The organism is Pseudomonas sp. B1(2018) (assembly GCF_003097365.1).
Lineage (GTDB): Bacteria > Pseudomonadota > Gammaproteobacteria > Pseudomonadales > Pseudomonadaceae > Aquipseudomonas > Aquipseudomonas laurylsulfatiphila.
In genome coordinates this window covers 1-45610 of the sequence record NZ_PYUK01000032.1, presented here as the reverse complement: position 1 = coordinate 45610, position 45610 = coordinate 1, and the positions used below count along the sequence as shown (strand labels likewise).

The 45610-nt window shown below is 61.8% G+C and carries 47 protein-coding genes and 1 pseudogene; 24 read left to right on the top strand and 24 right to left on the bottom strand.

Translation table 11 applies throughout. The features are described 5' to 3' along the window. The first annotated feature begins 200 nt into the window (after window positions 1–200). Genes C9422_RS30920 through C9422_RS30905 form a run of 4 tightly spaced genes read left to right on the top strand, consistent with a single transcriptional unit; the run spans window position 201 to window position 5834 of the window. On the top strand, window positions 201–1547 hold the full coding sequence (locus tag C9422_RS30920) for a hypothetical protein (protein ID WP_116583273.1): 1347 nt from the start codon (window positions 201–203) through the stop codon (window positions 1545–1547). Between the two features lie 35 nt (window positions 1548–1582). Then, window positions 1583–3832: an Ig-like domain-containing protein gene (locus C9422_RS30915; RefSeq protein WP_116583272.1), complete on the top strand. Its 2250-nt coding sequence runs from the start codon at window positions 1583–1585 to the stop codon at window positions 3830–3832. 60 nt (window positions 3833–3892) lie between these two features. Then, entirely contained in the window at window positions 3893–4354 is a 462-nt protein-coding gene (locus tag C9422_RS30910) for a curlin (protein ID WP_007973790.1), read from the top strand. Between the two features lie 28 nt (window positions 4355–4382). After that, window positions 4383–5834 carry a curlin gene (locus C9422_RS30905; protein ID WP_116583271.1) on the top strand — a complete coding sequence of 484 codons (1452 nt, stop codon included), beginning with the start codon at window positions 4383–4385 and terminating at the stop codon, window positions 5832–5834. Window positions 5835–5998: 164 nt separating this feature from the next. Here the strand turns inward: C9422_RS30905 and C9422_RS30900 are convergent, their stop codons facing one another. Beyond that, complete coding sequence (locus C9422_RS30900; RefSeq protein WP_116583270.1) at window positions 5999–7405, bottom strand: FAD/NAD(P)-binding protein; 1407 nt, start codon at window positions 7403–7405, stop codon at window positions 5999–6001. Between the two features lie 14 nt (window positions 7406–7419). Continuing rightward, a complete protein-coding gene (locus C9422_RS30895; RefSeq protein ID WP_116583269.1) occupies window positions 7420–7983 on the bottom strand; it encodes a helix-turn-helix domain-containing protein in 564 nt (187 codons plus the stop codon). Window positions 7984–8067: 84 nt separating this feature from the next. Here C9422_RS30895 and C9422_RS30890 point away from each other — a divergent pair, with 84 nt between their 5' ends. The 7 genes from C9422_RS30890 to C9422_RS30860 all read left to right on the top strand — a co-directional run bounded on the left by C9422_RS30890 (window position 8068) and on the right by C9422_RS30860 (window position 15276). Next, window positions 8068–9003: a DMT family transporter gene (locus tag C9422_RS30890; protein ID WP_256590052.1), complete on the top strand. Its 936-nt coding sequence runs from the start codon at window positions 8068–8070 to the stop codon at window positions 9001–9003. Between the two features lie 209 nt (window positions 9004–9212). Continuing rightward, on the top strand, window positions 9213–12131 hold the full coding sequence (locus C9422_RS30885) for a monovalent cation/H+ antiporter subunit A (protein ID WP_116583267.1): 2919 nt from the start codon (window positions 9213–9215) through the stop codon (window positions 12129–12131). After that, window positions 12131–12475 carry a Na+/H+ antiporter subunit C gene (locus C9422_RS30880; protein WP_007973781.1) on the top strand — a complete coding sequence of 115 codons (345 nt, stop codon included), beginning with the start codon at window positions 12131–12133 and terminating at the stop codon, window positions 12473–12475. Before C9422_RS30885 ends, C9422_RS30880 begins: the two co-directional genes overlap by 1 nt. Next, window positions 12472–14157, top strand: a complete 1686-nt coding sequence (locus C9422_RS30875; protein ID WP_116583266.1) for a monovalent cation/H+ antiporter subunit D — start codon at window positions 12472–12474, stop codon at window positions 14155–14157. The genes C9422_RS30880 and C9422_RS30875 overlap by 4 nt, the downstream gene beginning before the upstream one ends. Continuing rightward, window positions 14154–14642, top strand: a complete 489-nt coding sequence (locus tag C9422_RS30870; protein ID WP_116583265.1) for a Na+/H+ antiporter subunit E — start codon at window positions 14154–14156, stop codon at window positions 14640–14642. Before C9422_RS30875 ends, C9422_RS30870 begins: the two co-directional genes overlap by 4 nt. Then, window positions 14639–14917 (top strand): K+/H+ antiporter subunit F, encoded by a 279-nt coding sequence (locus C9422_RS30865; RefSeq protein WP_007973773.1) that lies wholly within the window; start codon window positions 14639–14641, stop codon window positions 14915–14917. Before C9422_RS30870 ends, C9422_RS30865 begins: the two co-directional genes overlap by 4 nt. Then, window positions 14914–15276, top strand: coding sequence for a Na+/H+ antiporter subunit G (locus C9422_RS30860; RefSeq protein WP_116583264.1), 363 nt, complete (start codon window positions 14914–14916; stop codon window positions 15274–15276). Before C9422_RS30865 ends, C9422_RS30860 begins: the two co-directional genes overlap by 4 nt. A gap of 141 nt (window positions 15277–15417) precedes the next feature. Here the strand turns inward: C9422_RS30860 and C9422_RS30855 are convergent, their stop codons facing one another. The 4 genes from C9422_RS30855 to C9422_RS30840 all read right to left on the bottom strand — a co-directional run bounded on the left by C9422_RS30855 (window position 15418) and on the right by C9422_RS30840 (window position 17776). Further along, the gene (locus tag C9422_RS30855; protein WP_116583263.1) at window positions 15418–15855 is read right to left on the bottom strand and encodes a DUF3995 domain-containing protein; all 438 of its coding nucleotides are present in this window, start codon (window positions 15853–15855) and stop codon (window positions 15418–15420) included. A 115-nt stretch (window positions 15856–15970) separates the two neighbouring features. Then, window positions 15971–16984 (bottom strand): ABC transporter substrate-binding protein, encoded by a 1014-nt coding sequence (locus C9422_RS30850; protein WP_116583262.1) that lies wholly within the window; start codon window positions 16982–16984, stop codon window positions 15971–15973. Between the two features lie 118 nt (window positions 16985–17102). After that, on the bottom strand, window positions 17103–17306 hold the full coding sequence (locus tag C9422_RS30845; RefSeq protein ID WP_116583261.1) for a hypothetical protein: 204 nt from the start codon (window positions 17304–17306) through the stop codon (window positions 17103–17105). Further along, window positions 17306–17776, bottom strand: a complete 471-nt coding sequence (locus tag C9422_RS30840; RefSeq protein ID WP_007973765.1) for a hypothetical protein — start codon at window positions 17774–17776, stop codon at window positions 17306–17308. Before C9422_RS30840 ends, C9422_RS30845 begins: the two co-directional genes overlap by 1 nt. Before the next feature lie 412 nt (window positions 17777–18188). Between C9422_RS30840 and C9422_RS32725 the strand changes: the two genes are divergently transcribed. The 3 genes from C9422_RS32725 to C9422_RS30825 all read left to right on the top strand — a co-directional run bounded on the left by C9422_RS32725 (window position 18189) and on the right by C9422_RS30825 (window position 19198). Beyond that, window positions 18189–18437 (top strand): hypothetical protein, encoded by a 249-nt coding sequence (locus tag C9422_RS32725; protein ID WP_007973763.1) that lies wholly within the window; start codon window positions 18189–18191, stop codon window positions 18435–18437. Between the two features lie 161 nt (window positions 18438–18598). Then, window positions 18599–18829, top strand: coding sequence for a hypothetical protein (locus C9422_RS30830; protein WP_007973761.1), 231 nt, complete (start codon window positions 18599–18601; stop codon window positions 18827–18829). A 132-nt stretch (window positions 18830–18961) separates the two neighbouring features. Beyond that, window positions 18962–19198: a DUF2789 domain-containing protein gene (locus C9422_RS30825; protein ID WP_007973758.1), complete on the top strand. Its 237-nt coding sequence runs from the start codon at window positions 18962–18964 to the stop codon at window positions 19196–19198. Between the two features lie 5 nt (window positions 19199–19203). On the opposite strand, the gene C9422_RS30820 is transcribed toward C9422_RS30825, so the two are convergent. The 3 genes from C9422_RS30820 to C9422_RS30810 all read right to left on the bottom strand — a co-directional run bounded on the left by C9422_RS30820 (window position 19204) and on the right by C9422_RS30810 (window position 21923). Further along, window positions 19204–19407 carry a hypothetical protein gene (locus tag C9422_RS30820; RefSeq protein WP_116583276.1) on the bottom strand — a complete coding sequence of 68 codons (204 nt, stop codon included), beginning with the start codon at window positions 19405–19407 and terminating at the stop codon, window positions 19204–19206. Window positions 19408–19676: 269 nt separating this feature from the next. Next, window positions 19677–20900 carry a methyl-accepting chemotaxis protein gene (locus C9422_RS30815; RefSeq protein WP_371924947.1) on the bottom strand — a complete coding sequence of 408 codons (1224 nt, stop codon included), beginning with the start codon at window positions 20898–20900 and terminating at the stop codon, window positions 19677–19679. Between the two features lie 618 nt (window positions 20901–21518). Next, the gene (locus C9422_RS30810) at window positions 21519–21923 is read right to left on the bottom strand and encodes a TraR/DksA C4-type zinc finger protein (RefSeq protein ID WP_007935965.1); all 405 of its coding nucleotides are present in this window, start codon (window positions 21921–21923) and stop codon (window positions 21519–21521) included. A gap of 382 nt (window positions 21924–22305) precedes the next feature. On the opposite strand from C9422_RS30810, the gene C9422_RS30805 reads away from it, so the two are divergent. Then, window positions 22306–22911: a glutathione S-transferase gene (locus C9422_RS30805; protein WP_007973752.1), complete on the top strand. Its 606-nt coding sequence runs from the start codon at window positions 22306–22308 to the stop codon at window positions 22909–22911. Between the two features lie 232 nt (window positions 22912–23143). Here the strand turns inward: C9422_RS30805 and C9422_RS30800 are convergent, their stop codons facing one another. Both C9422_RS30800 and C9422_RS32720 read right to left on the bottom strand, forming a co-directional pair. Beyond that, on the bottom strand, window positions 23144–24073 hold the full coding sequence (locus tag C9422_RS30800) for a hypothetical protein (protein WP_007973749.1): 930 nt from the start codon (window positions 24071–24073) through the stop codon (window positions 23144–23146). A 179-nt stretch (window positions 24074–24252) separates the two neighbouring features. Then, window positions 24253–24603: a hypothetical protein gene (locus C9422_RS32720; RefSeq protein WP_007973747.1), complete on the bottom strand. Its 351-nt coding sequence runs from the start codon at window positions 24601–24603 to the stop codon at window positions 24253–24255. Window positions 24604–24735: 132 nt separating this feature from the next. On the opposite strand from C9422_RS32720, the gene C9422_RS30790 reads away from it, so the two are divergent. Continuing rightward, window positions 24736–25419, top strand: a complete 684-nt coding sequence (locus C9422_RS30790) for a response regulator transcription factor (protein WP_020796732.1) — start codon at window positions 24736–24738, stop codon at window positions 25417–25419. Beyond that, window positions 25397–26800, top strand: coding sequence for a HAMP domain-containing sensor histidine kinase (locus C9422_RS30785; protein WP_116583260.1), 1404 nt, complete (start codon window positions 25397–25399; stop codon window positions 26798–26800). Before C9422_RS30790 ends, C9422_RS30785 begins: the two co-directional genes overlap by 23 nt. Window positions 26801–26888: 88 nt before the next feature. Here the strand turns inward: C9422_RS30785 and C9422_RS30780 are convergent, their stop codons facing one another. From C9422_RS30780 to C9422_RS30770, 3 genes are read right to left on the bottom strand one after another with little or no spacing between them, the layout of a single operon-like run. Continuing rightward, complete coding sequence (locus C9422_RS30780) at window positions 26889–27299, bottom strand: SRPBCC family protein (protein WP_116583259.1); 411 nt, start codon at window positions 27297–27299, stop codon at window positions 26889–26891. Between the two features lie 26 nt (window positions 27300–27325). Next, the gene (locus tag C9422_RS30775; RefSeq protein ID WP_116583258.1) at window positions 27326–28123 is read right to left on the bottom strand and encodes an SDR family NAD(P)-dependent oxidoreductase; all 798 of its coding nucleotides are present in this window, start codon (window positions 28121–28123) and stop codon (window positions 27326–27328) included. Between the two features lie 2 nt (window positions 28124–28125). Continuing rightward, the gene (locus tag C9422_RS30770) at window positions 28126–29142 is read right to left on the bottom strand and encodes an aldo/keto reductase (RefSeq protein WP_116583257.1); all 1017 of its coding nucleotides are present in this window, start codon (window positions 29140–29142) and stop codon (window positions 28126–28128) included. A 223-nt stretch (window positions 29143–29365) separates the two neighbouring features. On the opposite strand from C9422_RS30770, the gene C9422_RS30765 reads away from it, so the two are divergent. Beyond that, window positions 29366–30262 carry a LysR substrate-binding domain-containing protein gene (locus C9422_RS30765; RefSeq protein WP_116583256.1) on the top strand — a complete coding sequence of 299 codons (897 nt, stop codon included), beginning with the start codon at window positions 29366–29368 and terminating at the stop codon, window positions 30260–30262. 653 nt (window positions 30263–30915) lie between these two features. Next, window positions 30916–31836, top strand: a complete 921-nt coding sequence (locus tag C9422_RS30755) for a LysR family transcriptional regulator (protein ID WP_116583274.1) — start codon at window positions 30916–30918, stop codon at window positions 31834–31836. On the opposite strand, the gene C9422_RS30750 is transcribed toward C9422_RS30755, so the two are convergent. After that, window positions 31757–32353 (bottom strand): DinB family protein, encoded by a 597-nt coding sequence (locus C9422_RS30750; RefSeq protein ID WP_102675765.1) that lies wholly within the window; start codon window positions 32351–32353, stop codon window positions 31757–31759. The two genes, C9422_RS30755 and C9422_RS30750, sit on opposite strands and share 80 nt — an antisense overlap. 72 nt (window positions 32354–32425) lie before the next feature. Continuing rightward, window positions 32426–33535, bottom strand: coding sequence for an NAD(P)/FAD-dependent oxidoreductase (locus tag C9422_RS30745; protein ID WP_116583255.1), 1110 nt, complete (start codon window positions 33533–33535; stop codon window positions 32426–32428). 131 nt (window positions 33536–33666) lie between these two features. Here C9422_RS30745 and C9422_RS30740 point away from each other — a divergent pair, with 131 nt between their 5' ends. After that, window positions 33667–33987: a DUF2388 domain-containing protein gene (locus C9422_RS30740; RefSeq protein WP_116583254.1), complete on the top strand. Its 321-nt coding sequence runs from the start codon at window positions 33667–33669 to the stop codon at window positions 33985–33987. Here the strand turns inward: C9422_RS30740 and C9422_RS30735 are convergent. Continuing rightward, on the bottom strand, window positions 33981–34973 hold the full coding sequence (locus tag C9422_RS30735) for a pyridoxal-phosphate dependent enzyme (protein ID WP_116583253.1): 993 nt from the start codon (window positions 34971–34973) through the stop codon (window positions 33981–33983). The genes C9422_RS30740 and C9422_RS30735 overlap by 7 nt on opposite strands. Before the next feature lie 101 nt (window positions 34974–35074). After that, window positions 35075–35866 (bottom strand): SDR family oxidoreductase, encoded by a 792-nt coding sequence (locus C9422_RS30730; RefSeq protein WP_116583252.1) that lies wholly within the window; start codon window positions 35864–35866, stop codon window positions 35075–35077. Between the two features lie 123 nt (window positions 35867–35989). Here C9422_RS30730 and C9422_RS30725 point away from each other — a divergent pair, with 123 nt between their 5' ends. Next, window positions 35990–36934, top strand: coding sequence for a GlxA family transcriptional regulator (locus C9422_RS30725; protein ID WP_116583251.1), 945 nt, complete (start codon window positions 35990–35992; stop codon window positions 36932–36934). Between the two features lie 72 nt (window positions 36935–37006). Next, complete coding sequence (locus C9422_RS30720) at window positions 37007–37666, top strand: isoprenylcysteine carboxylmethyltransferase family protein (protein WP_116583250.1); 660 nt, start codon at window positions 37007–37009, stop codon at window positions 37664–37666. 119 nt (window positions 37667–37785) lie between these two features. On the opposite strand, the gene C9422_RS30715 is transcribed toward C9422_RS30720, so the two are convergent. From C9422_RS30715 to C9422_RS30695, 5 genes are all read right to left on the bottom strand, one after another. Then, entirely contained in the window at window positions 37786–38451 is a 666-nt protein-coding gene (locus tag C9422_RS30715) for an HAD-IA family hydrolase (RefSeq protein WP_116583249.1), read from the bottom strand. Window positions 38452–38510: 59 nt separating this feature from the next. Beyond that, window positions 38511–38918, bottom strand: coding sequence for a response regulator (locus C9422_RS30710; RefSeq protein ID WP_116583248.1), 408 nt, complete (start codon window positions 38916–38918; stop codon window positions 38511–38513). A gap of 322 nt (window positions 38919–39240) precedes the next feature. Further along, the gene (locus C9422_RS30705; protein WP_116583247.1) at window positions 39241–39510 is read right to left on the bottom strand and encodes a pentapeptide MXKDX repeat protein; all 270 of its coding nucleotides are present in this window, start codon (window positions 39508–39510) and stop codon (window positions 39241–39243) included. 53 nt (window positions 39511–39563) lie between these two features. Beyond that, the gene (locus C9422_RS30700; protein ID WP_116583246.1) at window positions 39564–40349 is read right to left on the bottom strand and encodes a molybdopterin-dependent oxidoreductase; all 786 of its coding nucleotides are present in this window, start codon (window positions 40347–40349) and stop codon (window positions 39564–39566) included. Then, on the bottom strand, window positions 40346–40963 hold the full coding sequence (locus C9422_RS30695; protein WP_116583245.1) for a cytochrome b/b6 domain-containing protein: 618 nt from the start codon (window positions 40961–40963) through the stop codon (window positions 40346–40348). Before C9422_RS30695 ends, C9422_RS30700 begins: the two co-directional genes overlap by 4 nt. A gap of 297 nt (window positions 40964–41260) precedes the next feature. Between C9422_RS30695 and C9422_RS30685 the strand changes: the two genes are divergently transcribed. Further along, the gene (locus C9422_RS30685; protein ID WP_116583244.1) at window positions 41261–42202 is read left to right on the top strand and encodes a class I SAM-dependent methyltransferase; all 942 of its coding nucleotides are present in this window, start codon (window positions 41261–41263) and stop codon (window positions 42200–42202) included. 34 nt (window positions 42203–42236) lie between these two features. On the opposite strand, the gene C9422_RS30680 is transcribed toward C9422_RS30685, so the two are convergent. After that, a complete protein-coding gene (locus C9422_RS30680; protein WP_116583243.1) occupies window positions 42237–45041 on the bottom strand; it encodes an RHS repeat domain-containing protein in 2805 nt (934 codons plus the stop codon). 130 nt (window positions 45042–45171) lie between these two features. Here C9422_RS30680 and C9422_RS30675 point away from each other — a divergent pair. Then, window positions 45172–45381 (top strand): annotated as a pseudogene (locus tag C9422_RS30675) (class I SAM-dependent methyltransferase); the annotation flags it as partial. Window positions 45382–45610 lie beyond the last annotated feature (229 nt).

Here is a 45610-nt window from a genome sequence, read left to right as displayed (position 1 = left end):
ACCCGCCCCTACGCCCCATCACCCCCAACATTGGGGACAACCGCCCGTTTGAGTACTTCCCGGTCTGTCGGCCGCGACTGCGTCAACGCCTTTAACCCGGGCCTCTCACGGGCGTTTTCGCTAATTGGTATGGAAGTTGCCAACTTCCCAGCCAACTGACCCACCCCTATGGGGCAGGTACTTCGATAGAGGGAATACTCATGCACCCTTTACTGTACAAAACCGCGACCGCGCTGGTCGTGACCGCTCTGGCCCAAGGCATCGCCCAGGCAGCGCTGTTTGCCGTAGACCCGGGACCCTACCTGCCAGCCAACGGCAATTTCGCCGCCTGGTATCAGGATTCCCACGGCCGAACTCTTGACCTGTGCCTGTCAAAGGCTGTCAGTTCCAGGGTTGCCAGCGCGCCTGGCGCCCCGACTTACATGTGCTCGTTGATTCCTAACCCGGGGATTTTCGATGACACCAAACCGTTGGTCTTCCCGACCAATTTCCCCGACGAAGCGTTCTGGGCGACAGGCGAAACGACCATCGTCGACGCCGCCCGAGGCATCGACCTGACCTATGTCTCGGCACTCGAAGCCGCCTTCAGCGGTGGTGATCCGCTGGAGGGCGATCAGATCAGCTTCGCCCGTATCCGTATCCGCGTCGACGTGCCGGTTGCCGGCACCTATGTCATCACCCACCCCTATGGCGTCGAGGTATTCAATATCGACACCCCCGGCCGGCGGGCGATCAACATGACCCGGGACATCGGCATCGGCGCGCCAAAAACCTACAACGGCGCACTCAAGGGTGACGTCGGGCCGTTCCTGCGCAGCGTCAACGGCCCCTACACCGAGACCAACCCGAGCACGGGCCAGGCGGAAAAATTCGTTGGCGACCCGAACCTCAACGAAGCCGTCACCGGCAGCCCGTTCAATACCAACTACGTGCGCATCGAAGGCCCCAATGGCCTGGACTTGCGCACCACCCTCTTCGCCGTTTCCGGCAAGTTGTCGACGGTGGTCCGGCCGACTCCGGTGATCGCCGAACGCAGCACCTACTCGCGACATGCCGGCGCCAGCGCACCGGTGGCCCAGCAGGATGTGTTCGTGATGGCCCCGCCGCCACCGGCCAGCGTGACCCTGACCAGCAACAACCCGGTGCTGAACTTCTCCGAAGCGAACACTACCGGCCACTGGTATGCGCAGTCGCCGACCAATCCGGCCCTGCCAAGCACCTTGCAGGTGACCGCCGACAACCACCTGGCCATCCCCAGCAGCACGCCGACCGTCTTGCCCATGCCGCTGACCGACCTGGTGACGATCTCACGTGCCGAGTACAGCCTGAACACCGGGCAAATCAGCATCACCGCCTCGACCAGCGATGAAACATCGCCACCGGTGCTCACCGCTACCACCGGCACCGGTCTAGCCATCGGCGCCCTGAGTGGCGACGGCGCCGTGAAAAGCCTGGCCACCGGCATCACGCCGATTCCGCCAGCCCAGGTTCGCGTGACGTCATCCAATGGCGGCAGCGATACCGAAGAAGTGGTCATCGTGCAATGAACGCTCACATGCCCAGATCCTCATCAGGAGGCATCATGAACAAATGGCCACGCCTGGCGGTCAACGCCCTGGGACTGACTCTATCGTTGTCCGGCAGTGCTTTCGCGCAACTCGCCGCCGTCGATCCCGGCCCTTACACCTTTGCCACCGGGAAATTCCCGATCTGGTATCAGGACAAGAATCTGCTGTCGATGGAGCTGTGCCAGTCTCGCGCCGTCAGCACACGGGTCGCTGCCAGTGTGCCACCGGCCTACATGTGCACCCTGCTGCCGACACCCGGCATTTTCGACGACACCCAGCCGATGGTGTTCCCGGATAACTGGCCGGACGAAGCCTTCTGGTACCTGGCCGAGACCACCATCCCCAACAACGCCGCCGGCTATGGCATGGACGCTTATGTCGCCGGGATCGAGGCTGCCTTTGCCGGCGGCAATCCGGTCGACGGCGACCAGATCAGCTTCGCGCGGATTCGCATGCGGATAAATATTCCCACTGCCGGGACCTACACCATTACCCACCCCTATGGCGTGGAAACAGTCAACGTCACCACGCCCGGACGGCGTGCGATCAACATCACCCGGGACGTCGGCATCGGTGCGCCAGGGGTGTTCACCGGTGCGGTCAACGGCGCGATCGGGCCGTTCCTGCGCAGCGTCAACGGCCCCTACACCGCGGTGAATCCGGACACCGGCGCCATCGAAACCTTCATCGGCGACCCGAACCTCACCGAGGCCGTGACCGGCAGCCCCAACAACACCAACTTCGTACGCATCCAGGGCCCGGCCGGGACCATCCAGACCAACCTCTTCACCGTGGCCGGCAAGGTGCTCGACAGTCGCGCGCAAACCGCCGTGGACATGAGCCGCGCCACCTACCGGCGCACCGCCGGCACGGGGGGCAACAGCACCCGGGTCGAAGTGTTCGCCAAAGCCGCCAACGGTTCGACCCTGTGCTTTCGTGAAAGCATCGCCCTGGTGCCCGGCCCGCCACCCACGCCTTGCCAGACCAGCATGGTGAGCGATAACAACGGCACGTTCTTCGCCCAGCATCTGTTGGCCAACGGCACCGTGCCTCCGGTCGTGGTGGTGACCGCCACCAACCCGGCCGGCACCACCCGCCCGACCGCGGTGTCGAGCAAGCTGTCGGACGTGGTGAAAATCCAGACCGCTCGGTACAGCTGGAGCAACCACAGCCTGCTGATCGAAGCCACCTCCACAGACGAAGTGGTGGTACCGGACATGGTCGCCCAGGGTTTCGGACGACTGACGAAATCCGGCACCCTGCAAAGCCTGACGGTGGCTGACCTGGCCCAACCACCTGCAACCGTCACGGTGAAATCCGCCGCCGGTGGCAGTGACACCGAGCCGGTCGTCGTCGTCGGCACTGCACCGGACACCGGCGCCAACCAGGCACCGATCTCCGTCGCCGATACCGGCAGCACCAGCTTCGGTGTGCCGATCACCCTCAACCTGCTGGCCAACGACAGGGACCCTGATGGCAACACACCGCTGAGCATTACCGCGCTGACCCCACCGGCTGCCGGCCAGGGCACCGTGGCATTGAGCGGCACCACGGCGGTGGTCTACACCCCTCCCGCCGTGGTCAACGCGCCGCTGACCGCGACCTTCACCTACAAGGCCCAGGACGTCAAAGGCCTGGCCTCGACGACGGCGGCAACCGTGACCATTACCGTGGCGCCTAATCGGCCTCCGGTGGCAGTCGCCGATGCCGTCACGACACTGGGTGTGGCGATCCCGATCAGTGTGCTGGCCAACGACACCGATCCGGAAGGCAACCTGCCACTGGCCGTCGCCAGCTTCACTCCACCACCGACAGGTCGCGGCACCGTCAGCAGTAACGGCACGGTTCTCACCTATACGCCACCGGCCAGCTTCCCCACGGCCTTCACCACGACCTTCACCTACTTCGCCAGGGACAGCTTCGGTGCCGTGTCGACGACGCCGGCCACGGTCACGGTGCAGGTCTCGCCAAAGCCTGCTGCGGAAACCTTCGCAGTGACCACCGCAACGGTGAGCGCCCGCTCCAATAACCGCTTCACCTGGGACTTTGCCGGCACCTCATCGGTGACCACCGGCAACACCATCACCGTCAAGGTCACGACCCCTGCCGGGCTGGTCACTCTGGGCACCACCTCCGTACCGGTGAATGGACGCTGGAAGTTGACGGTGAACAACACCACCACCGTGGTTCCGTCGGCGAACCCGACTGCCACTATCACCTCGTCCCAAGGCTCCGTGCGTTCGGTGCCGGTGATCGCCAACTGAGCCCGCGCCCCATCAGCCACGCTGGCTGATGGGGCCGGCTTCAAACCTAAGGACAGGTCCATGAAAACTTCGACTGCCACCTTGCTCTGCCTGCTTCTGCTGTGCGGCATTACAGGCGTGCACGCCGACGATCTGATGGAAAACGAGGACCTCGGCCCCGGTGGCGATCTTGGTGAGTTGCCACCACCGGCAGGTCAGCACGCGCTGATCGACCAGAACGGCCAGGCCAACGTCGCGATGCTGCAACAGAACGGTCAGTCGTTGCTCGGCACCATCGTCCAGGCGGGAAGCAATCAGGAGGCTTACATCCTGCAACAAGGAAGCGACTTGATGGCAATGATCAATCAGCAAGGCTCCGGTAACGATGCCTCGATTACCCAGACAGGCAGCCACAACCGCGCCCGGATCTCGCAGAACGGCAATGACAACAGCGCCAGCATCGACCAGGCCGGCACGGGGCTGCAAAGCGCCGTGAACCAGTCCGGGAACGGTATGAGCGTTTCGGTCAAACAATATCGCTAAAGCACTCACCCGATATGGAGATTCAATCATGTTCAAATTGACGCCCCTCACCGCCGCGATCCTCGTCATGGCCAGTGCCCAGGCCATGGCTGAAGACAGCATTTCCAACCAGTTTCAGGACGGCACCGCCAACATCGCCGACGTGAAGCAGATCGCGGCTCCGCTCAGTAGCGCCAATCAACAGCAACAGGGTCTGGGCAACGATGCCGCGGCGGTGCAGGACAGCGCCACCAGCACCATCGACCAGCAACAGTCCGGCCAGTACAACGCCGGATACGCCGAGCAGCTGTACGAGGACGGCAGCACCATCCATCAGCTGCAATCCGGCACGTACAACAACACCCATGCCAGCCAGTCAATCGGCGTGGGTAGCAGCGAAGCCTTGCAGCAACAGGAAGGTAACGGCAACTTCTCGCTCATCTACCAGAGCAGCCAGGACGGCGCGTCCGCCAAGACCTTCCAGTTCGGTGACAACAACGAAGCCAACGTCGAACAGATGGAGGTGGGCATCGACAATAAAGCGACGGTCACCCAGCACGGCAACGAGAACTACGGCACCGCCGAACAGGTGTTGCACAACGGCGCCCGGATGGACATCAACCAGAACGGCGACGGCAACTATGCCTATGGCGACCAGCGCAACGGCCAGGGCGGCAACCTGAGCATCAACCAGCACGGCAATGGCAACGGCACCGAAGTCTGGCAAGAGACACAGGTCGCCAGCCAGGCCACCATCAACCAATACGGGAACACCAACGAAACCATCGTCGACCAGAGCTTTGGCGATAACAACGTGGCTTCGGTGCTGCAGGTCGGCAACCTCAATGCCATCTATGCCGACCAGTACGAATCCACCAACTCGACCCTGGCGCTGTATCAACAAGGCAACAGCAACGTGCATTACACCTATCAAAACGGCACTGACCAGGTGCTCAATGTCACCACCACAGGTGACGGCAACAAGGTCTATGCCAGCAACTGGAAAGGCCCACAGGCCGGCGGCCAGTTCGGCAAGAACCAGCGTGCGACCATCAACCAGAATGGCAACGACAACGTCGCCAACTTCACCCAGAACGGCACCGGCCATATCGTGACCACTAACCAGACCGGTACCGGCAACAAAACCACCGTCAGCCAGGACAATTTGTATAACGAGCTGTACTTCGACCAGAACGGCACTGACAACATCCTGATCTCCGACCAGCGCGGCGAGACCAACCTGGCCATGGGCAGCACAATGGGTACGGGCAACAGCACCGAATTCAATCAGGACGGCAGCAGCAACCGTGCGTACACCCAGCAGTTGTCCGGCAGCAGCGACAACATGATCACCGTGAAACAGGCCGACACCATGAACGTGGCCTATGTCACCCAGGGCGGTACCGGCAACATCGCCAACATCGACCAGAGCGGCATGGCCCAGACCGCCACCGTGCAACAATATGGTTCGACCAACCAGGCCACCGTGATGCAGCAGTAGTCGGGGGGCTGCGGGGAGCCTGACACCCCGCGGTGTTTCCCTGTAGGAGCTGCCGAAGGCTGCGATCTTTTGATCTTGCATCCCTTTGACATTGTCAAAATTCAAGATCAAAAGATCGCAGCCTTCGTCAGCTCCTACCTGCGCGGTGTGTTGAATGGACGGCCTTAGCGCACCAGTCGCTCGGCCAGCGCCTTGGCCTGGCTCGCCACATCGGTGACGGCCGTGCTTTCCCACCACATGCCGCGCAACGGCGGGCCCATGGCAAACAGACGGCTGGCGGGTAGCCCTTCGGCGTTCAGCACCGCGCCATCGACTTCTGCCGCGATGCCCAGGGCCAACGGCCCGGGCCGCACCAGGCCACGGGCGAGCAATTGCCGGGGCAACGGTCGCGCGACCCGGCGCCAGTCGTACTCGATACCGCTGGAGTTGATCAGGGCAGCCCCGCTGACCACACAGGCCTGCGCCTCGCCGCGTCGTCGAAGGCGGATGCTCACCCCGCCATTGATCGAAGGCTCAAGGCCCTGGTAGGACGCTGCGTGAATACGCAACCGCCCTTCTTTATACAAGCGCTCGACCAGTTCGGCACTCAAGGGCGGCGAGCGGTGGTGATGGCTTTCCCACCAGGGCCGCACATGCCGTACGAACTGCCGACGCTGCACATCCGTCGCCTGATGCCACAAGCGGCCGATGTGTGCCCGTACCGTGTCCAGTGGCGCCTGCCAGTCGATACCCTGGGCGATGGCGTCCCGGCAGTGTCGACGCAATTCGCGCAGCAACTGGCGAGGTGTGCGGATGTCCTGATCCTCGGCGAGAAAATCCCCCCAGGCCGGTGGCTGGCGGCGCACATGGGGCAGCAGACCATGGCGGGAAAACACTTCGATCGGCCCGCGATGGCCGGCCTGTTCGAGGGACACCACGGCGTCGACCATGGTCAGGCCCGAGCCGATGATCATGACCGTCGATTGCGCATCGAGCTGCTGCATGGCCGCCACGTCCCAGGGATCGAGGGCGGCCGCATTCAAGCCGCTGGATTGGGTTTGTGGCGTGCGCGCGGCGGGGAACATCCCGGTGGCCAGTACCGCAAAAGCGCCCTGCAAGCCTCGGCCGTCGCTCAAGGTCAACCGCACGGCGTCTGCATCGACTTGCAAATCGACCACCTCGGCCTGCACATGCTCGACCGTCGAACCAACCAAGGCGCCCACCGCCTGCGCTTCGGCCAGGCGTTGCCGAGCGTACAGGCCGAAGATTCCCCGAGGCGGAAACAATTCGCTGATCGGCACATGCTGCTGGTCCGACTCCGGCCAGCCGCCGCCGGCAATGTAGTCGGTAAGCCATTGGGTCAGGTCGTCGGGGTTGTCCGGGTGGACACTCATGCGCGCCGCGTTGCCGTTGAGCGTATGGCCCAACTCCACCGCGCTGTAGGCTTCGCCCCGCCCCAACTCGGCCCGGGGTTCGATCACCAGCACCCGACGCCGGCCCGGCAAGCGCATCAACTGCGCCGCCAGCATCGCGCCACTGAGGCCGCCACCGACAATCAGGACCTCGGCGTCATTGTTCAAGGTCTGGCCCATCCTGCTCTCCCTGTTCAGATCACCACATTACGCACAAACCGCGCCGCTACCAGCCCGTCATTGCGATAACAGTGCGGCTGGTTGCTGGCGAACATGAAGAATTCACCCGCCGCAATATTCTGCGGCCGGTCGCCGAGCATAACGGTCAGGCAACCTTCGAAGACATAAATCTGTTCGCTCCAGCCATCGGCGTCCGGCTCCGAGGGATACACCTCGCCCGGTTGCAGGCACCACTCCCACTGCTCGACTTCGCGGCTGGCGCTGGCCTTGGAGAGCAACACCGCCCTGCTGCCGGGGATCGTGCCGGTCCAGGCCAGTTCGTTGATACGGCTGGGATCACGGGCATCGGGGGCCTGGATCAAGTCACTGAAGGCGACGTCGAGGGCTTCGGCCACCCGGTCGAGGGTGGTCAGGCTGACATTCTTTTCCCCCGCCTCGATCGCCACCAGCATTCGGCGGCTGACACCGGATTTTTCCGCCAGCGCGGTCTGGCTCAGGTCGGCGGCATGACGCAAACGACGAACATTTTGACTGACGTGCTGGAGGACCGAAGCCCGTTGGGTAGAATCTTTGTGCACTATATTGCTCACTGAGTGGGGTTGGGCAGTATACTGCGCAACATTCGGCGCATTGTGCGTCCCCCTCCAGTAGCGTGCAAGGTCATGACGTCGGTGAATTCTCCAAAGGCTTCCTCCCGTTTCACAAGGTTCAGCAAGGCCGAATGCGTGCTGGTGCTGATCACGATGGTCTGGGGCGGAACCTTCCTGCTGGTCCAGCATGCGATGACCGTCAGCGGTCCGATGTTTTTCGTCGGCCTGCGCTTTGCCGCCGCCGCGAGCATCGTCGCCCTGTTCTCCTGGCGTCACCTGCGGGACCTAACCCTGTTCGAACTCAAGGCCGGGTCGTTCATCGGCGTGGCGATCATGCTCGGCTACGGCTTGCAGACGGTCGGGTTGCAGAGCATTCCCAGCAGCCAATCGGCATTCATTACCGCCTTGTATGTTCCGTTCGTGCCATTGCTGCAATGGCTGGTGCTGGGGCGGCGTCCGGGGTTGATGCCGAGCATCGGCATCATGCTGGCTTTCACCGGGTTAATGCTGTTGTCCGGGCCGGCCGGTGCGTCGTTCAACTTCAGCCCCGGTGAAATCGCCACCTTGATCAGCGCCGTGGCCATTGCGGCCGAGATCATCCTGATCAGCACCTATGCCGGCCAGGTCGATGTGCGGCGGGTAACGGCGGTGCAATTGGCGGTCACGTCGGTGTTGTCGTTCCTGATGGTGGTGCCGACCAACGAGGCGATTCCGGACTTCTCCTGGTTGCTGCTGTGCAGCGCATTGGGCCTTGGGGCAGCGAGCGCGGCGATTCAGGTGGCGATGAACTGGGCACAGAAAAGCGTGTCACCGACCCGCGCCACGCTGATCTATGCCGGTGAGCCGGTATGGGCCGGGATTGTCGGGCGCATCGCCGGGGAACGCCTGCCGGCGATTGCCCTGGTCGGGGCCGGGTTGATTGTAGCGGCGGTGATTGTCAGTGAGTTGAAGACCAAGGCGAAGGCGGCCGAGGTTGATGAGTTGCTGGAAAGCGAAAGCGGCAACTAAAAAAAGATCGCAGCCTGCGGCAGCTCCTACAGGGGAACGCGGTGTTCCGTAGGAGCTGCCGCAGGCTGCGATCTTTTTTTGCCTCCCGACGAAACAATGTGAATCAGGGTTTTTCCGTCTACCGTGTAGGATTCTGCGACAGCTTGGCGTTTGGCGATCCGGGAGCTGGCACGTATGATGCTTCACAAACTTCCGCAGATTAGAAGCCTATGTCCCTGATAGTTCTACTGCTTCTGCCATTCATAGGCAGCTGTTTGGCGGCCGTGTTGCCGCACAATGCCCGTAACGCCGAATCCCTGCTGGCTGGCCTGATCGCCCTGATCGGCAGCGTTCAGGTCGCATTCCTGTACCCGCAGATCGCCCATGGCGGCGTCATTCGCGAAGAGTTTTCCTGGCTGCCCAGCCTGGGCCTGAACTTCGTCCTGCGCATGGACGGTTTCGCCTGGCTGTTCTCCCTGCTGGTGCTGGGCATCGGCACCCTGGTGTCGCTGTACGCCCGCTACTACATGTCGCCGAACGATCCGGTGCCGCGCTTCTTCGCGTTTTTCCTGGCCTTCATGGGCGCCATGCTGGGGCTGGTGATCTCCGGCAACCTGATCCAGATCGTGTTTTTCTGGGAGCTGACCAGCCTCTTCTCCTTCCTGTTGATCGGCTACTGGCACCATCGCGCCGATGCCCGGCGCGGCGCCTACATGGCGCTGATGGTGACCGGTGCAGGCGGTTTGTGCCTGCTGGCGGGGGTCATGCTGCTCGGCCATGTGGTCGGCAGCTATGACCTGGACAAGGTCCTGGCCGCCGGCGACCTGATTCGTGCCCATGCCCTCTACCCCATCCTGCTGCCCCTGATCCTGATCGGCGCCTTGAGCAAAAGCGCGCAATTCCCCTTCCACTTCTGGCTGCCCCACGCCATGGCCGCGCCGACGCCCGTGTCGGCATACCTGCACTCGGCGACCATGGTCAAGGCCGGGGTGTTTCTGCTCGCGCGGCTATGGCCGTCGCTTTCGGGCAGTGAAGAATGGTTCTACATCGTCAGCGGCGCCGGTGCCTGCACCCTGTTGCTCGGGGCGTACTGCGCGATGTTCCAGAACGACCTCAAGGGACTGCTGGCCTACTCGACCATCAGCCACCTCGGCCTGATCACCCTGCTGCTTGGCCTGAACAGCCCGCTGGCCGCCGTCGCCGCGGTGTTCCACATCCTCAACCACGCGACGTTCAAGGCCTCGTTGTTCATGGCCGCCGGCATCATCGACCACGAAAGCGGCACCCGCGATATCCGCAAACTCAGCGGCCTGTACAAGCTGATGCCGTTTACCGCCACCCTGGCCATGGTCGCCAGCGCCTCGATGGCCGGCGTGCCGTTGCTCAACGGCTTCCTCTCCAAAGAGATGTTCTTCGCCGAGACCGTGTTCATCAATGCCACGCGCTGGGTCGAGCTGAGCCTGCCGATCGTGGCAACGATCGCCGGTACCTTCAGCGTGGCCTACTCCCTGCGTTTCACCGTGGATGTGTTCTTCGGTCCGCCCGCGACCGACTTGCCTCACACGCCCCACGAGCCACCGCGCTGGATGCGCGCGCCGGTCGAGCTGCTGGTGTTCACTTGCCTGCTGGTGGGGATCTTCCCGGCCCAGGTGGTCGGCCCGCTGCTCGCGGCGGCGGCGCAACCGGTGGTCGGCGGCACGCTGCCCGAATACAGCCTGGCGATCTGGCACGGCCTGAACGCGCCGATGATCATGAGCCTGATCGCCTTGTCCTGCGGCACCGTGCTTTACCTGCTGCTGCGCAATCAATTCAAGCGCGGACGCTTCAACCGCCCGCCCGTCGTGGGTCGCCTGGACGGCAAGCACCTGTTCGAATGGGCACTGGTCGCCAGCCTGCGCCTGGCCCGTCGCCTGGAGCCGCGGATCGGTACCCGGCGCCTGCAGATGCAGTTGTTCCTGGTGGTGCTCGCCGCCGTGCTGGCCGGCTTGATTCCCATGCTGCACAGCAGCCTGCACTGGGGCGACCGGCCGAAGATCCCCGGTTCGATCGTCTTCGTCACCCTGTGGTTGCTGGCCATCGCCTGTGCCCTTGGCGCGGCGTACCAGGCCAAGTATCACCGTCTGGCCGCCCTGACCATGGTCAGCGTCTGCGGCCTGATGACCTGCGTCACCTTCGTCTGGTTCTCGGCGCCGGACCTGGCCCTGACCCAACTGGCGGTCGAAGTGGTGACCACGGTGCTGATCCTGCTGGGCCTGCGCTGGCTGCCACGACGGATCGAAGAGGTCTCGCCGTTGCCGGGCAGCCTGGGCCGCGCGCGGGTACGGCGGATACGCGACTTGATGTTGTCGACCGTGGTCGGTGTCGGCATGGCGTTGCTGGCCTACGCCATGCTGACGCGCCAGACCCCCAACGACATTTCCTCCTTCTACCTGAGTCGCGCCTTGCCCGAAGGCGGCGGCAGCAACGTGGTCAACGTGATGCTGGTGGACTTCCGCGGTTTCGACACCCTCGGTGAAATCACCGTACTGGTGGCCGTGGCCCTGACCGTGTACGCCCTGCTGCGCCGCTTCCGTCCGCCGAAAGAAAGCCTGCAGCTGCCGGCCCAGCAACGCTTGCTCGCACCGGATGTGGTCACCGACCTGGTCAACCCGCGTCACGCCAGCGACACCGCGCTCGGCTTCATGATGGTGCCGGCGGTGCTGGTGCGCCTGCTGTTGCCGGTGGCGCTGGTGGTGTCGTTCTACCTGTTCATGCGCGGGCACAATCAACCGGGTGGCGGCTTTGTCGCCGGGCTGGTGATGTCGGTGGCGTTCATCCTGCAATACATGGTCGCCGGCACGCAGTGGGTCGAGGCGCAAATGAGCCTGCGACCGCTGCGCTGGATGGGCACCGGACTGCTGTTTGCCACGGCCACCGGCCTGGGTGCGATGCTGGTCGGCTACCCGTTCCTGACCACCCATACCTGGCATTTTTCGTTGCCGCTGCTGGGTGACATTCACCTGGCCAGCGCGCTGTTCTTCGACATCGGCGTGTACGGCGTGGTGGTCGGCTCGACCCTGTTGATCCTCACCGCCCTCGCCCACCAATCGGTGCGTGGCCACAAAACCGCTGCCCAGCCTAAATCCGTTGCCGCCAAGGGAGCCGTCTGATGGAAGAAGTCATCGCAATCGCCATCGGCGTCCTGGCCGCGTCCGGTGTGTGGCTGATCCTGCGCCCACGGACGTTCCAGGTGGTCATGGGCCTTTGCCTGCTGTCCTATGGCGTCAACCTGTTCATTTTCAGCATGGGCAGCCTGTTCATCGGCAAGGAACCGATCATCAAGGACGGCGTGCCGCAGGATCTGTTGCACTACACCGATCCGTTGCCGCAAGCGCTGGTGCTGACGGCGATCGTCATCAGCTTCGCCATGACCGCGCTGTTCCTGGTGGTGCTGCTGGCGTCCCGGGGCCTGACCGGCACCGACCATGTGGATGGCCGGGAGCCCAGGGAATGATGGCGATGACCCACCTGATCGTCGCGCCCATCCTGCTGCCGTTGCTGACGGCCGCGATCATGCTGATGCTCGGCGAGAAGCATCGGCCGCTCAAGGCCAGGATCAATCTGTTCTCCAGCCTGCTCGGGCTGGGCATTGCCGTGGCGTTGTTGCAATGGACGCAAACCACCGGCGTGCCAGGCTCCATCGGCGTGTACCTGCCGAGCAACTGGCAAGTGCCGTTCGGCCTGGTGCTGGTGGTCGATCGCCTGTCGGCGCTGATGCTGGTGCTGACCGGCATCATCGGCGTCAGTGCCCTGCTGTTCGCCATGGCCCGCTGGGACAGCGCCGGTTCGAGTTTCCACGCACTGTTCCAGATCCAGTTGATGGGGCTTTACGGCGCATTCCTCACTGCGGACCTGTTCAACCTGTTCGTATTCTTCGAGGTGTTGCTGGCCGCGTCCTACGGCTTGATGCTCCACGGCTCGGGCCGGGCGCGGGTGTCGTCGGGACTGCATTACATCTCGATCAACCTGCTGGCCTCGTCGCTGTTCCTGATTGGCGCGGCGCTGATCTATGGGGTGACCGGCACGCTGAACATGGCCGATCTGGCGGTGAAAATCCCGCTGGTGTCCGAAGCCGATCGGGGCTTGCTGCACGCCGGCGCGGGGATCCTGGCCGTCGCGTTTCTGGCCAAGGCCGGCATGTGGCCGTTGAACTTCTGGCTGGTGCCGGCCTATTCCTCGGCCAGCGCGCCGGTGGCGGCGATGTTCGCGATCATGACCAAGGTCGGCGTCTACACCTTGCTGCGCCTGTGGACGCTGCTGTTCTCCGCCCAGGCCGGGGCATCGGCGTTCTTTGGCGGGGAGTGGCTGATCTACGGCGGCATGGCGACCATCGTCTGCGCCGCCCTTGCGATCCTCGCCGCGCAACGCCTGGAGCGCATGGCCAGCCTGAGCATTCTGGTGTCGGCGGGCATCCTGTTGTCGACCATCGGTTTCGCCCAGCCGAACCTGGTGGGCGCAGCGCTGTTCTATCTGTTCAGCTCGACCCTGGCGTTGAGCGCGCTGTTCCTGCTGGCCGAACTGATCGAGCGTTCGCGCTCGGCCAACGAGATACAGCTCGAAGATGAAGCCGAACTGCTGCCCCGCCCCCTGGAATCCCTGCATCCTCCCAAAGGCACCAACCTCGACGACGACCAGAAAGCCGTGGTCGGCCAGGTGATCCCCTGGACCATGGCGTTTCTCGGCCTGAGCTTCATCGCCTGCGCCTTGCTGATCATCGGCATGCCGCCGCTCTCCGGGTTTATCGGCAAACTCGGGTTGATCGGCGCCCTGCTCAATCCGCTGGGCCTGGGCAACAGCGGCGACACACCGATTTCCAACGCTGCGTGGGGCCTGCTGGTGTTGTTGATTGTGTCGGGGCTGGCGTCGCTGGTCGCATTCTCGCGCCTGGGCATCCAGCGCTTCTGGACGCCGGCGGAACGACCATCGCCCCTGCTGCGACGCCTGGAATGCGTGCCGATCTTCGCGCTGCTGGGCTTGAGCATTGCGCTGACCTTCAAGGCCGATCCGCTGCTGCGCTACACCCAGGCCGCCGCCGATGCCTTGTACAACCCGCAGCAATACGTGATGGCTGTCCTCGACACCCGCGTCGTACCGAACCCCACGGCCAAGGCGATCCCGCAGGAGGTGCAACCATGAAGCGTCTGTTTCCCGCCCCCTTGCTCTCGCTGGCCTTGTGCCTGCTGTGGCTGTTGCTGAACCTGTCGACCAGCCCCGGCAACCTGCTGCTGGGGGCGGCGCTGGGGTTCTGCGCGCCGCTGATGATGCGCAGGCTGCGTCCGCTGCCGGTGCGCATCCGTCGTCCGGGGGTGATCCTGCGCCTGGTCCTGCTGGTCGGGCGCGATGTGCTGGTGTCCAACCTCGCCGTGGCCTGGGGCGTGCTCAATGCCGGGCGCCGCCCGCCACGCTCGCAATTCATCAAGGTGCCGCTGGACTTGCGCGACGCCAACGGCCTGGCCGCGCTGTCGATGATCACCACGGTGGTACCCGGTACGGTCTGGTCGGAGCTGGCGCTGGACCGCAGCATTCTGCTGTTGCACGTCTTCGACCTGGACGACGAGGCGCTGTTCATCCAGCACTTCAAGGCGACCTACGAGCGTCCGTTGATGGAGATCTTCGAATGAGCCCCTTGCTGGCGAACGCGATCCTGCTGAGCCTGTTCCTGTTTTCCCTGGCGATGATCCTGACCCTGATCCGCCTGTTCAAAGGGCCGTCGGCCCAGGACCGGGTCCTGGCGCTGGACTACCTGTACATCGTCGCGATGCTGATGATGCTGACGCTGGGTATTCGTTATGCCAGTGACACCTATTTCGAGGCGGCGCTGCTGATCGCCCTGTTCGGTTTCGTCGGCTCGTTCGCCCTGGCGAAATTCCTGCTGCGTGGTGAGGTGATCGAATGAATGCGCCCTTGTCGTTGTGGGTGGAAATCCCGGTGGCGATCCTGCTGGTGCTCGGCAGCCTGTTTGCCTTGATCGGCGCCACGGGCCTGCTGCGCATGCAGGACTACTTCCAGCGCATGCACCCACCGGCGCTGGCCTCGACGCTCGGCGCCTGGTGCGTGGCGCTGGCTTCGATCATCTATTTTTCGGCGCTCAAGTCTGCGCCTGTCTTGCACGCCTGGCTGATTCCGATCCTGCTGGCGATTACCGTGCCGGTGACCACCTTGCTGCTGGCCCGAGCGGCGCTGTTTCGCAAGCGCATGGCCGGGGATGATGTGCCGGCTGAGGTGAGTAGTCGGCGTACGGAGAGCGGTAGTTAGACCAAGGATTTGTATCGACTGGACCGGCCTCATCGCGAGCAAGCTCGCTCCCACAGTGGATTTGTGGCGCACACAAAACCTGTGGGAGCGGGCTTGCTCGCGAAGGCGATAGACCTGTCAATGCATCAGCACCGGTCTGCCTCAAATCCAGGCCACCGCCAACAAGCCCGCCCCCAACACCACACACAACGGCGAATAAACCCAGGTGTCGAGCCGGGCAAACTCCGAGCCCTTGACCTCCTTGAAAAAGCCCACCAGCTCCGAATCGCCAATGGCCCGGGCAAACAGCAAGATCGCAATGGCGCTGATCACCCACTGCAACGACCAGTGGTGCAAGGGCGGCAGGCACCAACCCACCCGCCAGCACACCAGCACGGCGATCAACAGCAACGCCCCGGCCACCACCAGCGTGATCCAGCCTCGCGGCTTGAACGCCGGCCTCAGTTTTGTGCTGCCCTCCTGCGGTACTTGCGGGACCGCCGCCACCGCCGCCCACTCGCCACCCAACGCCCAATACACATGCACCAGACTGATCACGGCGAAGATCGTCACCAGCCATTGAGCCAACAGCAAGGTCATGGTCAGGAATCCTTGAAAGGGATTTGAACAGAACATTGTAGGAGCTGCCGCAGGCTGCGATCTTTTGATTTTGCTTTTTCAGACAAGATCAAAAGATCGCAGCCTGCGGCAGCTCCTACAGGGCAGCGGAGACTTTGTCCGCCACGTCCTTGGGCAGCCAGGCGCGCCAGACGTCCGGGTGAGCCTTCATGAACGCCTGCGCTGCCTGGCGCGGCGGCGTATGTTTCTCGCTCATTTCGGCCAGCGCCTTGTTCAGCGGGTCGATCGGGAAGTCGACCTTGGCAAAGAACTCGGCAATCTGCGGATATTGCTTCTGGAACGGAGTGGAGACACCGATCGACAGCTTCGAAGCCAGGGAACGGGTCGGCCGTGGATTGGGGTTGTCGGCATCGGTCAGGGTCTTCCAGGCTTCGGCGTCGAACGCAGGCTCCTCCAGTTGAATCAGCTTGAAGCGGCCGAGCAAAGGCGTAGGCGACCAGTAGTAAAACAGCACCGGCTTGCCACGATGAATGGACGAACTGATCTCTGCATCCAGGGCCGCGCCCGAACCGCTGCGGAAGTTCACGTAGCTGTCGTCCAGGCCGTACGCCTTGAGCTTCTGCTTGTTGACCACTTCCGAGGTCCAGCCGATCGGGCTGTTGAGGAAACGCCCCTTGGTCGGGGCTTCCGGGTCCTTGAACACGTCCTTGTAGCGCGGCAGGTCGCTGACGCTGCGCAGGTCTGGTGCCAGCGGCTTGATGCCCTTGGCGGGGTCGCCCTTGATCACGTATTCCGGCACCCACCAGCCTTCGGTAGCGCCCTTGACCGTGTCACCGAGGCTGACGACCTTGCCTTCGGCTTCGGCCTTGACCCAGACCGGGCTGCGACCGGCCCACTCTTCGCCAATGACCTGGATGTCATTGTTGGCCAGCGCGGTTTCCAGGGTGATGGTGGTGCCCGGCAAGGTATCGGTGGGCAGCCCGTAGCCCTTCTCGACAATGATGCGCAGGACATCGGTGATCAGGCTGCCGCTTTCCCAGTTCAGGTCGGCAAAGTGGATCGGCGCCTGGGCGGCAAACACCGGGGCGGGTGTCACCAGCAAACCGAAAGTGGCCAGGACAGCAGCCAGCAACCGTCGAAATCCGTTCATGCTTTTGCACCTCGTGCTGTTCACAGCAATAGCAGGATGGCCTGGCAGTAGACCGCGAGGCCTCTGAATACTCAGTCCAATGACTGTAGTAGAGGTTCCCGTTTTCGAGGTGCGTGGATCAGTTTTCGGACGTTTCCTGCAAACGCGCCAGCTCTCGTCTGACCATGCTGGCGTAGGGCGCCGGTTGCAGTTGGTAAAGCTGTGACGCCACCCAGTTCAGCCAGGCTCCTTGCAGAAGTGTCTTCTGCCCGAACAGCCGCCGCGCTTCGTCTTGAGCGCTGGCCAGGTTCTGTTCATGGAAGTCGGCGCGGGTCTGGGTCATCACTCGCTGGCCTTGAAGGTCACCAGCTCGCCCTTGCGCCACTTGGCCGCTTTGGCGGTCACGGCCTTGAGGGTCTTGGTCAGGCCTTCCTGCAGCTGTTGATGGGCGGCAAACACCATCACCACGCTGTGACCTTCCTTGAACACGATCCCCTGACCGTCGGCCGTGGTCACGAAGGCGTAATCGCCAATTCCGTAAACCGTCAGCTTGATGTCGCGGAACCTGATGTCCAGCTTGCCGCCTTCGCGACTGGGCAGCACGGAGGCACTGAAATGATCGCCGACCTTGAGCTTGAGTCCGGGTTTGTCGTCCACCACCAGGGCTGACTCGGTGTCGATTTCGGCAATGTAAATGCCTTCAGCGTTCTGTTCGGTGATGTAAACGAAACGTGACTGAAACTGCTTGACCAGCTTTGCGCGCAAATCGCCCAGCACGAACAGGGCATGCATATCGAGATTACTTACTGCCAAGGAAACATCCCCACATCTGAAAAATGGTGCCGTACGCGAAAATAATCGCACAGCCAAAAAAGCGGCAATGCCGAAGGTGTAGCCAGAGAACCCGGATTGAAGTCCTGAATGAGCAGTGCACTCATTCATCACGAAGCTTGAGAAGACTACTGGAACGTCACTCGCGTCGTCCTGACTGGCGTTCGTCACAGGCTGAAGGAAAACGCCCTTCCTGCTGCCAGAAAATTATGGACTATCAACTTCGGGGAAAAATCTCACCAAGAGAACAAATTTTCCTACATATCCTCAGCAAAAAATTGCTTTAGATAAACATCATTCACCCACCAGTCAGGGTGATTCTAGAGCAGCGATGCTCCTGGAGACTAGCCAAAACGACGTACATACGTCGGTAAAACAATGAAAAGGACTTCATATGTGCACACTGACACACTTTGCCTATCCCTTGCTGCCTGACTCGGAAACAACAGCGATCTCGCAGCCGTTGCCGTTCGGCCGTTCTGAACCGCTTCCGGATGTCCCTCCCCGCCTGCGCTTTCAGGTAGTGATGGCGGGTATTGCCTTCTTTCACATCAAGGATATTTCTACAGGCTGTGTAAGAGGTTTCCGAGCCAATCATAACGAAGCCTGCGCCCTCGCCCGGTTCCTTGAATCACAGGGTTGACATGCCCGCCACGCTCATTTTCATCGACGTTTGGTCTGCCCGTCGACTTATCTCAGCCGTCGACGGGCAACTACTGCCATACTGCCCGCCCAATAAAACGGATCCGCAACCAATCGGATTGCGTTGACAACAACAATGTATTTCCAGGGGAAGTCTGCAACGTGACGGAATTTGATATCGGCGAGTTTTTTATCCGGGGTGAAGCCAGAGAAGTCGAGGGTGAATTCCAGGCCGTGATTGTCATGCGCGCCAAACCTCCGCTCAAGACCGTGACCTATCACCAGGTCGAAAAGGATCGCTGGTTCAAAACCCCGGATGTCGCTGCGATTGCGGCCCAGGAATCGGCCAGGGAACTGAAGGCGGCGGTCGATGCCGGGGCACTGAAAGCCTGATAGCCGGATTGGCGGTCTATGCTCTGTGTTGCGTTTGAACATCGTGATCGAACTCCACCCGTGCGGCGCCCTCGAAACCAGGAGACCGCACGTCGCCCCTCGACCCGACTGATGACCTGCAAGGAGATGAAGATGGAATCACCGACACATGACTTGAAAGGCCTGTTCGACCAGCTCGGCCTGGACTCGAGCCAGAAAGCGATCGACGACTTCATTGCCGGCCATTCCCTGCCCGACGACAAGAAGCTCATCGACGCCGAGTTCTGGTCACCGCAGCAGGCCGGCTTCCTCAAGGAACAACTGCGCGAAGACGCAGACTGGGCGCGGGTGGTCGACGACCTGAACCTGCGCATGCACCAGACCCACTGAGCACTTCAATGCAGGCTGTCAGGTCGTTCGGCGTTCAATTGCGCCAACCAGGCAGTCCTGCACTCCTCCGCTTCGTCGCGACTGGAGAACGCCGTGCCCCGGCGCTCGCCATTGAGCAACACCACCCAGCAAACCTTGCGTCCCATGGAGCGCAGATTGGCAGGTACGCCGCTGCCGATCATGACCGCGACATCAACTTTGCCTTGCATGCTGACCTCGAACTTCATTAGCAACCTAATTAATAGGTATGCTAGTTAAATTTTCGACGAGGAAACAGCAAAACGCTGCACAGGTCAGTTGCAGGATTTGTAACAATCCCTCAAGGATGAACACTGTAACTGTGGCGAGGGAGCTTGCTCCCGTTGGACTGCGAAGCAGTCCCTGCTCTTTAGGAAAAAGGAGGGGCCGCTTCGCAGCCCAGCGGGAGCAAGCTCCCTCGCCACAGATTACTTGTTGTTCGCTCCAGCATTAGCGGTTTCTAGCGCGGTTTTTCCGGCTTGTAGCCCAGGCGCAAACCGCCCCAATGCCGGCCCTTGAGCATGATCGGCACCGAGAGGTCGTGCATCAATTCGCCGGTGTCGCGGGTATAGGTTTGCAGCAGCACGGCCTTCTGATGATTGCCGCAGCGGATCCCGGTGCGGTCGGCGAACTTGCGTTTGGTCCGGTTCTGCAAGGCATCGACCTGCGCGTCCCCCGTCAGCGGTTGGCTGAACGCATGGTTGTGGGTCGGCACATAACCCTGCTGGGTGCAGGCGATGGCGAACACCAATCCTTCGTGACGCGGCAACAAGGGTTCCTGGATCGTTGGCAAAACCTGATCTGTGTAGCGGTCGAAACGCGTCTGGTACTTGGTCGGGCTGGTGTTGGGGATGACCTGGTAGTTGCGGTCGAACAGATCGTCCAGGCTGATTCGACCGGCATCGATATCCGCCTCGAAACGTTCTGCAATCCGGCTCGCGCCTTCCCGGGCCAGGTCATAGATCCGCTGGTGATAATCATCCAGCCCCACCTCGGCCAGTCGCTCGCTGATGGTTTCAGCCTGGCCTTCCATTTGCACCGCCGCCTGGGCCAGACGCTGGGTCTGCTGGTCGCTGACCGCCAGGTCGCTGCGCATCTGTTCGATGGCGTGAAACAGGCTGTCGAGCTGTTCACGGTTGGTGTCTGCGCCCTGGGCGATTTCCCCGACCTGGGACTCGACACTGGCCGCCAGACGGGCAATGTTCTCCAGGTGCTGCCCCGTGCGCTCGACCTGCTCGACGCCGGTGTCGAGATCGCTGGACAGTTGGCGGATCTGCTCCACCACCTGCGCGGTACGTTGCTGGATATCGGCCACCATCTCGCCGACTTCGCCCGTCGCGGTCGCCGTGCGCGCGGCAAGCCCGCGCACCTCATCGGCCACCACGGCAAACCCGCGGCCGTGCTCCCCCGCCCGCGCCGCTTCAATAGCGGCGTTCAACGCCAACAGGTTGGTCTGGCTGGCGATGGACTGAATCACCAGGGTCACGCGCTGGATATCATCGCTGCGCAGGCTCAAGGCTTCGATCAGTTCACGGCTGTTGCTGGCGCGTTGGCTGAGCTGGTGCATGCGTGCAATGGACTCGATCAGTTCCGTACGCCCCACCGCGCCGCATTGATGAGCCTCGCTGGCGGCGCTCAGCGCCTGGCGACTGAGCAGCGAGGTGGCGTGTTCGGTGGTAATCATGACCTCGGCGTTGCTGACGATCTGTGCCGCCGCCGAGAGCTGCGATTGCAGTTTTTCCGCCAGTTGCCGAACCGAGAACGCCACCCCGGCGGCCGAGAGCGCGTTATGGCTGGTGGTGTAGGAAAGATCGCGAGTCAACTCGCCGATGGCATCGGGGTTGTCGGGGGAAGCCGCCTGTGGGGTCGCGCGCGAACGCAAGCGAGGCAGCCAGATGATCAGTACGGCCAGGGGCAGGCCAAGGTAGAGCGACCCACCGCCCAGCGTCATGCCACATAACAACAGCATCAGGGCGATGCTTTGCAGCGTCGGTGTCAGCCAGCGGTTTTTCGGCAACAGCACTGGTGCAGGCACTGCCGCAGCCAGAGACCCGTCTCTTGTCATCATCGTCACCCCGGAAAACTTCTAATTGTTGTCATCGCATTAAACGCCAGCATAAGGCCATTATCCATGAGCCTTTAGTCGCGAACCTTGCAGCAGATCAACAGAAGAATCGGGAAATCGCAGACGACAGAAAACAAAGATCGCAGCCTTCAGCAGCACCTACGGAACAAATGTAGGAGCTGCCGAAGGCTGCGATCTTTTCCAGGCAGCCCGGTATAACTGGGCTACCTCACAGAATCAGGCCTGACGCTGGTGCTTGTCGATTTGCTCGTGACGCTCTTGAGCTTCGATGCAGTACTTGGTGGTCGGGCTGATCAGCAGGCGCTTGAGGCCAATCGGCTCGCCGCTGTCGTCGCACCAGCCAAAGCTGTCTTCCTTGATGCGCTCAAGGGCTTGTTCCAACTGAGGCAGCATGCGCTGGTCGCGATCGATCGCGTTCACCAGCCAGGTGCGCTCTTCTTCGACCGAAGCCGCGTCTGCCGGATCGGCCGGGGTGTCCAGGCTTTCGATGGCGATGCGGTTCTGTTCGATGCGCTCATGGGTTTCGACTTTCATGTTCTGCAACAGCTCGGAGAAAAAAGCATGTTGCTCGGCATTCATGTAGTCATCCGCCGGCATGGCCAGCAACTTGTCCTTTGTCATTGATATCTCTATAAAAAAACGTGCATTAAGGCGAATTAGGGAGCGTTCCGGCAGACCTGGGCAGGCCATCGGAAAGGCGCCGTTTGTTCCAAGCGCCACCCGGCACTCAATTTACGAGGGGCGGCAGTCTAAGGCCGACTTGAGGCCTCAGCAACTGAAAAGACAGCGAATTTGTCCGACAAAGCCCTGAAAATGCTCTACGGCAGGCTTTGAGGCGGTAATCGGAGTGCGTTTATAGCAAGAAATTCAATCGAGCGGCTGTATATAGAAGACAAACGGCCTGCACGGGGCCATTTTCCCCGCCTTTTCCCCTGCCATTTGCATGGCTGCGAACCTCAGCTAAGGTTGTCCCTCCCGAAATGGCCATATAAAGGAAAGGACCATGAAGCTGATCGGTATGCTGGACTCGCCCTATGTCAGGCGCGCCGCCATTTCTGCCAAATGCCTGGGAATCACGCTGGAACATCAATCGGTCTCGGTGTTCCGCCACTTCGAACAATTCCGGCAGATCAACCCGGTGGTCAAGGCGCCTACGCTGGTGCTGGATGACGGTGAGGTGTTGATGGATTCGACGCTGATCATCGACTACCTGGAAACCCTGGCCGATAGCAGCCTGATGCCCGTCGAACCGGCTCGGCGCCTGCGCGCGTTGCGCCTGATCGGCCTGGCGCTGGCCGCCAGCGAAAAATCCGTGCAGCTTTACTACGAGCGCAACCTGCGGCCGGCGGAAATTCAGTTCGAGCCTTGGGTGCAGCGGGTCGAAGGACAACTGGTGGCGGCCTGGTCGGCACTGGAGCGGGAGCTGGAAAAGCAGCCGCTGAAGACTGAGGGTGCGATCGAGCAGGACGGCATCACGCTGGCGGTGGCCTGGAGCTTTACCAACCTGGTGGTGCCGGATCAGGTGAGTGCGGCGCAGTTTCCGCGAATTGCCGCGTTCACGGCGTATGCCGAAGGGCTTGAGGTGTTTGTCAGTACGCCGATTGACTGACGGATTCATTTCGCCTCTTCGACCGCCATCGCGAGCAAGTCGGATCGCCGCACCGTCGCTCCCACAGGGAATCACGCTTTCCTGTGGGAGCGGCGGTGCGGCGATCCGACTTGCTCGCGAAGCTTTTATAGCTTCAGTCGAATCAATGCACAAACAACGCAATCAAGATAATGATCGGGATCGGCACGCCGAGAAAGAACAGCAGTAATGAACGCATGGTAGTTCTCCTGGATTAACGAATCGGTGCAGCGGTGACGTAGGTATCGGTTTCCAGATACACCACCGCATCCCGGCGACGACCACCGAAGGTTGCGGCAAGGCTGGCGAAAAACGCACCGGCCAACAGCGCAACGAACATCCACAGCGTGGTCCACGCCGCCACTTTCGCAGCGGTGTCAGCGGCTTGTTGAGCGGCCAGCTTGGCGTCGGCCACGGCCTTCTGGGTGCGGGCATAGACTTCATCGACACGACGTTCGGCGTCGGCCTGAGTGAGGTTGGTCCGTTGCGCGACCAGTTGCGCCAGGTAAGTCCGGTCTTCGGCGGCCAGTTCACCCCTGTTCAGGGAACGCACAAAGATCCGGGTGACGGTGCCCCGGGCCGCATCATCGCTGACGGCAACCGGGCGATCATCACGGAACAGGCTGTCGACGAAGTAACCGTACTCATCGCCTTGGGTATTGCCCGCCGCAGTGCCCACGGCTTGCGTCGCGGCACTGGCCGCACCGCCGACCATGTTCGCCCCGGCCTGCACGCCACCACCGACCAGACTGCTGACCGATCCGGCGACCAGCGTGGCCGTCACCAGCGTCGCCACGCACCAGGCCAGAAAACCATGGGCCGTGTCGCGAAAGTAAACTTCATCGCCGTGCATGTACGCCCACTTCACCCGCAGTCGCCCGGCGATGTAACCGCCAAGCCCCGAAGCGACAATCTGGGTGAAGGCCAGCCAGACAATGGTCGAGATCCCCAGGCCTTTGGCGCTTACGCCTTCATTGGCCCAGGGCGATACCGCCGAAAAACCCAGGCCAAAGCCGAGCAACACCAGGATCAGCGACAACGCCGCCGCGGCAGCGGCACCCGCGAAAATCGCTCCCCAGGACACGCCGGACAGCGTCGTGGACTCGTCCATGGCGGGATAGAAACCGTCAGAGGATCTATTCATAGTTGTATCGCTCCAGGCAGAAAGATGGTGTTACAACTCTTCAAGGAAGGAATTGCAGTCACCGTGCCAGTCACGCACTTTGAATAAATCGTTGCGCTTCAATCGCTTAGAAAGTTTGAACTTCCCAGTCCCATGCAAACTGCAAGGAACAGGTTGAGCCAACGGGTTTTATGCATGGGTTATTTGCGCTTATAGCTTTTATTGCCACTGGGGGTCAGGCAGTAAACGCCGCCTCTTGGCCCGGTACAAAACGAACCGGTGCCACAGGAGCACCCCTGCGTGTCCTGGATAAACGCTTGTGGACGTGCCTGGGTCTGACCGCCGAACATGGCCGAGCAACTTTTTTTCGAGCCGCTGATGGAGCCGTCGTTACACAGGAACAGATCGCCGTCGCAGCGATCGATTCCACCCTTTTTGCCGGAGCAGGGTGTATTGCCAGCCCAGGCAGATGAACTGAACACACTGAACAACAACAGACAAATCGGCATCCAGCCATGGCGGATCGAGTTACGCACAATGCAGCACCCCATTGAAGTTATGGCTCAATGATATCAATGTTGCGAACGGGACCCCGCCCAGATGAAAGTTAATTTATTAAGTCGCGGTTTTTTCTTGGCAAAATGCTCGCAACTTCGTATTGAACTGCAAATCAGGCCAGCCTTATGACCCGCATCTTGACCATCGAAGACGACGCCGTGACCGCCCGGGAAATTGTCGCCGAACTGAGTAGCCACGGCCTCGACGTCGACTGGGTCGACAATGGCCGCGAAGGGCTGGAGCGTGCGGTGAGCGGTAACTATGACCTGATCACCCTCGACCGCATGTTGCCCGAGCTCGATGGCCTGGCGATCGTCACCACGCTGCGGACCATGGGCGTGGCGACGCCGATCCTGATGATCAGCGCACTGTCAGACGTCGATGAGCGCGTGCGCGGCTTGCGCGCCGGCGGCGACGACTACCTGACCAAACCCTTCGCCACCGATGAAATGGCCGCCCGGGTCGAAGTCCTGCTGCGCCGGCAGAACACCGTGACCGCCCAGGCCACCACGTTGCGGGTGGCGGACCTGGAGCTGAACCTGATCAGCCACGAAGCGAGCCGCGACGGTCAACTGCTGACGCTGTTGCCCACCGAGTACAAACTGCTGGAATTCCTGATGCGCAATACCGGGCAAATCCTCTCGCGGATGATGATTTTCGAAGAAGTCTGGGGTTACCACTTCGACCCCGGCACCAACCTGATCGACGTACACATCGGCCGTCTGCGCAAGAAAATCGACCCGCCTGGCAATGTCCCACTGATTCGGACCGTGCGAGGCTCCGGTTATGTCATTGCCGAACCCGTCTAAAGGCTGGCGCTCTTCCAGCAGCCGTTTGCTGGCGCTCTACAGTTCGCTGTTCGTGATCTGGAGCGGGATCCTCATGGGGGTCATGTACTACGAGGTTTCCGCTTACCTGGACAACCTGGCCAAGCACTCACTGATGCAGCGCCAGCACCTGTTTTCGCGCTTCTCGGGCGAGCAACTGGTGGACGCCCTCGCCGTCAGCATGACCTTCGACATCCGCGGCATCGACGCCTATGGCCTGTTCGATGCCCGGCACCATTACCTCAGCGGCGCCCTGCGCTACATTCCGGACGGCTTGCCGCTCGATGGCAAGATCCACATGCTGCGCGACTGCGATGCCTCCGGCGACAATGATGACCAGACGCTGCCCGCCGACAGTTGCGACGCCGTGGCGACCCGCACCCTCGACGGCCGCTGGCTGGTGCTGGTGCGCGACAACGGTTCGCTGTTCGCCGTGACCCGCATCATTCTTCACGCGCTGTTCTGGGGGGTGACCCTGACCATCCTGCCGGGCATCGTCGGCTGGTATCTGCTGCGGCGCCGGCCGTTGCGCCGCATCCGCGGGATCCAGGCCAGTGCCGAAGCCATAGTCGCCGGCGACCTGAGCCGGCGCCTGCCACTGTCCAATCGGCGTGACGAACTGGACATGCTCGCCGCCATCGTCAACGCCATGCTCGAACGCATCGAGCGCCTGATGCACGAGGTCAAGGGTGTGTGCGACAACATCGCCCATGACCTGCGCACGCCCCTGACCCGTCTGCGCGCGCAGCTTTACCGCATGCAGCAGCAAGCCGGCGAAGGCTCGCCGCAGGCCATGCAACTGGACCTGGTGCTGGCCGAAGCCGATACGCTGATGGCGCGTTTCCGTGGCCTGCTGCGGATTTCCGAACTGGAAGATCGCCGGCGCCGCTCCGGTTTCGTGCAACTGGACCCCGTGGCGTTGCTGCAGGAACTGCATGAGTTCTACCTGCCCCTGGCGGAAGACGACGGCCTGGTTTTCCAGCTGCACCTGCCCGCGTCATTGCCACCTCTCAACGGCGACCGGGCGCTGCTGTTTGAAGCCGTGGCGAACCTGCTCAGCAACTCGATCAAGTTCACCCCGCCCGGTGGTGCGGTGATCCTGCGCGGGGTCAATGCTGGCGGGCATACACGAATCGAAGTGCTCGACTCCGGCCCCGGCATTCCCGAGGCGGAGCGTGAAGCGGTATTCCAGCGTTTCTATCGCGCCGAGGCCGGCAATCAAAAGACCGGCTTCGGACTGGGCCTGTCCATCGTCGCGGCGATTGTCAGCCTGCACGGGTTTACGCTGGAGGTGGGCAGCAGCGAACTGGGCGGTGCGCGGTTGGTGCTTGATTGTCGGGAAAGCTTGATACCGCAGACTTGAAAAGCAAAAGATCGCAGCCTGCGGCAGCTCCTACAGGGTTTTGTGTACACCTGTAGGAGCTGCCGAAGGCTGCGATCTTTTAAAAATCTCAACCCGGGTAGTTGGCCCGCAATGCTTGCAATCCACCGGAGTAAATCCCGGTAAACAACGCCTCCACTTCCTCGTTGCTCACACCCACCGGTTCAAACCGCCCGGACCAGGTCACCCGCGCGCCCTCGCCTTGCGCCTGGACCTTGATCGTCGCCAGATAATCAGTCGCCGGAAAGGGTGCCAGCTCAATCGAGTAGCTGTAGGTTCGGCCCGCGTTGTCGAAGGTTTGCAGGCGTTCGATCACCACCGCGCCATCCGCCGTTTGCAGGCTGCGCACGCGCCCGCCGTCACTGAGCTCGCTCCTGGGAATGAACGGCAGCCAGTCCGGCAGCGAGTTGAACCCGCCAATCAATTGCCAGACCTGCTCGGCCGAAGCCGGGATGTCGATGAAGGCTGTTGCAGTTGCCATGAAATGCTTTCTCCAATCAATAAGGTTCAGATGGCCAGGCTGTCGACGACACCGCCGTCGACCCGCAAGGCAGCACCGGTGGTGGCCGAGGATAACGGCGAAGCGATGTAGGCCACCAGATTCGCAACCTCCTCGACGTCCGCCACGCGCTGGATGATCGACGTCGGCCGGGCCTTGCGCACGAACGCATCGGCTTCGTCCCGGGCACTGCGCCCGGATTCGGCCGTGGCGTCCTTGAGCATGTCCTCCAGGCCGTCGGTAAAGGTCGGGCCGGGCAGGATCGCGTTGACCGTCACCCCGGTGCCGGCCAGGCGTTTGGCCAGGCCATGGGACACCGCCAGGTTGGCGCTTTTGGTCACGCCATAGTTGATCATGTCCGCCGGGGTCGCCACGCCGGATTCCGAAGACAGGAAGATCACCCGCCCCCACCCCTGCTTGACCATGCCCGGCGTGTAGTGCCGGGACAGGCGCACACCGGAGATCACGTTGACCTCGTAGAAGCGCGTCCACTCACTGTCCGGGGCGTCGTAGAAATCCACCGTATTGAAGATCCCGAGGTTGTTCACCAGGATGTCTGCCCGTGGTTCGGCGGCGAACAGTTTTTCGGCGCCTTCGGCGGTGCCCAGGTCGGCGGTCACGCCACGCAATTGCGCAGCAGGAACACGCTGACGGATGCTCGCCAGTGCCTGCTCGACCTTGGCCGTATCGCGGCCGATCACCACCACCGTGGCGCCCGCCTCGGCCAGCGCCTGGCTGATGCCCAGGCCGATGCCGGCGGTACTGCCGCTGACAATTGCCAGTTTTCCGCTCAAATCAATCTTCATGTTCAAGCTCCAATGAGGGGCAAGGGCGCACGCTCGGAAACCAGCTTGGCCTCACGCAACGCCTGCCAGAAAGCAGCGGGAATCACCGCCGACAACGCGGCCACGTCTTCGGCAATCCGCTGCGGACGGCTGGAACCAGGAATCACCGCGGCGACTGCCGGGTTAGCCAGCGAAAACTGCAATGCGGCGGCCTTGACGTCGACGCCATGGGCCCCCGCGATACGCTTGATCTGCTCGACCTTGTCGATGATCGCCGGGCCGGCCTTCTGGTATTCGAAGTGCGCGCCACCGGCCAGGATGCCCGAGCTGTAAGGACCGCCGACCACGATTTCGACCTGCTGCGCCAGGGCGGCGTCCATCAAACGCTGCAAGGCGCGATCATGGTCCAGAAGAGTGTAGCGACCCGCCAGCAGAAAACCGTCCGGCTGCGCTTCGCTCAGATCAAGGGTCAGCTCGCAGGGTTCGACCTTGTTCACCCCCAGGCCCCAGCCCTTGATCACGCCTTCCTCGCGCAAGCGTGTGAGCACTTTGAACGCGCCGGTGCGGGCCTGGTTGAAGTACTCCAGCCATTGATCGCCGTAGAAGTCCTGGGCGATATCGTGGACCCAGACGATGTCCAGGCGGTCGGTTTGCAGGCGCTTGAGGCTGTCTTCGATGGAGCGCAGGGTCGCGTCGGCGCTGTAGTCGTTGACGATTTTGTTCGGCAGGCCGTGCTCGAACACCCCGCTCTTCTCGCCCAGGTCACGGGCGGCGGTGTCTTCGACTTCATCGAGGATCACCCGGCCGACCTTGCTGCTCAGTACATAGTCGTCGCGGTTGTAGCGGGCCAATGCGGCGCCGAGGCGAATTTCCGACAGGCCGGAACCGTAGAACGGCGCGGTATCGAAGTAACGCACGCCGGCGTCCCAGGCGGCATGGACGGTGGCCATCGCCTCGTCTTCGGGAATGGCGCGGAACATGTTGCCCAGTGGGGCGGTGCCCAAACCCAGCGCGCCGGGCAGTTTGTCTTTCAAGCTCATGGATAAGTCCTCTTGAGTATCAGGTCAACCTGTGGGAGCCGGCTTGCCGGCGATGGCGCCGGAACAGCCGAAGCAGGTGTCGCCTGACGAACCGCTATCGCCGGCAAGCCGGCTCCTACAGAAGGGCCACCTCGTTGCAGGTGACCGTTGAGCCGATCCTAGATTGCGAGCATCGGACCGTCCAAGACATAATGTGCAGCACTTGAGTCCCTGAAGGTCTGACATGATCGACATCCGCCAATTGCGCTACTTCGTCGCCGTCGCCGAGGAAGAACACGTCGGACGCGCCGCCGAACGCCTGCATATTTCCCAATCGCCCCTGAGCCGGCAGATCGCCCAGCTCGAAGAACGCCTGGGCCTGACCCTGTTCGAGCGCAGCCAGCAACGCATTCGCCTGACCCGCGACGGCCAGACCTTCCTCGCCGAAACCCGCGCCCTGCTGACCCACGCCAATCGCCTGGAATCCCTCGGCAAACGCCTGGGGCGCGGCGAGGAAGGCGGCCTGTGCATCGGCTACATCGAAAATGCCATGCACGCCGGCGTGCTGCCCAATGCCTTGCGCGTGCTGCGGGTCAACCGGCCGAACGTACACGTGGCGCTGTACAACCTGCGCTCGGCCGAACAACTCGAAGGCTTGCGCCAGCGTAGCCTGGACATCGCCCTGGTCAGCGAACCACCGGCCGAAGACGACCCGGACCTGTTGGGTTTTCAGGTGCTGGACGACCCGATGCTGCTGGCCCTGCCCGAGCACCATCCGCTGGCACAACAGGCCGTGCTGACCCCGGCAGACCTCGCCGGTCAGGAGTGGATTGGCGTGCAACACCAGAATGTCGCCAGCCGCGAAAACTTCGTCAGCGCCTGCATCCGCGCCGGCTTCACTCCGGATATCCGCATGGAAGCCACCGGCCCGTTCACCGCCATGGCACTGGTGGCCTCGGGACTGGGCATCGCCATGATCCAGAAAGGCTTGAGCCGCAACGCACCGCCGGGCGTGGTGCTGCGGGAAGTGCCGTGGATTTCCCTCACCCGACCGCTGTGGGCGGCGTGGCACCGGATCAATTTGCGGCCGTTGGTGGAGACTTTCCGCAAAATGTTGACCGAGCCTGAATCCACCCCATGAACCTGTGGGAGCGGGCTTGCTCGCGAAGGCGTCGGCATTGCCAGCAATGTTGTCGACTGGCACACCGCTTTCGCGAGCAAGCCCGCTCCCACAGGTTTCGTGCCCAGCCCAAAGCCATGTTTTTGTCGTGACAACCGCATATTAAACATCGACTGACCGCCCTTGTTTAACGGCTGTCAGCGTAACTTGATGAAAGCTACAGCGCCTTGCGTCATTGCCTACGGTTACGCCGGAATCCGCCGGCTTACGCGCCATGAGTCCGGGCTTTATCGTTAGCCGGTCGCTGAAAAACAGCGATCGGGTTTGATAGCCCGGAGTACTGCGCGTAGCGCCACTTCAAGCAGTTGCTGCTTTTATGGTCGTCATGCTCGGTGAACTGGCGGTAAACCGGGCACTGGATAACCTCGATCCCCCTTAAGCCCGCGCAACACCCTGTATTGGAATCACCTGCACTGTAGGAGCTGCCGCAGGCTGCGATCTTTTGATCTTGCTTTTCTACAATCAAGATCAAAAGATCGCAGCCTGCGGCAGCTCCTACAGAAAAGCGTGTTCAACCAAGGCCGGGCACACCCGCCAATCCGCGCTTTTATTGCAAGGATCGTTTGATTTCGGTGCTTTACTGGAAAGACCGCAAACCCAGCGAGCCCGCCACCATGAACCGCAACGACCTGCGCCGCGTGGACATGAACCTGCTGGTGATTTTCGAAACCCTGATGTTCGAGAAGAACCTGACCCGGGCCGGGGAAAAACTGTTCCTCGGTCAACCTGCTGTCAGTGCGTCGCTGGCCAAGCTGCGCGATCTGTTCGACGACCCGCTGCTGGTGCGCAACGGTCGGAGCCTGGAGCCGACCCCGCGGGCGTTGCAGATTCTCAAGGAGTTGCAGCCGGCGATGGACACCATTTCCGGGGCAGTCAGCCGGGCCAAGGATTTCGAGCCCTCCACCAGTCGCGAGGTGTTTCGCATCGGCTTGTCCGACGACGCCGAATTCGGGCTCTTTCCGCCGCTGCTCAAGCAGATTCGCGAAGAAGCGCAGAACGTTGTGGTGGTGGTGCGCCGGGTGAATTTCCTGCTGATGTCGTCGATGCTGGCCAGCGGCGAGATTTCCGTCGGTATCAGCTACACCACGGAATTGCCGGCCAACGCCAAGCGCAAGAAATTGCGCGACCTGAGTGTGAAGATCCTGCGCGGCGATGACCGGCCCGGCCCGTTGACCCTCGACGAGTTCTGCGAACGCCCTCACGCACTGGTGTCGTTTTCCGGGGATCTGAGCGGTGCCATCGACAATGACCTGGCCCGCATCGGCCGTTCGCGCCGGGTGGTGCTGGCGGTGCCACAATTCGCGGGCTTGCGGGCCTTGCTGGCGGGTACCGACATGCTCGCCACCGTACCGGATTATGCGGCCAGTGCGCTGATCGAAGGCAGCAGCCAGTTACGGGCGGACGATGCGCCCTTTGAAATCAACCTGTCCGAACTGTCGATGGTCTGGAACGGGGTCAGCGATAACGATCCGGCAGAACGCTGGTTGCGTTCGAAAATTGCACAGCACATGGCGGTGCCACCGTCGGGGCATTGATCGACTGCAGGAGCACCGGTTCGGATTCGCGCAGGTACACCGGCATGTCGGTCACCGGTGGCATGGCCGGAATCTCGAAGTACATCTGCACCACCCAGCCGCGGTGGTAGCTGGCATGGTTGACCACATGCATCAGCATCGCGCCGGCGCTCATGGTGCCGCTTTCGCCCGAGACAAAGGTGAACTCCACAGGCTTGTCCAGGGAGGCATCGGTTTGCCGGGCGCTCCAGTCGCAGTACCAGCGGTCGATCTCTTTTTGCGCCTGGCGCAGTTCCGACAGGTCGGCATGCAGCAGATCGTGCGAGGTCTTGAAGCCATGTCCCCGGCCTTCAAGGTGCGCCCGCCAGATGCAATCCACCACGTAGACATGATTGAGGGTGCCGATCATGTTGTTGAACACCGACACCCGTTGTTTTTTGACTTCGCCCGGAGGAAGCGCCGCAAGGCTGTCAAACAGACGCTGATTGGCCCAGCGTTTGTAATCGGCCAGCAGGCAGGCAGTGCGTACGGTGATCATCAGAGTTCTCCGATGGCAGTAAGCGCACTCCCTAGCATAGACCCGATGCCTGCAAGGCAGGGCCAGCACTGATCATCGGTCGTCGAGGCGTTTCACCACGTACTCGGCAAGCGCCAGGCAACTGGTCAGCCCCGGCGACTCGATGCCAAACAGATTCACCAGCCCCGGCACGCCATGTTCGGCGCATCCGCTGACGAGAAAATCGGCGGCCGGCTCGGTCGGCCCGCTGATTTTCGGGCGAATGCCGCTGTAGGCCGGTTGCAGGCTGTTGTCCGGCAACCCCGGCCAATAACGGCGGATCGCCTGATAGAAGCCCTCGGCCCGGCGGGGTTCGACGCGGTAATCAATGTGCTCGACCCATTCGACATCCGGACCGAAGCGCGCCTGCCCGCCCAGGTCCAGCGTCATGTGCACGCCCAGTCCCGCACTCTCCGGAGCCGGATACACCAGGTGCCGAAAGGGTGCCCGGCCGCTGAAACTGAAATAGCTGCCCTTGCACAGATGCGCCTGGGGAACGCACTGTGCAGGCAGGCCGACGATAGCGCGCGCCACCTCGGGAGCGGACAGCCCCGCGCAGTTGATCACTTCGCGGCAGCGCAGGGTCATGGGTTGGCTGCCGCCCATGTGCAGTTCGAAGCCCTGATCGATGCACAGCGCCGACAGCAACGGCGTGTGCAAGGCCAGCGTCGCACCGAAGCGCTCGGCGTCGCCCTGAAGTGCCAGCATCAGCCCGTGGGAATCGACGATGCCGGTAGAGGGCGACCACAGAGCCGCGACGCAGGACAACGCCGGCTCGAGCTCGCGGGCCTGTGCGCTGTCGAGCCATTGCAAGTCATCGACACCATTAAGCCGCCCTTGCTCCAACAGACGCTGCAACGCCGAGCGCTGTTGCACATCGGTGGCCACGATCAGCTTGCCGACGCGCCGGTATTCAACGGCGTGCTCATCGCAAAAAGCGTAAAGACGCTGCTTGCCCTCCACGCACAGTTGCGCCTTGAGGCTGCCTTCCGGGTAATAGATACCGGCATGAATCACCTCCGAGTTGCGCGAGCTGATGCCCGTGCCGATCCCCGCCCCGGCCTCGACCACCAGCACGTCCCGCCCGTTCATGGCCAGGTGCCTGGCCACCGCCAACCCGACGACTCCGGCCCCGATCACCACGCTTTGAATATCGACGTTCAACGACCCTGCCTCCCACACCTGTTCTCGGCGGCGACGCCTCAGAGCTCTCCTCACGGAACTCTCGTCGACTGCCACGTATCCTAAACTATGTGATACATCCCTTATGCTTCATGCAGTCGGAGGACACCGTCATGCGCCGCCTATTTATCATCTCTGCACTGGTACTTTGTTTGCCCGCAGGTTCGGCTCTGGCCAAAGTGGATGCCGGTGACGTCGCCACTTCCGCCGGGGTTTCCGCCTCGCTGTACTCAACGTTCAAAGACCACAAACTCATGATTCCCGCCCGGGATGACGCCTCCAGTTTCGTCGCCAGCGGCGGTGCGATTCGTGGTGCTTATCTGGAAGCGGTGTTGAAAAAGATCCGTCAGGACAATCCCGCCCTCAACAACGCAAGCGACGAAGACCTGGCCCGCGCCATCCTCGTCCAGGATGGCGTTGCCACCGATCACTGAAGACCGTCATCGCCAGCGGTAGGGCTTGTGACACCGGGATAGCGTTTCCAGCCCTGCCTTGCGTGCGTGCCAGTGGACATGCGTGCCCACCCGGCCACGAGCTGCGCGTTGATACTCACCCCGCCGCACACCACGATCACCACGTCATGAGCATCGGCAATCGCCGGGTGATCCAGGTAGGCGATCGCCAATGAAACGCCGCACGCCGGCTCGACCATCTGACGCAAATCATTGGCGTAATGCACCACGCCCATGATCGCCTCATCATCACTGAGCACCACGCACTCATAGGGAAAATCGCCGATGTGCCTGACCGGCCAGGCGGCCGCTTGCGCGGCCCCCAGGGACGTGGCAACCGTATCGATTTTCGGCAATCTGACCGGGTGCCCGACCGCCACCGCCGCGGCGAACGACGCCGCGCCTTCGGTTTCGCAGGCGACGATACGGCAATCGGTGTGCCGATGACGAATCAGGCCGGTGAGCAACCCGGCCAGCAAGCCCCCGCCGCCCACCGATGCCACCAGAACATCCACCGGCGGGCAGTCGGCAAGGATTTCATCGACCATCGTGCTATGCCCTTCCCACAACACCGGATGGTCGAAGGCCGGCACGAATTCGCTGCGTGGGTCCTGGGCGAGTTCCCGGGCCCATTGATTGGCTTCGTCCCAGACCTTGCCGTGCTCGATCACCTCGGCGCCGGTCTTGCTGATCCGCGCCCGGGTGCTGTGCGGGGTGGTGTGCGGCACCACGATGCAGGCCTTGAGCCCCAGGCATGCGGCGGCCATGGCCGTGGCCAGTCCCGCGTTACCGCCGGAGGGACAGACCACCTTGCGCTTGCCCTGCTGCGCCGCCCGGCTGCACAGCAAGCCGATGCCGCGTATCTTGAACGAGCCGCCAGGTTGCAGGTTTTCCAGTTTCAGCCAGATACGGCGGGTCGGGGTCGACAGGCCGGGGTGCAGGATCAAAGGTGTGCGGATGTGAAGCATGTCGGTTCCTGTTACACGCCACCGGCTCGCCGAACAGGTCGACGAGCCAGCGGTGAACGGTCCTCTCATGCAAGTTTAGTTCACCCGGTCCGGGGACAGTCTCAGCGATAACGCGGCGCCGCCACGCGATTGCCAAACAACCCGGACAGCGTCTTGCGCTGGGCTTCGTGACGATCCCACTGGCTGCCATCGTGCAGGCCCGGGATGGTCACCGTTTCACCGGCCGCCAGGCCCACGAGCGCGGCATCAACCATGTCTTCGGCGGACATTACGATCTCCTGTGGCAGGTTTTCCACCGGGTTGCCGGCCTCGCTCCAGAAATCGGTGGCGGTCGCCCCCGGCAACACCGCCTGGACGCGCACGCCTTTGTCCGCCAGTTCATGCTGCATCGACTGGCTCAGGGCCAGGACAAACGCCTTGGTCCCGCCGTACACGCCGTTGAGGATTTCCGGGGCGATGGCGACGATGGAGGCGATATTGACCAGAGTGCCGGTGCCCCGGGCGACGAAACCGGGTACAGCGGCGTAGGCCAGGCGCATCAACGCCGTCACGTTGAGACTGACCATCGCGTCCATGTCGTCCACGGGACTGGCCAGCAGCGGCATGACGCCACCGACCCCGGCGTTGTTGACCAGCAAGGTGATGCTGGCGTCGTTGCGCAGGATCTGTTCGACCCGCAGCGAATCCGCCTTGTTCGTCAGGTCGGCGGCCACCACCTCCACGCTGCGCCCGGTCTGGTCGCTCAGATGGTTGGCCAAGGCATTGAGTCTGCCCCGGCTGCGGGCCACCAGGATCAGGTCGTAACCCTGGCGGGCCAGGCGGTCGGCATACACCGCGCCGATGCCCGAAGAAGCGCCGGTGATCAGTGCAGTGCCTTTGGATGAGAGAGCCATGGTGCAATTCCTCTAAGGTAAGGCGAGAGATTCGCCGGGTGCCGTCCGTTATAAAGGGACTTACGCCTGTCTCAAATGACGTTTAAAGTACGTTTTTCGGACATACCGTTTGAGGACAGGCCGATGATCAGCGTGGCGTTCGTGGTTTTCGAGGGTTTCCAGTCCATGGCGCTGGCCGCCATGCCGGTGTTCGAATACGCCAATTTCAGTGCCGCACAGACCCTGTATGACGTGCGCGTGCTGTCGGAAAACGGTCACACCCTGCGCGCCTCGGGTGGCTTGAGCGTTTGCACCGAGGCCTTCGACGGGCGCGTGTTCGACACCGTCATCGTGGTCGGTGGCGACTCGATCGTCGAACAGGCGCCCGAAGCCGTGCTGGACTACCTGAAGGCCAGCATCCACAGCGCGCGCCGCACCGCGTCGATCTGCTCCGGGGCGTTCGTCATGGCCCAGGCCGGCTTGCTCGACGGACGGCGGGCCACCACCCATTGGGCCTACGCCCGGGAACTGCAGGCGCGGTTTCCGGCGATCAAGGTCGAGGCGGATCGCATCTACGTGATCGACGGTTCGATCTGGACGTCCGCCGGCATGACCGCGGGTATCGACCTCGCACTGGCCATGGTGGAAAAGGACCACGGCGCCGAGCTGGCCCGGGCCGTGGCGCAGAAACTGGTGATGTACCACCGCCGCGCCGGTGGCCAGTCGCAGCATTCGGCGCTGCTGGAACTGGCGCCGAAATCCGACCGCATCCAGACCGTGCTCGCCTACGCCCGGGAACACCTCGCCCAGCCCCTTTCGGTGGAGCAACTGGCACAAGTGGCCAACCTCAGCCCCCGGCAATTCAGCCGGGCGTTTCGCGCCGAAACCGGGCAATCGCCGGCCAAGGCCATCGAGAACCTGCGTCTGGAAGCGGCGCGACAGATGCTCGAGCGCGGACGCCTGACCCTCGACCAGATCGCCCTGGAAACCGGGTTCACTGACCGCCGACGCATGCGCGAAACCTTCCTGCGGGTGTTCGGACAACCACCCCAGGTAATCCGGCGCAATGCGCGGGCGGAGGTGATTTGATCGCTCCCTCGCTCTGCGTGGGAACCCTCGGTATCTACACTGAACATACCGGAGGTCTTTTTTGGAGGCGCCATGAAAATCTCGGCCAAACTGGCGTTTTTCGCCGTCGTCAGCACCCTCGCCTACCTCGCCCTGGCGATCTGGGGACTGGGCGGTTTCGCGGCTTACTTCAGCCACGGCTCACTGGTCGTCGTTGCCCTGGCCACCCTGGTCATGGCCGTCGCATCGCTGTTCACCGAGGTCAACCTGAGTTCGGGAGAACGCGAAGACCGGGCCAATCGCTGGGTCCTCCCGGTCTTCGGTGTGATCGGCGTGCTCAGCGGCTTCCTGCCGGCCTATACCGACCGCATCGATTTCTGGACCTTTGGAGGTGAAGGCGTGCGCTGGCTCGGGGCACTGTTGTTCATCGCGGGCGGCGCGCTGCGGTTGTGGCCGGTGTTTGTGCTGGGCAAGCGCTTCAGCGGGCTGGTGGCGATCCAGCCGGGGCATCGACTGGTCACAGAGGGCATTTACCGGCGCCTGCGCAACCCCAGTTACCTGGGGATGATGGTCATCGCCGTGGGCTGGGCGCTGGCGTTTCGCTCAAGCGTCGGCCTGCTGCTGGCGGCGTTGACCCTGATCCCGCTAATCGCCCGGATTCACTCGGAAGAAGCCTTGCTCAGGGCGCAGTTCGGCAGCGAATACGAAGCCTATTGCGCCCGCACCTGGCGGTTGGTTCCTAAAATTTACTGAATCAGACACAAAAACCTGTGGGAGCGGGCTTGCCCGCGAAAGCGATTTTTCAGTCCCATCGATGCTGGATGTGCCGACGCCATCGCGGGCAAGCCCGCTCCCACAGGGGTTAGTGTTGTTTACACAGATTTCAACCGAATCGAACCATCGGCATCCACCTTAATCCGCACCGAATCATATCCCGCTAACGTCCCATGCAACGTCTCGATCGGCCGCTCATGGGTCGCCGTGACAATCATCAAATCCGCCCCCGCCGCTTCAGCCGCCAGAATCCCCACCGTGGCATCTTCAAAAACCAGGCACTGCCCAGGCTCCACGCCCAGGCGCCGGGCCGCGAGTCGGTAACCCGCGGGGTCAGGCTTGCCGGCCGTGACGTCCTCGGCCGTCACCAGCACCCCAGGCTCGGGAACCCCCGCCGCCGCCATCCGCCGCAGCGCCAGTTCCCGTGGGGCGGAGGTGACAATGGCCCACTGCCTGGCCGGCAAGGACCGGAGGAATTTCGCCGCGCCCGCCACTTCGAATACCCCGTCGACGTCGTCGATTTCCGCTTTGGTGATCCACGCGGCTTCGGCCTCGGCATCCACCCCGGGCAAGCCCAGGCGCCTGATGGTGTCGATGGCGCGGGCACCGTGAATGGTCGGCAGGAAGGATCCGACATCGACCCCATGGCGCACGGCCCAGGTGGTCCAGACCCGCTCGGCAGCGGCAATGGACGTCAGGACGGTACCGTCCATGTCGAACAGAAAGGCACGGTAAGTCGAGTTGAATACAGGGTGATCGGACAAGGAAAGGACCTCGCAGCTGCCGGACGGATTTGCCCGGCAATGTAGCATCTGCGAACGGCTCAGTTGAGTCGTTTGGACTTGAAGGTCTGGCTCACACAATCGAGCAGCCCACCGATCATCCAGGGCTTCTTGATAAACGAGACCGCGTGCCGCACGCCGGAGCTTTCAGGAGTTTCGAAACCGGACATGATCATGATCGGCTTGTCCGGCCAGCGATCGCCGAACTGGTTGGCCAGGTCCGCGCCATTGAGCGTGCCGGGCATGGTGATGTCTGTCAGCAGCATGCCCACCTGCGGCGCATGCTGTTCCAGATAGATGGCTGCCGCGTCCGCACTGGTGTGCGGCTCGACGACAAAACCCTCCTCCTGGAGAATCTCACAGAGAAACTCCAGGATCAGCGGGTCGTCCTCGACCACCAGAATCAACCCGCCAGGACGATGTCCGTCCGCCGTCGGTACTCGACTCATGACCGTGCCGCTCCCTGATTGCCTCAATGATTTCGCGGAATTGGATCCGCTGCCTAAAGGTATGAGCAGCGCAAACCGCGGAAATTCATTTTTGATACACCCCGGTGACCGGCATCACGCGTCCGGATCAATCATCGATGTCTTTTTTCGGGGCTCAGGTCGTTCGGGGCGACAAAAAACCTGTGGGAGCGGCGGTGCGACGACTCGACTTGCTCGCGAAGGCGTAGTGTCAGTCGCCATCAATGTTGACCGATACGCCGCTTTCGCGAGCAAGTCGAATCGTCGCACCGCCGCTCCCACAGGGGGTTTCGGTTGTTTGGGATTACTGCGACATCGCGTCCTTTTTCATCGCATCCTTGGACATCGCATCTTTTTTCATCGTGTCCTTGGACATTGCATCCTTGGACATGCTGCCTTTGGACATGGCGTCCTTGGACATCGAATCGGTTTTCTTCATCGCATCTTTCTTCATCGCATCCTTGGACATCGAGTCCTTGCTCATGCTGTCGTTGCTCATGGTGTCAGCTGCAAACACGGAGGCAGCGCCAACGGCCAGACACATGGACAGTACAACGGTGGTCAATTTTTTCATGATGAAACTCCTTGGAGCGTGGGTTGTGGTTGTGTGCAATGCCCAGGCATCCGTCAGCTGCCACCGAACCAGTTGTAGCCCTGGTCTTCCCAGTAGCCGCCGCTGTAGGTGTTGCTGACGAAAATCGCCTGAATGTGTTTGGGGTTCTTGTAGCCAAGCTTGGTGGGCATGCGCAGCTTCATCGGGAAGCCGTATTCGCGCGGAAGCACCGTGCCGTCCCAGGTCAGCGCCAGCAGGGTTTGCGCGTGCAGCGCCGTGGCCATGTCGATGCTGGTGTAGTAGTCGTCGGCGCATTTGAAGCCGACGTACTTGGCGTCGGTGTCGGCGCCGATGCGCTTGAGGAAATCGCTGAAGCGCACGCCGCCCCACCGTCCGATCGCGCTCCAGCCTTCGACGCAAATGTGCCGGGTGATCTGCTCGGTCTGGGCCATGGCACGCAGCTCATCGAGACGCCAGCTGCGTTTGTCGGCGACCAGGCCGCTAACCTCCAGGCGATAGCTCTCCTCCTCCACTGTCGGTGCCTCGTCGATGCCGTAAAAGGCATTGAAGGGAAACGGCCGGGTGATCATCGATGCCGGATAGGTCGGCGCCATGGCGTTGGGGTTGAACAGCCAGCCCTGTACCCGGTCATTGAAGCGCGACATGGACGACAGCGCGGTGTCGACGCTTTCGTTGTCGGTGATGTTGCAACCGGACAACATGGCCACGCCACCGAGGGTCAGGCCGCGCAGCAGGAATGAGCGGCGCGAGCGGTCTGCGATTTGCGGGGCGAGGATCTTGCGGGCGTCGGTGAGGATCGAAGATTCGTCCAGCCCGGGGATCTGAATGCGCTTTTTCATGCTTGCTCCTTGCGGCCGACGATCATGGCCAACAGTGTTTTGGGCACCAGCGCGACCATCAGCAGATGCACCGCCACGAAGGCCACCAACAGCGCCATGGCGAAGAAATGCACACGGCGTGCGCCTTCGTAACCGAACATCAATTCACGTAGCAGCGGAAACTGCACCGACTTCCACAACACCAGTCCGGAGAGCACCAGCAGCGTGATGTCGACTATCACGAACAGGTAGGCGACGCGTTGCACCTGGTTGTAATGGCTGAGGTCGGCGTGCCCGAGTTTTCCGCGCAAGGCGGCCCACAGGTCCTGCAGCACGCCCTTGGGCGAAACCGGGAAGAAGCGCCGCTTCAGGCGCCCGCTGAACAGGTTGAAGGCCAGGTAGATCAGGCCGTTGATCGCCAGGAACCACATCGCCGCGAAATGCCATTGCAGCGCGCCACCGAGCCAGCCGCCGAGGGTGATCGACTTGGGAAAACTGAATTCGTAGATCGGCGAGGCGTTGTAGATGCGCCAGCCGCTGGTGACCATCACCAGCACCGCCAGGGCGTTGAGCCAGTGGGTCAGGCGTAGCCAGCGTGGATGACTGGCCTTGGGTGAAGCAGTTGACTGCGACATGTCCGGCTCCCGTGTGTTGTTGTTCGTTGGGGCCGAGTATGGGAGCAGGAAGATCGCCAAATCCTCACGTAAAGTTAAATTAAACGTGATAACTCGTACTCGATAACCTGTGGCAGAACCTGTGGGAGCGGGCTTGCTCGCGAAGAGGCCGTCAGCTTCAACATCTACATTGACTGAGACACCGCCTTCGCGGGCAAGTCGGATCGCCGCACCGCCGCTCCCACAGGGCTCTATGGCGGTCCGTCGGTTGTGCAATTATGGTTAAATGCCGCCCCCGCAAATTGCCGACCCAGACCAATGAACGCAGACGCCCTCTCCACCCTTCACGACCACCTGCTGACCGCCCTCGCAGCCGCCCCTGCCGAAACCCGTCGCCTGTTCCACGGTCGTGGCCGCTGCTGGCCGGGGCTGGAGCAAGTGACCGTGGACTGGTTGCAAGGCGTGGTGTTGGTGGCGTTGTTCAAGGAGCCTGAAGCCGGGCAACTGGAAGACCTGAAGCAGCGGCTGATGGCAATCACCCAGTCTGATCAGTGGGCGCAATCCGGCGCCCATACACTGTTGCTGCAACATCGCTACCTGCTGCAAAGCACCACCGAATGGCTGCTGGGCGAAGTCATCGAAGAAATGACCATCACCGAGGGTGGCCTGAAATACCGGGTCGACCTGGGCCGCAAGCAGAACACCGGGCTGTTCCTCGACATGCGCTACGGCCGCGACTGGGTCCGCGCCCATGCACAGGGCAAGCGAGTGCTGAACCTGTTCGCCTACACCTGCGGCTTCTCGGTAGCGGCCATCGAAGGTGGCGCGAGCCACGTGGTCAACCTCGACATGTCCAGCCCGGCCCTGAGCCGTGGCCGCGACAACCACCGGCTCAACGGCCACGACCTGGGCAAGGTCACGTTCCTCGGCCACGACCTGTTCAAGTCCTGGGGCAAGGTGATCGGCAAGGGGCCGTACGACCTGGTGATCATCGACCCGCCGTCGTTCCAGAAAGGCAGTTTCTTGCTGACCAAGGATTACCAGCGTGTGCTGCGCCGCCTGCCGGAATTGCTCAGCCCTGAAGGCACGGTGTTGGCCTGCATGAACGACCCAGCGTTTGGGGCGGACTTCCTGATCGATGGTGTGACTCGTGAAGCGCCGGGTCTGCGGTTTGAGCAGCGGCTGGAGAATCCGCCGGAGTTTCCGGATGCGGATGTTGGGTGTGGGTTGAAGGCGTTGGTGTTCAGGCTGGGTAAATAAGAGATTTTTCACGTCACGGATCAACATCGTCCCCTCACCGCTTACCAAACAGCTTTTGTAAAAACGAAGGTGTTCTGGGTTCTCTCCGGGCTGAGGGAGTCGGCTCGGTGGCAAAAGCTCTGGAGGCTCGTCCAAGTCTATTCGAAGGTCCGGCTTTCCTTGATTCGATTTTCCTTGATTCGGCATTCCTGGATTCGGATTCTTTGATTCGGACTTGCTGGGCCGTCAGCCCCGTAGCCTCCATTTTAAAGATGATATTCATTCCTTCGTTGTCGCCCCAACGTTCTTTCGAAGCCTCCCAAACGCCCTGTTCTTTCAAGTACCCGATCAAATCGTTGAAGTCACGCTTGAACGCATTCACAAGACGCGAGTACTCCTCAGGCGAGTCAATGGAACTCAATCGCAGTGTTGAATCAAATGTCGAACTTTCAGGAATCGGGACATAGCTCACTGACTGTTGTTGCGGAGCGATTTCACGAATCATCGCCTCGACGTCGATTGATGACTCGGGTTTGTAGTGCCCGGAATGGTTGGTGATAACGAATCTTGACGAGTCCTGTTCGTCAACCTTCAACACCCCGGCAAACTCTGGCAGGCCCATCTCGGGTTGTATGCCCATGTGCTGAAAATACAAATTTGTAAAAAGACGGAGCTTACGATCCTGATCGCGAAACAGGGCAACCGCTTTCCCAAATGAACTAGGTTCCCACTCAGAACTTTCCCCCTCGATTACTTTCAATCCGCGGCCATAAACGGGTCCGACACTCACGAAAGTGCTTTTATCTTCACTCCAAATCAGTTCTTCGAACCACCCTGTTCCAATACTTTGGGCAATGGGGTTAACAATATCGTTAATAAAAATGTCCACCGGAATTTTTAAAGTGCCTTGCCAGTCGTAGAAGCTGACGGGATTGTTTCCAACCATTTGATAGACATTAAGACCATCTATGTTCCCCGCAGGATCGGGACAAATCCAGCGCTGCAACCACGGTACGTAATACCGGTAGCCATAGTAATAAAGCCCGGTTGCATCCCGTTCCTTACCCGAGTAGCGCATGGTTTTGTACTGCGCCACCAACGCACTTTTCCCCGCCCAACACGCCGTGCCGCCAAAGGGATAATAGTGTTCCTGGGTCAGCACACCCGCCTCATCGTCCAGTTCCAGAGTACTGGAGCCGAGGTGATCGCCGAGGCTGTAACGCAGTTGATCGTCGTGAGCACCTTCGGGCCAGTGCAATGCCCGAACATTGCTACGCCCGGCTTCGATGCTGATGACGTGATGTTCTTCACCATCGGCCTGGCGGTGGATTTCCAGACTGGGGAGGTAACGGACTTCGGTGCGCAGGGTTCGACCGCTGCTTTGGGCGAACCCCACTTTGCGCAAGCGATGGCCGGGGCGGTCGTAGCGGTAGCATTCGTAGTCGTCGGGCTCGGTTTGGCGCTGGACCAAGGTGACCTGGCTCAACTGGTTGCGCAGGTCCCAGGTCATGGCTTGGCCACGCTGCAGTTCCCGTTGATTGCCGCAGGCGTCGAAGCCCATGGCAATCTCGGGTTCTCCTGGCAATGAGCCGTCGCCCCGTTGTGCCAGGCTGCGATTGCTTCGGGTCGAGGTGAACATCGAGAAACCGGGGGCGTCGCGGTGCTGGCGGGTGATCAGGTTGCCGCCCCGGTCGTACTCGAAGCATTGGGTGTAATTGCGCCGTTGGTTGGGGTCCAGCGGTGTGGGCAGCAGTGTTGGCAAGGCCGGGCCGTGGCTCGGCTGGCTGACCTCCCAGCCCTGGGCTTCGACCAGTTGATACAGGCTGTCGTAGCGATAGCGGTTGATCGGGTCGACGCGCTGGTTGTTGAAATGGGTCACCGGTTGGGCCAGGTCTTGCAATTCGACAATGTTGCCCACCGGGTCGTAAACGTAGTTCAGATCCTGCAACGGCTTTTGACTGCCGAGCGCGGCCTGCAACCTGAGCAAGCGACCGTCATCCGCTGCGTATTCGACACGGGTCACCACGCCATTGCCGGCAGTTTCGCTTTCGACCTGATCGAGAGCGTTGTAGCGGATGGCGCTGACCAATCGTTTTGGCGGTTTCCCCTCCCCGGCCATTTGCAACCAGACCTCATCCGGTTTGCCCGCGAGGTCGTAACCGAAAGTGCGCAGATTGCCCATGGCGTCGGTCTGCCGCCGTAGCTCGCCCGTGGGATTGAAGCTGTGGCGGGTGATGAACAACTGGGGTTCCAGAAGCTCGTCCCGGGCCTCGGGTTCGAGCGGCCAGTCAGGCGTTTCAAGCTCGGCGAGAAAGCGCCGCTCTTCCCGCAACACCGCTGCGGCCATTCCATACTCGGGATAGATCTGACTGCCGGCCGGATCGTCATGGCGGATCAACTGTCCGCACTGGTTGTGCTCGGCGAAAGCAGGACTGCAATCTCCATAGGTCAAGCGCTCCACCACGCGTGGCAGTTCTCCCGCAGCCTGTTCGGTGACGGTGATCGGCCGCTGTTGTTCGTCGAACCGGGTGTGACGCTGACTGCCGCGAGCATCCCAGAACGAACAGGGCGAATCCGCCTGATCCGGCAAGCTCAACTGCCATCCGCCATCGACGCTGTCCGTCAGCAACGGTTGGCCGCTCAGGCCGTAGAGCGTGGTCAGGTTCGGCGTCGAAGTGCCCCACAACCGTGGGTCCCAGGACTCGATCAAGCGCCCTGCCGCGTCGAAGCGTTGCCGGGTGATGCGCGGATCAATCGCCGGGCTGTCCGGGTGGCAGCAATAACCGACGCTGCGCACTGCCAGGGTGCGCGGGTCAACGGCCGACAGCGTCGGTGTCGCGGTGTGGGGGTGAGCGCTCACGGCATCGTCGGTCCTTCGCTCGGATCACGGACAGCGTGAGCCTTTTTTAGGCGGACCGATACTGTAAGAAGTAACAGGTTGGGGCTTTTAAAGTTGCCTTTACTGGCCAGTCGAATCGTCGCCCGCTCCCCTACGAAGCCCAACGGAACTGCTCAACCCGCAAGGTACCCTGCTGGAGTGCATGAACGCCCCGGCCTTCGGCACCGACTTTCTCATCGACGGCATACCCCGTGAGGCGCCGAGCCTGCGGTTTGAGCAGCGGCTGGAGAATCCGCCGGAGTTTCCGGATGCCGATGTTGAGTGTGAGTTGAAGGCGTTGGTGTTCAAGCGGGAAGAATAAATGACGCGATCGCACCATAGTATTTTCTCCTCAACGCCTGCCAAATAAGTGTCATAGAAAAACAAAATCACTTGGACAAATTTAATTCGACCTATCGAACACTTTAATATCAGGCAAGCTTAATAGAGTTGCATACCTGCCACCGATAGTTCGCGCGCTTTTTGAGGCAACTTTAACTGGGGGGGGGGTGCTGGCAATAAAACACATAAACCAACCAACGCGCACCGAG

Coding starts and splice junctions, on each gene's coding strand:
- C9422_RS30765 (WP_116583256.1), top strand. CDS start 29,366: ATGATCGACATCCGCCAATTGCGCTACTTCGTCGCCGTCGCCGAGGAA.
- C9422_RS30885 (WP_116583267.1), top strand. CDS start 9,213: ATGTCCCTGATAGTTCTACTGCTTCTGCCATTCATAGGCAGCTGTTTG.
- C9422_RS30730 (WP_116583252.1), bottom strand. CDS start 35,866: ATGGCTCTCTCATCCAAAGGCACTGCACTGATCACCGGCGCTTCTTCG.
- C9422_RS30700 (WP_116583246.1), bottom strand. CDS start 40,349: ATGAAAAAGCGCATTCAGATCCCCGGGCTGGACGAATCTTCGATCCTC.
- C9422_RS30905 (WP_116583271.1), top strand. CDS start 4,383: ATGTTCAAATTGACGCCCCTCACCGCCGCGATCCTCGTCATGGCCAGT.
- C9422_RS30910 (WP_007973790.1), top strand. CDS start 3,893: ATGAAAACTTCGACTGCCACCTTGCTCTGCCTGCTTCTGCTGTGCGGC.
- C9422_RS32720 (WP_007973747.1), bottom strand. CDS start 24,603: ATGGGGTGCTGCATTGTGCGTAACTCGATCCGCCATGGCTGGATGCCG.
- C9422_RS30820 (WP_116583276.1), bottom strand. CDS start 19,407: ATGCAAGGCAAAGTTGATGTCGCGGTCATGATCGGCAGCGGCGTACCT.
- C9422_RS30800 (WP_007973749.1), bottom strand. CDS start 24,073: ATGAATAGATCCTCTGACGGTTTCTATCCCGCCATGGACGAGTCCACG.
- C9422_RS30720 (WP_116583250.1), top strand. CDS start 37,007: ATGAAAATCTCGGCCAAACTGGCGTTTTTCGCCGTCGTCAGCACCCTC.
- C9422_RS32725 (WP_007973763.1), top strand. CDS start 18,189: ATGTGCACACTGACACACTTTGCCTATCCCTTGCTGCCTGACTCGGAA.
- C9422_RS30685 (WP_116583244.1), top strand. CDS start 41,261: ATGAACGCAGACGCCCTCTCCACCCTTCACGACCACCTGCTGACCGCC.
- C9422_RS30850 (WP_116583262.1), bottom strand. CDS start 16,984: ATGAACGGATTTCGACGGTTGCTGGCTGCTGTCCTGGCCACTTTCGGT.
- C9422_RS30775 (WP_116583258.1), bottom strand. CDS start 28,123: ATGAAGATTGATTTGAGCGGAAAACTGGCAATTGTCAGCGGCAGTACC.
- C9422_RS30750 (WP_102675765.1), bottom strand. CDS start 32,353: ATGATCACCGTACGCACTGCCTGCCTGCTGGCCGATTACAAACGCTGG.
- C9422_RS30920 (WP_116583273.1), top strand. CDS start 201: ATGCACCCTTTACTGTACAAAACCGCGACCGCGCTGGTCGTGACCGCT.
- C9422_RS30705 (WP_116583247.1), bottom strand. CDS start 39,510: ATGAAAAAATTGACCACCGTTGTACTGTCCATGTGTCTGGCCGTTGGC.
- C9422_RS30780 (WP_116583259.1), bottom strand. CDS start 27,299: ATGGCAACTGCAACAGCCTTCATCGACATCCCGGCTTCGGCCGAGCAG.
- C9422_RS30915 (WP_116583272.1), top strand. CDS start 1,583: ATGAACAAATGGCCACGCCTGGCGGTCAACGCCCTGGGACTGACTCTA.
- C9422_RS30860 (WP_116583264.1), top strand. CDS start 14,914: ATGAATGCGCCCTTGTCGTTGTGGGTGGAAATCCCGGTGGCGATCCTG.
- C9422_RS30825 (WP_007973758.1), top strand. CDS start 18,962: ATGGAATCACCGACACATGACTTGAAAGGCCTGTTCGACCAGCTCGGC.
- C9422_RS30865 (WP_007973773.1), top strand. CDS start 14,639: ATGAGCCCCTTGCTGGCGAACGCGATCCTGCTGAGCCTGTTCCTGTTT.
- C9422_RS30790 (WP_020796732.1), top strand. CDS start 24,736: ATGACCCGCATCTTGACCATCGAAGACGACGCCGTGACCGCCCGGGAA.
- C9422_RS30845 (WP_116583261.1), bottom strand. CDS start 17,306: ATGACCCAGACCCGCGCCGACTTCCATGAACAGAACCTGGCCAGCGCT.
- C9422_RS30870 (WP_116583265.1), top strand. CDS start 14,154: ATGAAGCGTCTGTTTCCCGCCCCCTTGCTCTCGCTGGCCTTGTGCCTG.
- C9422_RS30890 (WP_256590052.1), top strand. CDS start 8,068: ATGACGTCGGTGAATTCTCCAAAGGCTTCCTCCCGTTTCACAAGGTTC.
- C9422_RS30900 (WP_116583270.1), bottom strand. CDS start 7,405: ATGGGCCAGACCTTGAACAATGACGCCGAGGTCCTGATTGTCGGTGGC.
- C9422_RS30725 (WP_116583251.1), top strand. CDS start 35,990: ATGATCAGCGTGGCGTTCGTGGTTTTCGAGGGTTTCCAGTCCATGGCG.
- C9422_RS30875 (WP_116583266.1), top strand. CDS start 12,472: ATGATGGCGATGACCCACCTGATCGTCGCGCCCATCCTGCTGCCGTTG.
- C9422_RS30815 (WP_371924947.1), bottom strand. CDS start 20,900: ATGATTACCACCGAACACGCCACCTCGCTGCTCAGTCGCCAGGCGCTG.
- C9422_RS30755 (WP_116583274.1), top strand. CDS start 30,916: ATGAACCGCAACGACCTGCGCCGCGTGGACATGAACCTGCTGGTGATT.
- C9422_RS30735 (WP_116583253.1), bottom strand. CDS start 34,973: ATGCTTCACATCCGCACACCTTTGATCCTGCACCCCGGCCTGTCGACC.
- C9422_RS30785 (WP_116583260.1), top strand. CDS start 25,397: ATGTCATTGCCGAACCCGTCTAAAGGCTGGCGCTCTTCCAGCAGCCGT.
- C9422_RS30710 (WP_116583248.1), bottom strand. CDS start 38,918: ATGAGTCGAGTACCGACGGCGGACGGACATCGTCCTGGCGGGTTGATT.
- C9422_RS30855 (WP_116583263.1), bottom strand. CDS start 15,855: ATGACCTTGCTGTTGGCTCAATGGCTGGTGACGATCTTCGCCGTGATC.
- C9422_RS30740 (WP_116583254.1), top strand. CDS start 33,667: ATGCGCCGCCTATTTATCATCTCTGCACTGGTACTTTGTTTGCCCGCA.
- C9422_RS30695 (WP_116583245.1), bottom strand. CDS start 40,963: ATGTCGCAGTCAACTGCTTCACCCAAGGCCAGTCATCCACGCTGGCTA.
- C9422_RS30805 (WP_007973752.1), top strand. CDS start 22,306: ATGAAGCTGATCGGTATGCTGGACTCGCCCTATGTCAGGCGCGCCGCC.
- C9422_RS30880 (WP_007973781.1), top strand. CDS start 12,131: ATGGAAGAAGTCATCGCAATCGCCATCGGCGTCCTGGCCGCGTCCGGT.
- C9422_RS30770 (WP_116583257.1), bottom strand. CDS start 29,142: ATGAGCTTGAAAGACAAACTGCCCGGCGCGCTGGGTTTGGGCACCGCC.
- C9422_RS30810 (WP_007935965.1), bottom strand. CDS start 21,923: ATGACAAAGGACAAGTTGCTGGCCATGCCGGCGGATGACTACATGAAT.